Origin of the sequence: Mesorhizobium huakuii (assembly GCF_014189455.1) — a bacterium.
Lineage (GTDB): Bacteria > Pseudomonadota > Alphaproteobacteria > Rhizobiales > Rhizobiaceae > Mesorhizobium > Mesorhizobium huakuii_A.
In genome coordinates, this window is record NZ_CP050298.1 from 230,687 (window position 1) to 288,357 (window position 57,671).

The 57,671-nt window shown below is 59.8% G+C and carries 36 protein-coding genes and 16 pseudogenes (2 of these 52 running past the window's edge); 32 read left to right on the plus strand and 20 right to left on the minus strand.

Annotated features, from left to right (window positions below):
- Together HB778_RS37470 and HB778_RS37480 are read left to right on the plus strand one after the other, a co-directional pair.
- Nucleotides 1-85, plus strand: partial view of a hypothetical protein gene (locus HB778_RS37470; protein WP_183455014.1) — the 3' portion only. 65 nt of this gene lie to the left of the window's left edge; 85 of the gene's 150 nt are visible here — the last part of the coding sequence; its start codon lies off the left edge, out of view; its stop codon occupies nucleotides 83-85.
- A gap of 77 nt (nucleotides 86-162) precedes the next feature.
- A pseudogene (locus HB778_RS37480) lies at nucleotides 163-2,140 on the plus strand (recombinase family protein); the annotation flags it as partial.
- A 17-nt stretch (nucleotides 2,141-2,157) separates the two neighbouring features.
- Here the strand turns inward: HB778_RS37480 and HB778_RS37485 are convergent.
- From HB778_RS37485 to HB778_RS37495, 3 genes and pseudogenes are all read right to left on the minus strand, one after another.
- A pseudogene (locus tag HB778_RS37485) lies at nucleotides 2,158-2,694 on the minus strand (DDE-type integrase/transposase/recombinase); the annotation flags it as partial.
- Nucleotides 2,695-2,782: 88 nt separating this feature from the next.
- The gene (locus tag HB778_RS37490) at nucleotides 2,783-4,411 is read right to left on the minus strand and encodes an IS1634 family transposase (protein ID WP_183465529.1); all 1,629 of its coding nucleotides are present in this window, start codon (nucleotides 4,409-4,411) and stop codon (nucleotides 2,783-2,785) included.
- A 143-nt stretch (nucleotides 4,412-4,554) separates the two neighbouring features.
- Nucleotides 4,555-5,090, minus strand: a pseudogene (locus HB778_RS37495) (transposase); the annotation flags it as partial.
- A gap of 65 nt (nucleotides 5,091-5,155) precedes the next feature.
- Here HB778_RS37495 and HB778_RS37500 point away from each other — a divergent pair.
- The 4 genes from HB778_RS37500 (at nucleotide 5,156) to HB778_RS37515 (ending at nucleotide 14,167) form a co-directional block, all read left to right on the plus strand.
- A complete protein-coding gene (locus tag HB778_RS37500; RefSeq protein ID WP_183465530.1) occupies nucleotides 5,156-7,309 on the plus strand; it encodes a glycosyltransferase in 2,154 nt (717 codons plus the stop codon).
- 221 nt (nucleotides 7,310-7,530) lie between these two features.
- A complete protein-coding gene (locus HB778_RS37505) occupies nucleotides 7,531-9,603 on the plus strand; it encodes a glycosyltransferase (RefSeq protein WP_183455011.1) in 2,073 nt (690 codons plus the stop codon).
- Between the two features lie 995 nt (nucleotides 9,604-10,598).
- Nucleotides 10,599-12,599 (plus strand): glycosyltransferase, encoded by a 2,001-nt coding sequence (locus tag HB778_RS37510; RefSeq protein ID WP_183455010.1) that lies wholly within the window; start codon nucleotides 10,599-10,601, stop codon nucleotides 12,597-12,599.
- Nucleotides 12,596-14,167 (plus strand): tetratricopeptide repeat protein, encoded by a 1,572-nt coding sequence (locus HB778_RS37515; protein ID WP_183455009.1) that lies wholly within the window; start codon nucleotides 12,596-12,598, stop codon nucleotides 14,165-14,167. Before HB778_RS37510 ends, HB778_RS37515 begins: the two co-directional genes overlap by 4 nt.
- A 288-nt stretch (nucleotides 14,168-14,455) precedes the next feature.
- Here the strand turns inward: HB778_RS37515 and HB778_RS37520 are convergent.
- A pseudogene (locus tag HB778_RS37520) lies at nucleotides 14,456-14,825 on the minus strand (transposase); the annotation flags it as partial.
- 54 nt (nucleotides 14,826-14,879) lie between these two features.
- The gene (locus HB778_RS37525) at nucleotides 14,880-15,584 is read right to left on the minus strand and encodes an IS6 family transposase (RefSeq protein ID WP_183454959.1); all 705 of its coding nucleotides are present in this window, start codon (nucleotides 15,582-15,584) and stop codon (nucleotides 14,880-14,882) included.
- Between the two features lie 985 nt (nucleotides 15,585-16,569).
- On the opposite strand from HB778_RS37525, the gene HB778_RS37530 reads away from it, so the two are divergent.
- From HB778_RS37530 to HB778_RS37555, 7 genes are all read left to right on the plus strand, one after another.
- Nucleotides 16,570-18,684, plus strand: a complete 2,115-nt coding sequence (locus tag HB778_RS37530) for a multicopper oxidase family protein (protein ID WP_183465519.1) — start codon at nucleotides 16,570-16,572, stop codon at nucleotides 18,682-18,684.
- The gene (locus tag HB778_RS37535) at nucleotides 18,671-20,671 is read left to right on the plus strand and encodes a tyrosinase family protein (protein WP_183454920.1); all 2,001 of its coding nucleotides are present in this window, start codon (nucleotides 18,671-18,673) and stop codon (nucleotides 20,669-20,671) included. The genes HB778_RS37530 and HB778_RS37535 overlap by 14 nt, the downstream gene beginning before the upstream one ends.
- Nucleotides 20,672-20,711: 40 nt before the next feature.
- A complete protein-coding gene (locus HB778_RS42300) occupies nucleotides 20,712-22,250 on the plus strand; it encodes a LodA/GoxA family CTQ-dependent oxidase (protein ID WP_244662092.1) in 1,539 nt (512 codons plus the stop codon).
- On the plus strand, nucleotides 22,244-23,356 hold the full coding sequence (locus tag HB778_RS42305) for a LodA/GoxA family CTQ-dependent oxidase (protein WP_244662093.1): 1,113 nt from the start codon (nucleotides 22,244-22,246) through the stop codon (nucleotides 23,354-23,356). Before HB778_RS42300 ends, HB778_RS42305 begins: the two co-directional genes overlap by 7 nt.
- Nucleotides 23,353-23,778 carry a hypothetical protein gene (locus tag HB778_RS37545; RefSeq protein WP_183454922.1) on the plus strand — a complete coding sequence of 142 codons (426 nt, stop codon included), beginning with the start codon at nucleotides 23,353-23,355 and terminating at the stop codon, nucleotides 23,776-23,778. Before HB778_RS42305 ends, HB778_RS37545 begins: the two co-directional genes overlap by 4 nt.
- Nucleotides 23,779-23,855: 77 nt before the next feature.
- Entirely contained in the window at nucleotides 23,856-24,869 is a 1,014-nt protein-coding gene (locus HB778_RS37550; RefSeq protein WP_244662094.1) for an NAD(P)/FAD-dependent oxidoreductase, read from the plus strand.
- Between the two features lie 890 nt (nucleotides 24,870-25,759).
- Nucleotides 25,760-27,142, plus strand: a complete 1,383-nt coding sequence (locus HB778_RS37555; RefSeq protein ID WP_183454924.1) for a radical SAM/SPASM domain-containing protein — start codon at nucleotides 25,760-25,762, stop codon at nucleotides 27,140-27,142.
- Nucleotides 27,143-27,495: 353 nt separating this feature from the next.
- Here the strand turns inward: HB778_RS37555 and HB778_RS37560 are convergent, their stop codons facing one another.
- Nucleotides 27,496-29,013: a DDE-type integrase/transposase/recombinase gene (locus HB778_RS37560; RefSeq protein ID WP_183463388.1), complete on the minus strand. Its 1,518-nt coding sequence runs from the start codon at nucleotides 29,011-29,013 to the stop codon at nucleotides 27,496-27,498.
- A gap of 184 nt (nucleotides 29,014-29,197) precedes the next feature.
- Here HB778_RS37560 and HB778_RS37565 point away from each other — a divergent pair.
- Together HB778_RS37565 and HB778_RS37570 are read left to right on the plus strand one after the other, a co-directional pair.
- Nucleotides 29,198-29,386, plus strand: a pseudogene (locus tag HB778_RS37565) (transposase); the annotation flags it as partial.
- Nucleotides 29,387-29,696: 310 nt separating this feature from the next.
- Nucleotides 29,697-30,640, plus strand: a protein-coding gene (locus HB778_RS37570; protein WP_183459129.1) for an IS630 family transposase whose coding sequence is annotated in 2 segments (ribosomal slippage) — nucleotides 29,697-30,033 and nucleotides 30,033-30,640 — 945 coding nt in all. Because the reading frame shifts where the segments join, the coding sequence is not laid out codon by codon here.
- Between the two features lie 199 nt (nucleotides 30,641-30,839).
- On the opposite strand, the gene HB778_RS37575 is transcribed toward HB778_RS37570, so the two are convergent.
- The gene (locus HB778_RS37575) at nucleotides 30,840-31,823 is read right to left on the minus strand and encodes an IS5 family transposase (RefSeq protein WP_183454911.1); all 984 of its coding nucleotides are present in this window, start codon (nucleotides 31,821-31,823) and stop codon (nucleotides 30,840-30,842) included.
- A gap of 77 nt (nucleotides 31,824-31,900) precedes the next feature.
- On the opposite strand from HB778_RS37575, the pseudogene HB778_RS37580 reads away from it, so the two are divergent.
- The 5 genes and pseudogenes from HB778_RS37580 to HB778_RS37605 all read left to right on the plus strand — a co-directional run.
- Nucleotides 31,901-32,011 (plus strand): annotated as a pseudogene (locus HB778_RS37580) (transposase); the annotation flags it as partial.
- 89 nt (nucleotides 32,012-32,100) lie between these two features.
- A complete protein-coding gene (locus HB778_RS37585) occupies nucleotides 32,101-33,618 on the plus strand; it encodes a DDE-type integrase/transposase/recombinase (RefSeq protein ID WP_183463388.1) in 1,518 nt (505 codons plus the stop codon).
- A gap of 177 nt (nucleotides 33,619-33,795) precedes the next feature.
- The gene (locus HB778_RS37590; RefSeq protein ID WP_183454909.1) at nucleotides 33,796-34,494 is read left to right on the plus strand and encodes a recombinase family protein; all 699 of its coding nucleotides are present in this window, start codon (nucleotides 33,796-33,798) and stop codon (nucleotides 34,492-34,494) included.
- 44 nt (nucleotides 34,495-34,538) lie between these two features.
- Nucleotides 34,539-35,240 (plus strand): annotated as a pseudogene (locus HB778_RS37595) (hypothetical protein); the annotation flags it as partial.
- 142 nt (nucleotides 35,241-35,382) lie between these two features.
- Nucleotides 35,383-36,624: pseudogene (locus tag HB778_RS37605) on the plus strand (hypothetical protein); the annotation flags it as partial.
- Between the two features lie 276 nt (nucleotides 36,625-36,900).
- On the opposite strand, the pseudogene HB778_RS37610 reads toward HB778_RS37605, so the two are convergent.
- The 4 genes and pseudogenes from HB778_RS37610 to HB778_RS37625 all read right to left on the minus strand — a co-directional run.
- A pseudogene (locus HB778_RS37610) lies at nucleotides 36,901-37,683 on the minus strand (IS1634 family transposase); the annotation flags it as partial.
- Between the two features lie 74 nt (nucleotides 37,684-37,757).
- Nucleotides 37,758-38,740: pseudogene (locus HB778_RS37615) on the minus strand (IS5 family transposase).
- Between the two features lie 327 nt (nucleotides 38,741-39,067).
- Nucleotides 39,068-40,093, minus strand: a complete 1,026-nt coding sequence (locus tag HB778_RS37620) for an IS110 family transposase (RefSeq protein WP_183455345.1) — start codon at nucleotides 40,091-40,093, stop codon at nucleotides 39,068-39,070.
- An 86-nt stretch (nucleotides 40,094-40,179) separates the two neighbouring features.
- Nucleotides 40,180-40,356: pseudogene (locus tag HB778_RS37625) on the minus strand (IS5/IS1182 family transposase); the annotation flags it as partial.
- A 75-nt stretch (nucleotides 40,357-40,431) separates the two neighbouring features.
- Here HB778_RS37625 and HB778_RS37630 point away from each other — a divergent pair.
- Nucleotides 40,432-41,409: pseudogene (locus HB778_RS37630) on the plus strand (Tn3 family transposase); the annotation flags it as partial.
- Between the two features lie 226 nt (nucleotides 41,410-41,635).
- Here the strand turns inward: HB778_RS37630 and HB778_RS37635 are convergent.
- Nucleotides 41,636-42,334: a GntR family transcriptional regulator gene (locus HB778_RS37635; protein ID WP_183454907.1), complete on the minus strand. Its 699-nt coding sequence runs from the start codon at nucleotides 42,332-42,334 to the stop codon at nucleotides 41,636-41,638.
- A 235-nt stretch (nucleotides 42,335-42,569) separates the two neighbouring features.
- A pseudogene (locus HB778_RS42310) lies at nucleotides 42,570-42,818 on the minus strand (DDE-type integrase/transposase/recombinase); the annotation flags it as partial.
- Nucleotides 42,819-43,221: 403 nt separating this feature from the next.
- Here HB778_RS42310 and tnpB point away from each other — a divergent pair.
- Entirely contained in the window at nucleotides 43,222-43,419 is a 198-nt protein-coding gene (gene tnpB / locus HB778_RS37645) for an IS66 family insertion sequence element accessory protein TnpB (protein ID WP_183454906.1), read from the plus strand.
- Nucleotides 43,420-43,698: pseudogene (locus HB778_RS37650) on the plus strand (IS66 family transposase); the annotation flags it as partial.
- A 97-nt stretch (nucleotides 43,699-43,795) separates the two neighbouring features.
- Here HB778_RS37650 and HB778_RS37655 read toward each other — a convergent pair.
- Complete coding sequence (locus HB778_RS37655; protein ID WP_183465531.1) at nucleotides 43,796-45,424, minus strand: IS1634 family transposase; 1,629 nt, start codon at nucleotides 45,422-45,424, stop codon at nucleotides 43,796-43,798.
- A 198-nt stretch (nucleotides 45,425-45,622) separates the two neighbouring features.
- On the opposite strand from HB778_RS37655, the pseudogene HB778_RS41095 reads away from it, so the two are divergent.
- Nucleotides 45,623-45,718 (plus strand): annotated as a pseudogene (locus HB778_RS41095) (IS6 family transposase); the annotation flags it as partial.
- Between the two features lie 433 nt (nucleotides 45,719-46,151).
- Here the strand turns inward: HB778_RS41095 and HB778_RS37660 are convergent.
- The 6 genes and pseudogenes from HB778_RS37660 to HB778_RS37685 form a co-directional block, all read right to left on the minus strand.
- On the minus strand, nucleotides 46,152-46,706 hold the full coding sequence (locus tag HB778_RS37660; RefSeq protein WP_244662097.1) for a GrpB family protein: 555 nt from the start codon (nucleotides 46,704-46,706) through the stop codon (nucleotides 46,152-46,154).
- 165 nt (nucleotides 46,707-46,871) lie between these two features.
- Nucleotides 46,872-46,964: pseudogene (locus HB778_RS42320) on the minus strand (AAA family ATPase); the annotation flags it as partial.
- A 426-nt stretch (nucleotides 46,965-47,390) separates the two neighbouring features.
- A complete protein-coding gene (locus tag HB778_RS37670) occupies nucleotides 47,391-47,945 on the minus strand; it encodes a hypothetical protein (RefSeq protein ID WP_183454903.1) in 555 nt (184 codons plus the stop codon).
- Between the two features lie 9 nt (nucleotides 47,946-47,954).
- A complete protein-coding gene (locus HB778_RS37675; RefSeq protein WP_183454902.1) occupies nucleotides 47,955-49,442 on the minus strand; it encodes a carbamoyltransferase family protein in 1,488 nt (495 codons plus the stop codon).
- Nucleotides 49,443-49,716: 274 nt separating this feature from the next.
- The gene (locus tag HB778_RS37680; RefSeq protein ID WP_183465532.1) at nucleotides 49,717-50,331 is read right to left on the minus strand and encodes a DUF6071 family protein; all 615 of its coding nucleotides are present in this window, start codon (nucleotides 50,329-50,331) and stop codon (nucleotides 49,717-49,719) included.
- Nucleotides 50,332-50,365: 34 nt separating this feature from the next.
- Nucleotides 50,366-51,493 (minus strand): aminotransferase class I/II-fold pyridoxal phosphate-dependent enzyme, encoded by a 1,128-nt coding sequence (locus tag HB778_RS37685; protein WP_183465533.1) that lies wholly within the window; start codon nucleotides 51,491-51,493, stop codon nucleotides 50,366-50,368.
- Between the two features lie 159 nt (nucleotides 51,494-51,652).
- Between HB778_RS37685 and truD the strand changes: the two genes are divergently transcribed.
- The 8 genes from truD to HB778_RS37725 form a co-directional block, all read left to right on the plus strand.
- Nucleotides 51,653-52,720, plus strand: a complete 1,068-nt coding sequence (gene truD, locus HB778_RS37690; RefSeq protein WP_183465534.1) for a tRNA pseudouridine(13) synthase TruD — start codon at nucleotides 51,653-51,655, stop codon at nucleotides 52,718-52,720.
- 187 nt (nucleotides 52,721-52,907) lie between these two features.
- Nucleotides 52,908-54,017 (plus strand): B12-binding domain-containing radical SAM protein, encoded by a 1,110-nt coding sequence (locus HB778_RS37695; protein ID WP_183454898.1) that lies wholly within the window; start codon nucleotides 52,908-52,910, stop codon nucleotides 54,015-54,017.
- A gap of 390 nt (nucleotides 54,018-54,407) precedes the next feature.
- Nucleotides 54,408-54,704 (plus strand): 2OG-Fe(II) oxygenase, encoded by a 297-nt coding sequence (locus HB778_RS43690; RefSeq protein WP_432421292.1) that lies wholly within the window; start codon nucleotides 54,408-54,410, stop codon nucleotides 54,702-54,704.
- Nucleotides 54,694-55,332 (plus strand): 2OG-Fe(II) oxygenase, encoded by a 639-nt coding sequence (locus tag HB778_RS37705; protein ID WP_183454896.1) that lies wholly within the window; start codon nucleotides 54,694-54,696, stop codon nucleotides 55,330-55,332. The genes HB778_RS43690 and HB778_RS37705 overlap by 11 nt, the downstream gene beginning before the upstream one ends.
- A gap of 206 nt (nucleotides 55,333-55,538) precedes the next feature.
- A complete protein-coding gene (locus tag HB778_RS37710; RefSeq protein WP_244662100.1) occupies nucleotides 55,539-55,964 on the plus strand; it encodes a hypothetical protein in 426 nt (141 codons plus the stop codon).
- On the plus strand, nucleotides 55,961-56,998 hold the full coding sequence (locus HB778_RS37715) for a hypothetical protein (RefSeq protein WP_183465536.1): 1,038 nt from the start codon (nucleotides 55,961-55,963) through the stop codon (nucleotides 56,996-56,998). Before HB778_RS37710 ends, HB778_RS37715 begins: the two co-directional genes overlap by 4 nt.
- A gap of 50 nt (nucleotides 56,999-57,048) precedes the next feature.
- On the plus strand, nucleotides 57,049-57,291 hold the full coding sequence (locus tag HB778_RS43695) for a hypothetical protein (RefSeq protein ID WP_432421293.1): 243 nt from the start codon (nucleotides 57,049-57,051) through the stop codon (nucleotides 57,289-57,291).
- Nucleotides 57,292-57,351: 60 nt separating this feature from the next.
- Nucleotides 57,352-57,671, plus strand: the 5' end (the start) of a protein-coding gene (locus HB778_RS37725; protein WP_183454893.1) for a tyrosine-protein phosphatase. The gene runs 457 nt beyond the window's last position; only the first 320 of its 777 coding nucleotides appear in the window; it begins with the start codon at nucleotides 57,352-57,354; its stop codon lies off the right edge, out of view.

Genomic DNA, 57,671 nt, shown 5'->3' on the forward strand with positions numbered 1-57,671 from the left:
GCTACGCGCCTTGGCGACGCTGCTGCAGGATGTAACACCCGCTTCGGGCACCCCATTGGACACCTCGATTTACCGCCGTTTCTGAGGCAAAGAGGCGCAAGAATGGGCGTAGGTCACTGAACCCGGCATGTTCGGCGCTGGTTTTCCGCGCTCTACTGGGACAGCACGCTTCAATATGCCATGCGCGACCGCCTAACAGCGCTCGGCTGGTCTCGCATTGAGACGATTGATGACGATCTCGGCCGCTCTGCCGCCGGCGGCGTCGCACGCGCCGGTTTCGACCGTATGGTTGCCGAGGTCTGTCTCGGCAAGGTCGGCGCAGTGGCGGCGCGAGAGGTGTCCCGGTTTGCCCGCAACAGCCGCGACTGGCAGCAACTCATCGAGATGTGTCGCGTGGTCGACACCGTACTGGTCGACCAAGAGACGGTCTATGCGCCGCGTCAGGGCAATGACCGGCTGCTGCTGGGATTGAAGGGCAGCCTCAACGAGTACGAACTCGATCTTCTGCGTCAGCGCTCCCTGTCGGCACGCTACGAGAAGGCCCGGCGCGGCGAGCTCATTGTCACGGCCCCGGTCGGCTTCGTGAAGGTCGGCGACAGGCTTGAGAAGGATCCCGATCGCCGTGTCCAGGACGCCATCATTCTCGTCTTCGACAAGGTGGCCGAACTCGGCAGCGCCCGGCAGGCCCTGCTCTGGTTCCTCGAGCATGGGCTGGATTTGCCAGCCAAGCCGCAACAACGGTGACGTGGTCTGGCGTCGGCCAAATTATGCGACCATCCACCGGATGATCGAGAACCCGATCTACGGCGGCGCCTACGCCTATGGTAAGAGTCGTGTCGCGACAGGATATGATGCAACGGGAGTGATCCGACCCAGGAGCCGCCGTAAGGCGAGAGCCGAGTGGCTGGCTCTGATCCCGGATGTCCATGAGGGTTATGTCAGTTGGGAACGGGCGGAGGCGATCCGCAAGATGGTGAGCGACAACGTGCCCACCGGCCGGCATCACGGAGCGCCCAAGCATGGCGACGCTCTGCTCGCCGGCCTTGTCCGCTGCCGGCGCTGTGGACGCAAGCTGACGGTCCGCTACACAGGGACCAGACATAACATTCCGCGCTATTCGTGTTGGCGGGGCTTGCTTGACAATGGCGAGCCGCGCTGCATCGCATTCGGAGGATTGCGCGTCGACGACGCCATCGAGGAAGCTCTTCTGCGGGTTGTCGAGCCGGGAGCGATTACCGCGGCCGTCGAGGCCGAAGCACAAGCGGCCAGTCGCCGCGATCAGGTTCGTGATGCGCTGGTGCGCGATCTCGAGGCGGCACGCTACAGCGCTGATCGGGCATTCCGGCAGTACGACGCCATCGATCCGCAGAACCGGCTGGTCGCGGCGGAACTGGAGTTGCGATGGAACCGGGCGCTCACGCGTGTCGGCGAGATAGAGAGCAGGATTGCCGCGCATGATGGCTCGACATTGGAACCATCACTTCTGTCGCCAATACACGCCGCCGCGCTCGCCGCCGATCTCAAGACTGTCTGGTCGGCGCCGACGACCGACGCGAGGCTCAAGAAGCGCATCGTGCGCACCGTCATCCACGAGGTGGTCGCCGATATCGATGAAGAAGCGTCAGAGATCGTTCTCCTGATCCATTGGATTGGCGGCGTCCACACCGAACTGCGCCTGCCGAGGAGGCGGCGCGGACAGCGCAACAGCACTTCGGCCGACATCCTGGCCGCCGTCCGGCAACTGGTTCTCATCGCCAATGATGACCTGATTGCCGGCATCCTCAACCGGAACGGCCTGGTGACCGGCCACGGCAATCGCTGGACACGGGAGCGGGTCACTGCGCTCAGGTCGCATCACAAGATTCCAGTATTCCGGCCGGCGCCAGACGGGAATGAGCCATGGCTTAATCTGAACAAGGCGGCGCGTTTGCTCGGCATTGCACCGAAGACGCTCAGGCTCGCCGCAGAAGCAGGCGAGATCGAAGGTGTTCATCCCCTACCGGATGGTCCGTGGATCTACAGCCGATCAACGCTCGGCGAACCGGGGGCTCAGAGCATTGTCTGGCGTGCGAGGCAGAACCCAAGACACCCCACAGGATCGCACCCTGATCAGCAAAACCTATTCGCTTCAACAACATAGACAGATGGGTGTTATGAAACAGGATTGTAGTGTTGTCGCCATCCTTCGATGACGATCTGGGCTTCCTTCAGCGTGTAGAAGATTTCGCCGTCGAGCAGCTCGTCACGGAGCTTTGAGTTGAAGCTCTCGCAATAGCCATTCTCCCAAGGGCTGCCGGGCATGATGTAAGCCGTCTTGGCACCGACAGCCGCAATCCATTCGCGCAAAGCCTTGGCGATGAACTCTGGGCCGTAGTCGGACCGGATGTGGCCTGGGATGCCGCGCAGGATAAAAAGGTCGGCCAGAACATCGATCACGTCGACGGCCTTTAGCTTCCGGCTTACCCTGATAGAGATGCATTCCCTTGTGAACTCATCGATCACGTTGAGCATGCGGAATTTCCTTCCATTGTGGGTGCGATCTTCAACAAAGTCGTAGGACCAGACATGGTTGGGATATTCCGGCCGCAGCCGGATGCACGAACCATCATTCAGCCAGAGACGGCCACGTTTGGGCTGCTTCTGCGGAACCTTCAGCCCCTCACGCCGCCAGATCCGTTCGACCCGTTTGACCCCACTTAAACACCGCCTGTAAGAATATGTTATTATATCAGCACGTTAGGCGCGCGCCGGCGCGTGTTACCACTACATTTTGGGGATGATCTCAGGCGAGTTGTTCGTCGAGGTTGTGTGGCAGAGCGATGCCAGCTGCCTTGAAGACGTTGCCCACTTGGCCCGTAACGTGGGTTCTGGTGGTGACGATGCGACCATCCTTTTCGATGGTGGCTTCCTGGAGGCGATCGAGATCGCGTAGGAGCGGCTGCCATTCGGGCGTCAGGCCTTTGGCCCGGCAGAGGCGGCGCAGTTCCTTGCTGAGTACGAGCCCCAGGAACGAGCAGAACACATGCCCGCGGATGGCGGCATCGGATTGGTGGAAGATCGGCCGGGTATTGAAGGTTGCCTTGGCGGCGCGGAACAGGCTCTCGACCTCGAGCAAATCGCGATACCGCAGCACGGCCTGGAGCGGGGTCACCTTCGCGTTGGTCCGCACCACGGTGATGCCGTCGTACCGGGCTTCCTCGGCAAGCTTGCCGACATCGATCTTGAAGTTCTTGCCGCTGGCCTTGAGGTAACGCCGGTAGGCCGAGTTGCCGACCAGTGCCTTGTCGCCCTTCTTGAGCTGTGCCTCGAGGCCGGCGATGATCGCCTGGCGGTCGGCCTTGTCCTTCTCGGCCTCGGCGTCATTGCGGCTGACAATATAGCGGTCTTTACCGACCTTGACCTCTTTGACCCACAACTGAGTTTCACCGCGCTGGCGCTCGAGAACGAGCGGAACCATCGGTGCCGCGTCATTGAGCACGACGTTGTGGATCACGCTGCTCGAGCGTTCGCGGGCCCCCAGAATGTATTCCATGCCCAGCTTTTCGAGCGCGGCGATGGTATCGGCGCTGATCATGCCGCGATCGGCGACAACGCAGGCGCGTGTGACGCCGAAGCGCGTTCGCAGCCGATCGACCACCGGCAACAGGACGGTCACGTCAGCGGTGTTGCCGGGCACCATCTCGGTGCAGATCGGCCGGCCCTCGGCATCAACGACCAGCGCCAGGATCATTTGCGCCAGATCGGGGCGGAAGTCCTTGGAATGCCCGCGCTTGCCCAGCGTCTCGCCGCCCGCGCCATGGAAGGACAACGAGGTGGTGTCCATGAACACAAGGCTGAGGTCGGTGAACAGGTCCTGCCGGCGCGCGAAGAGCTTTTCCTCGATCGCGTCTTTCACGCAGCGCGCCACCAGCGCGCCTTGCGCCTTTTCGCCGAGTTCCTCGCCCAGCCACGCCATTGCCCGGTAAAAGTGATGGAGCGCCAGACCCTCGGCGCCCTCGATACCATAATCGGCCATCCAGTTCGCGCAGTCGCGGTCCGAGCCCGAGACGAACAGCCGATGCAGCGTGCCAACGAACACCGCCCGTTCCACCGCAAAGCCGAACTGGCGCCCTTCCAGCACCTCTTCCAGCACCTCGCCGATCCCGAGCCGCTCCCACAGCCGCCCGAACAACAGCGGACCGCCGATGCGGCGAGAGGCAATTCGCCCCGCGTCAATGTCGGACAGGATGAGGCTGCGTTCGCCATGGCGCGCAATCGAGGCCGCCAATCTGTCAAGTTCGCCGCTGGCAACCAGCGCATCCTTGCGGCCCAGCGCCTTTATCGTGCGCTGGCGAACGGTTTTGCCGTCGCGGACACTTTCCACGAGGTAAAGATAGCGGTGGCCGCGCGCGACTCTCTCAACGACAAACATGCCAGCGTTGTTAGCGAATAAATGCCATAAAATCCATACAACATACGGCGAGCAGATCAACTGTTGTTACCACACATTTTCGCGCCGAAAACTCAAGGCGAGTGAATTCAATAGCTTAACGGACAGCGTTCGCCATCCGTTCACCTCCAACTGTTCAAGTCGGGTTTGACGTTCACCCAGTCCGCACGATGCAGCATCGCCGTGATGCGACGATAGCCGTAGCGGCCGTATTGGAGGGCAAGCGCGATGATGTCGGCGGTCAAGGCCACTTCATCATCAGGTGTCGTCGGAACCTTGCGCTGCGTGGAGCGGTGCTGACCGAGAACCCGGCACGCCCGTCGTTCGGGAACGCCAAGTTCAGCAACAACACGATCCACGCAAGCACGGCGACGCGCGGGGCTTAGAAGTTTCCCCGCGCAGCTTCCGCCAGGATCATCTTGTCCAGCGTCAGGTCGGAGACGGCCCGCCGAAGCCGCGAGTTCTCCGTCTTAAGTTCCTTCAGACGCTTAACCTGGTCGCCCTTCAGACCGCCGTATTCGGACCGCCAACGGTAATATGTTACTTCCGTCACGCCTATCGATCGGATCGCTTCGGCCATCGATTTGCCCTGCGAACTCAGCACGTCAACCTGCCGAAGCTTCGTGACGATCTCTTCTGCAGCGTGTCTCTTTCTCGGCATTCTTAAGTCCTCCATCGGCTCGAAAGCCATACATCAGGGAGGACCACTTTTCAGGGGGCAGACCAATGGCAGGGGCTAAAGATCATCAAAGCGGTCATCTGCTCAATAGTCTATTTGGGGAAGGTCTCGGGACGAAGTCGGTTTCGCGATTGATCGACGAAAATCTCCCGCCGCTCCCCAAAGGTGCCAAGAATGGGGAACCTCTCAAGACAGCGCAGATAGATGCGCTGTCAGTTGCGGAGCGAAAAGCTTATGAAGTGCAGATCGACCTGGCCAGCCAAAAGGAGGCCCGGGACCGGGAGCGTATCCGTGAGCTCGAAGCCAATATTCATGCGCTCACCATCGAAAGATCGAGAGGCGACATTTCGTTACGAGTGAACCAGATCGAGAAGGAGCTGGAATCTTATAAGCAAGCGAAAAAGAATGTTGATGTTCTCAACCTCGACCTCCTGGCCCAGGTCAAAACTATAAATAATAAGCTCGAGACGCTGCGTAGTAGCCCGATCTTCAGTTTGGGTGAAGATATCTTGGCAATCAAGGGAGACTGGAAACGCGCGTTTTCGCTACCAGCCAAATACCGTGCCGCTCAAGAACAGGCGATGAAGGACAAGGCCGCTTTGCCGGTCGAGCTGGGCCTCGATCTGGCAACGGCCGAAGCCCTACAGCATGCCGAACGCGCTCTGGCCATCGCCGGGCATGATGGCTGGCATTCTGCCGAGCAATGGGTTCGCGATCAGAGGCTGCCCGCGGGCGTCTTATCGCGGGTGCTTTTGGAACTATCGCGGCGCGCGCGCTTTAGCGATATTCCCGTCGCCGTCTCGTTGGCCAAGGCCGCCCTGGCAGCCGATCCGCAACAGTGGAGAGTTAAGCATCTCGCATTCGTTCTCGCGGATGTTGGGGTGGTCAAAGAGGCTTTGGAGGTGATGCGATCGGCGATCGCCGCCGGTGTCAACTTCAACCCGAGCGAACTCAAACGCTTCGACGAATTATCCGCGCTTGCCAGGCTCGAAGTGACTGGGCTTTCCTTGCCGAACCGTAGCGCCAGCCAAAACGGCAGTCCCAACTCGGTCATCTTCTACTGGCCGAACTCTTTCCCTGGCCACTGGTCCGCTTCCAGCTTGCGCGGCCTCTCATTAGCTAGTGCCTTCCAGAAGGCCGGCAACGAAGTCAAGATAGTGACCGTCCCTGGCTACCCCGCAATCGACAAATCCGGCCGCGTCGAACTTACCAAGGATGAAGTTGCGGGCATTGCCCACTTCCGACTGCCGGCTATCGAAGTCGACGGTAGCATACTCGACACCTACTCCTGGGATGCCAGCGAACTGCTCGCGGAGAGGATCGCTGCCGCGAATGCCGGGGCTGTTGTCGCACCAAGCTCGATTGAACTTGCCTATCCGGCGGCGATAGCGGCGCGCCTTAACGGATCTCGCTTCATTTTCGATTGTACGACTATGACTCGAGCGAAGAGCAATCCGGCTAGCGAGCGCGAGGAAATCCTTATTGCGCTGGAAAACGCTCTCTTGGCCGAGGCCGATACGGTCCTGGTGCGTGACGACTTCTTCACTGACCGCTTAGCCGAAGCTGGCGTGTCGGCACATAAGGTTCTATCCATCGGAGAATCGGTTTTCCAATTCAACGCGGACAAGAATTCCTCCGACTGGTCCTCATCGCCGATTCTCAAAGGCGGCTTCGTCATCGGATATATCGGCGACGCTTACGACGAAGTGGATCTCGAATCTTTCCCGGCGATCCTGGATAAACTGGTCAAGCGCGGGCTTCCAGTTAGGCTGCTCATTTTTGGCGTCGGCACGCGCTTCCACCGGATTCGCGATAAACTGGAAGCCCTAGGCCACGGAGACCGATGCCTATTTCCTGGACGCCCGCGCAACGGACATATCGCAGCCGCCTTTGCCGCGATTGATCTGGTCGTCATCCCAGCGATGCCAGTGACCCAGCGCTGTGGGCGATCACGCTTCGAGATCGCAGAAGCCCTTGCGTATGGGCGCCCTGTACTCGCGGCAGGGCCGATCGCAAGCGCCGTGAAACCCAGCCTGAAAACCATCGAGGCTTTAGGAGAGGAGATGGTCGCGGCAATGGTTGACGCAGTCTCGACCTTCATCCTTCAGCCGGGCAGCCTGGAACAACTTTCGCAAGCAGCAACCAACGCAGCCCACGACATGACCGTCGCAGCCGCCGCCGAACGCCTAGTGCAGGCATAGAATAACTAAGTAAAGATGCGACGTATTGTAAGTACGCCGTATAGGCAACCGCCAAAGTCGTTCCCCCATTGTTTGCGCGATACTGGCGCGATGGCTCTAATAGAGATAAGGCGTTCGCCACGCGCTTTTAGCCGGATCTTCTATTACATTAGGTATTTTTGATCGGCTCTTTGAACCACAAAAATTTGTTATTGATCGTCATACGAACTGGATCGGCTAACATGTTATTCACCGCCAAGAAGTGGTTGCGGGGTCCAAATCGGATCGACAAGGTACAATCAATTGAGCGACATGATGTCGATCCCGTCACAGTTGCAGTTCTTCAGGGGCTACAAGAAAGCAAGATCGCAGCACGTGCTGACACGAAAGCGGTTGGCAGGGCGCAAAAGCGAGTTAGTTCATTGCGAGAAATGGCAGAATTGCCTGACACTCTCTCTTATCTTCTAGGAGAAATCGCGCGGTTCCCCAACGAAGAGAGGCTTCAACAGATGGCCGCGCAGGCACTCGAAAGGTTCCAAGACCCGCGTGCATTAGCCGTTTGGCGCGGCATCGACTCTCGATTTCTAAATTCGCGCCATGCATATGTACGCCTCTTGCGCTGGACCATACGGTTAGGCGGGACAGATGCCGGGCGAAATATCCACGCTGAGCGATACCCTGAAGAGCCCAAGCACTCTGAAGGCATGTTCGTATTTGCGCGTGCGCTAATAGAACTAAAAGACTTTGAAGAGGCAGAGCTAGCTCTATCGAAAATAACCCAAATGGCGGATGTTTCCGAGGCCATACTTCTTGACGTGGTGAAGCTATACTTATCCATAAACCAACCGCTTAGAGCGCGAGAAATCGTTAATGCGAGCCAGGATCGATTTGGCCTTACCGTAAAACATATAAGCGTCGCTTCACAGGTCGACGCGAATATATCTGCGCTAGAAAAGGCTGTCGAAAGCAGTAGCGGCGCAGACATTGATCCACAAGACTTTCTTATCGAACACGTCTTCAATGAAGCCAAGCGCCTCCGACCGAGCAGCCCAACGGACAATAAAGGATTTTTGGGGCACCTAATTCTTGTCAATGGCGGCCTTGGCTCCGGTGGCGCCGAGCGCCAGTTAACCAATACCGCTCTCGCAATCAAATCGGCTATGGAAGCGGGGCGCTCAATTGACGGGAATGACGTGATTGGCCCGGTTCAAATTCTATGTCGATCGCTCAATTCCCGCTCGGGGTCCGATTTCTTTGCTCCGCTGATGTCGGACGCGGGATTCAATGTTCACCAGTATGTGGAATTCGACAAGTTTGCCGGGCGACCAGGATGGTCATGCCTACGGGAGGTAATCCATTGTCTCCCCTACCTTCCATTTCCGATGCGTGAGGGCCTGGTTCAGGCGGCCGACGTTCTGCGTCAGGCATCGCCGGATGTCATACACATCTGGCAGGACGGGTCTGTATTGGCCTTGGGACTAGCCGCGCTATTCGCCAACGTACCGCGTATAGTGCTGGGTGTACGAACTTTGCCGCCGGTCGACCGAGCCGAACGAAATAAACCTGAATATAAAATCGTGTATCGGTTACTATTGTCCGCTCCGGGTGTGGTGATCGTCTCTAACTCCCTCGCAGCGGCTAAGCGTTACGAGGAGTGGCTCGATCTACCGCGCGGAACCGTCCGGATCATTCCGAACGGTTTGGAGCCGTTGTCTTTGGCCGCCGACGAGGCAACTTTGGCAATGGCGCGAGCCTTCAGTAAAAATAACCCCCGCGACTGCTTTACTGTTGGCTCAGCAATGCGATTTGACAACAACAAGAGGCCATTGGAGTGGATTGATATCGCGGCAACCTTCGCCTCATCTCGTCCCGACGTGCGGTTCATAATGGTCGGCGACGGACCGCTTCGTAGCGCAGCGATGAACCATGCTCGAAAGCTAGGCATTGAAGATCGGGTTCTTTTCACCGGACGATCGCAACATGTAGGCTTTTGGCTTTCGCAAATGGATGTTTTCTTGCTGCTGTCTCGGCATGAGGGTTTGCCCAATGTCCTCATTGAGGCTCAATACTCTGGGTTGCCTGTGGTAGCCACGCCCGCTGGAGGTTCCGGGGCAACTTTTGAAAACGGAAGAACGGGAACACTGCTACCCAGCATAGATAAGGTAGACCCGGAGCAGATTGCTAAGGTGTTGACTTCTTGGTGTCGTCCTCGTCCTGAGCAGAAGCTTTTGGCGGAGCAAATTCGGGACTATGCTACCGAACGTTTTTCAATTGACAACATGCTTGCGCTAACTCTCGAGGCCTACCTTAACTGACTAGGAACCGGCCATAACAGAGGCGGAAGTCCAACTCGGCAAGCTGTTTAGACGAAAGCGGCCATGTCTCCAAAACTCAAGAGAGTGTTACCGTTGATGTTAATCGGTTCGGAGTCACGCTCGGGTGATTTTGTGATTCGTGAGCGCGTTGGCGTGGCGGTTGGCACCGGCTGGACATGTCGGGAAACGGGAGCAGTGTTCAGGCGAGCGTCGCGATGTTGTGAGGTGGTCGCAACGCCAGCGCTCGAGCGGAAGCGCGTCAGCGCTACGCATGGGACGCCAATCCGGACGGGATTTGGAACCACATCGCGGGTTGCTGGAGCGGGTAGCCTCACAGTCGCGTTGGCGCTTGCCGAGCGCCGCATCCTGGCAGCCCTATATCGGTGTGGCGGGTGCTGAAAGAATTCAGCTTTAAAAAAACGCTGCTCGCCAGCGAGTAGGACAGGTCGGTGACTGCACGCGCCGGGCGCAACGGAGGAAGTACCGGGCGGGCTTGATCCACGGCGCACGCTGACCTTCCTGGCCGTGCTGCGCCGCGAACGCATCGACCCGCTCTGCATCATCGACGATCCCATCAATCGCAAGCTTTGGACCTGGGTCGAGCAGTTCCTAGTGCCGACAATCTCGCCCGGTGACATCGTCGTCACGGACAATCTTGGCAGCCCCAAGGGGCAAGCCACTCGTCGCGCCCATTCGCGCCGCGGTCGCCATGCTCTTCTACCTGCCGCTCCATCTACAGCCGAGCCCTCAACCCGATCGAGCAGGTCTTCGCCAAGCTCAAGCACCTGACACGAAAGGCTGCAAAACGGACAGTCGAGGCCGCATCGCGACATAATCGGAATGGTCTGCGAAAGCTTTCAAAGCGCCGAATGCGCAAGTGCCTACTTCTAGCGAGTCGCAGCGCAGGTTTGTACCATTATTGACCTGTGCCTCGCGAGGCTTGTGATTGTCATTGCTATAACATCAACTCCCGCATACTGTTAAAGGGGCAAGCAATGTTGGACGTGAACGCGGCACTCAAGGGAATTCCCTCTCCACAGAGCGCCGATTACCTGATCGAAATTCGGCAATTGATGCATGAGACCGGAACCGCCACGGGCGCGCGGCGCGTGGAGCCTCGCCTACGGGAACTGGTATCCGTTTGTCCGTTGGAATTTGATGTCAATTACAACCATGTCCTCGCCTTGGAGTTGTGTCGCACGAGGGATGATATGCTCTCGCTGTGGCTCCAGTTGCACGAACGGTTCCCTCAAGAACTCAAACCTTTGCGCTACATCGTCCGGTGGTTCTACCGGGAAAAGCGCGTGGACGAGGCGTGCGATTTCATCGAAGCCGTGCTGCCGTCCGTGCCGAAAGCCGCAGACGACCTCTTAGAAAAGGGAGAACTGTACTGCGAACTGCGTAAAACCGAGCGCGCTCAGACTTACTTCACGCAGTTTATCGAACGATTTCCAGAGGATATGCGCGGAAGGATATCTTATGCGCGCCGCCTTAAGGACTGGGGCAACAGTTTCGTGGCCCTGTCCGTTTTGGACGGCATTGATCCCGCAACTGTCGGCTCCCATGCCTCCGGGCAGTTCATTAAGGAGCTGCGCGATGGCATGGCGGTCCTTGCAAAACGCTATGACGATGATTCGGTCAAGTCGCGAGACACTTCAGGATTGGCCCTAGCTTTAGCGATCGAGAAGTACGCATCCAGACGCGAGGAGCCGACGGCAACGAACCGACTTGGGAAAGTCTCGCTTATTACCGGAAGCTTAGCAGCGGGAGGGGCGGAACGCCAGATAGCGCGCGTCGGCATTCGCTTGACGGATGCTTTCCGGATGAAAAGACCCCTCGCGGGCATCGTATTAACCGAGCCGTGCCATGTCGTGCTTAAATCGCTCAAGAGCGCGGAGGGATACGATTTTTTCCTCCCAGCCGTGCGTCGAAACGACGTGGAAACACGTGAGATCGATGATTTTCCTACTGTACGCATTCAAGACCTTGCCTTGGGCGACGACGAGATATCAACTCTTCTGCCAATGCTTCCCAAGTCTGCGCTCTATGGCGTCCAGAGGATGGTGAACTATTTTCGGGAGGAGAAGATCGAAGTCGCATTCATCTGGCAGGATGGGGCAGTCTTATTTGCCGCCTTGGCCGCGCTAATAGCGGGTGTTCCCCGAATCGTCGTCTCCGTTCGCGGCTTACCACCTTCACTGCGTGTACATTTGTTTCATCCTGCTTATCAAGATATGTATCGCGCACTCGCAGTGACTCCTGGTGTGCGCTTTTCCTCCAACAGTGAGGCGGCAGTGAAGGCGTATACGGATTGGCTGAAAGTCGACAACCTGCGTTTTAGCATTGTGCATAACGGCGTTCTTGTTCCGCTGCTTCCTGCCGCCGATGGCGATGTCGATTTGTGGCAACACTTTCAGTTGTCCAACGCTGATGCGACGACCACCATCGGCAGCGTTTTTCGCTTCGATACCGATAAGCGGCCCTCTCTCTGGATACATTTCGCTCATGCCTATCTTCAGCGCCATCCGCAGACGAAGATTGTGCTAGTCGGCGGTGGGCGCATGCTCAAGGAGGCAAAAGAGAAGGCCGCTCGCCTCGGCATTATCGATCGCGTACTATTCACTGGTTTATCCGACAATGTCGGTTTCTGGTTGAGGAACATGGATGCGTTCGTGCTGCTTTCCCGGTTTGAAGGCTTGCCCAATGCACTTATTGAAGCGCAGTTGTGCGGCGTTCCGGTTGTCACCACGCCGGCGGGCGGCGCGGCCGACACGGTGGTAGAAGGTATCACTGGCTGCGTCCTGTCGACAGTAGAAGATGTCGATCTGGAGGAATGCTGTGACAAGGTGGACGAGGTGCTTGCATTCAACCAGGCCGATCCGCAGGCGCTGGCCAGAATTCGTCTGATTGCCGAGGAGCGGTTTTCAACCGAAGCGATGGTGCTTCGTACCATCCAACTGCTCGCAGGAAACTACGAAGGTGACCCCCTAACATGAGTGTAGAAATCGCTGCCCAAAAACCTGACGCGAGAGCCGTCGCTGCGGCATCGGTCGGCATTTTGCGCGCCGGTCAGACCGGCAATATCGAAGAAGCGATCCACCTTGCTCTCGCCCACATCTCTTATGCTGCGGACTTTCCCCGGCTTGCGCAGGTGTCTCTGCAGGCGTTTTTGAAGGGTAGTCGCAACGATGCGGCGACACGATTGGTCGACAACGTAGTCGCAAAAGGCAAGGCATCGCCTGAAGTCGCCGTATTGGCCATTCGACATTTGCTTGGCTCTGATCGAGCCGGCGATGCCTACGCCTTTGCCCGCACTCTTCTTGAGGGCAACGGAAAGGTCGAACCTCGTCTCGCCGAAGCGGCGGCGCGCGCCGCTCTCGCCAGCGATAAACCGGTCTCAGAAGCATTGGAGATCCTTGAAAAGGCTAAAAGTTCGGCCGGCAACGACGGTATTTTCCTGCGTGCCTACGGCGAACTTCTGCTGTCTGCCGGGCGTTACGCAGAGGCTGTCGATGTCCTCGCCCCTATTGTATCGTTGAGGCCCAACACGACTAATACCCGGCTTCTTTTGGCCCGTGCTCTCAAGCATGCTCACCGGCTTGAGGAGGCGTGTACCGAGATGTTGACCGCTGTGAAGCTCGATCCCTCCGTAACGAACAGGAGCAGCGCAGTTGCCTTGCTGTTGCAGGTCGGGCGCGAAGCCGAGGCAAAGCAGCTTTATGGCGACATGGTGAGCGAACGGAAGAACAAGTTAACAAGGACTTTCTCCGCAGGATTGGCTGCGCTCGATGCACGTCTGGATGAGGTCAAGCTGCCGCAGAGGCGACTCGACTGGGCTTGGGAAATCGTGAGCCAGAAGCTCGGATACCCACCTTCACCCAATCGCGAGGACTGGGATCGGCGCGCAAAATGGGGACATCTTCTAGACAAACTTATCCAAGATTGGCTGGAGTGCTCTATTGATCAAGCTGGAGAGATTGCCAGCTTTTTCAATGTCAGCGATGCCAATAGAAACACCGTCATCGAGGCCCGTGACGAAGGCAAAGGCGTGTTGCTAGTCAGCGCGCATATCGGCCCAATGTTTGCAGGCCCTGTAGCCATCCACTCGTTTGGAACGCCCTACAGGTGGCTATCGTCAACGCCAAGAATTTTGACCACCGGCTTTGCGAATACCTTGATCTCCACGGCAGACTTAAACGAAGTTCAAGTGGCGCGATGTGTCATCGATTCGCTGCGTGCCGGCTGCCTCGTCACCCTCGCCGCCGACGGCGCGATGTCCCCCAATGCGCCACGCATCACCTGGGAGGGAAAGTCCATAACATATTCCCCGTTTTGCGCGATGCTCTCTTACAAGACCAAAGTGCCTACGATCTTTACCTCTCCCCTCTGGGCAGAAAACCAATTTCGGTTTGTTGTCAAAAGGCTGCCGACCGCCGAGGCAGGTGAGGGGTTGAGACAGTTTTCCAGTCGCTGGCAGCAAGCCTTCTTCGAGGAAGTGACGAATGTACTGGTAACGGGTCCAGAAAATCTACGCCTCAACGGCGGCCTCTGGCGCAATATTTGAGCGTCAACTTAGGCTCAGGACTCATTGATTGATCCAGAAGATGACGGTTGCTGCGATGCAGATTGCAGACATGAAGGTGTGCGCACAGCGGTCATACCCCACTTAAACACCGCCTGTAAGAATATGTTATTATATCAGCACGTTAGGCGCGCGCCGGCGCGTGTTACCACTACATTTTGGGGGTGATCTCAGGCGAGTTGTTCGTCGAGGTTGTGTGGCAGAGCGATGCCAGCTGGCGTTGGTGCATGGGTCCGGACTTGAGCGGATGTCGATCTTTGAAGCGGCAGACTATGCCGTGGCCGCCTTGCGGCGGGCGGATTTCGGGCGTGCGCAGGCAAGCATGCGGTTGAGGACGGCGCAGCCGATGGCGACTTCGGTCTGCTGAACGGGAAGCGACCGTGCCCGCAAACGCCGCCCGATGGTGGACTTGTATCGCCCTATGGCGGTCTCGACCAGCGAGCGTTTGCCATAACCGTTGGAGACCTGCCATTTCATCCGGCCGTCTCTGCCGATTGCGGCGATATGCTGCTCCCTTTGGCCGGCAGGTCTTATCGTCGAATGGTTCGACCGCGTTGGCACGAGGCGGAATGACGATTGCGGCGGCAGCGCTATGATCGATGACTGCGTCGTAAGTCGGGTTTCCGTCATAGGCGCCGTCAGGGCGTTGTCACGTTGTTTGCAATGTGGGCGCGTGAGGCCGATACCGCGCTTTTCAGGCAGGCCGTGCACTCACGGCTTCCCACGCGGCCATGGCTTGGCGTCGATGGGTTCGAATTTGTGCGGCGGAGCGGTTGGTCTGGGATGGGACGAAGAGATTTCGAACGGCGGAGAAGATCGACACGAAATGCTGCAATGAGCCGACCGACCGGAAACCCTGTCGCGTTCGTTCCCGTTTTCGGAACGGCAGGTGAGAATTCTCCGCCCGGTTGTTCAAGCCTTTATGCGAGCGGTGTTCCACGTTCGGCATGACCTGGCGTTGGGCCGCCCCGTAGGAGCGCAGTTTGTCGGTGATCATACGCTTTGGCGGCAGACCCTGCTTCTTCAGAAGTCGCGTCAGCAGGCGCCGGGCGGCCTTGGTGTTGCGACGCGTCTGGACAATCTCGTCGAGCACATATCCGTCCTGATCAACCGCTCTCCACAACCAGCATTTCTGACCGTTGATGCGCACCACGACTTCATCCAGGTGCCAGACATCGTCTTTCGTCGGCGACTTGCGGCGTATGCGGCGCGCATAATCAGGGCCGTGCTTTCGGCACCATCGGCGGATGGTCTCGTAGGAAACGACGATCCCGCGTTCGAGCAGCATTTCCTCGACATCGCGCAGGCTCAGATTGAAGCGGAAGTAGAGCCAAACAGCACGGGCCACGATTTCGATCGGATAGCGGTGGTTCTTGTAGGTCGGTGCACTCACGGTCATGGGCGCGCTGCTACCTCAATTTCCTTACCCCTCAATCAATGTGACACCACCGGCAATGCTGCTCATCCCGGAAGGCCGCGATCAGTCTTCAACAGTCCGAATGTTGGAAAGCGCTGCAAGCATTTCAGGCATTCTCATCTCCTTCAGATCAGCTCGAAGAATCGCATGAAAAGGCTTCGATCACAAGGATATTGCGGTCTTTGGTTGATAAGAGCCGCGTCACGCAAAGGGTGAATCACGAACGCACGCGCCTGCAAACCCCCACCGCCCGGTAATCTGCCCCGGTTACGCAGTGTTAGGACTATCGTATTGCGTGAGAACGATTTCTCTTTTGGCACGGTACATGCATAGTCCTCTACAAAGGCGCATGGACTGAGGAGAAGTCGTCCGATGATCACGCCCACCGGAAACTCAGACGAGACGATATTTGCAGACGTGGAGGCTTGCCCGGCACTTTGGAAAGCGACTGTGGGCGCGGGTACTCCCGAGCAATCCGAACCAATGTGACTGGTTTGGGCCGCTGTGTGGCCCGACGCCGGCCGCGGAACTGTCCAGCTTGGTGGGTGAACTAAGAAGGGTAGAAGGGGTGGAGATGGCATATCGGTTTTCTCCGGTGCGCGCAGGCGCTTGCTAACCAGGCGTTCGGGATAGGCAACGACCTGCAGCGCGAACAATCTCCCTCCAGCGTGTTTGTTGGCAGTGGTACTGCTTGCTGTCAGCTGCGCTCATCTGGCAATTGTTGCTTGCGGTAAAGATCGAGAGACTGGGTTGGTCGATCGCGGCTCGGCATCTTAGCCGATTAAAAATAGAATGAGATCGAAACGAAGTGATAGTGATCTGTATAAGTAAGTTCTAAAATTCGTTCGTTCAGTTTTGGTAGAAGTAAAGTTTGGCGTTTTCGGCTTTTCAAGCTAGACAGATCTCCGGATCTGGCGCACTATCTTTTCGGAATACAATCTCGAGCTAATATGTAGGGAGGGGACCCATGTCGCGTCCTGGATTGATGGTGCGTGCGCGAATTCTCGCGGGTGTTTTCCTCAGCAGCCTGGGACCGATCGCGGTGCTGCCCGCGGCGGCCGAGATCCTCAATCCACCTGTGCTGCAGGATGACCGCGCGCCGATTGCCAAGCCTGCCCTGACTGAGCTCGCACCTGCTACGCCACTGCCCGGCAACACGCTGCCGGTGCGCGGCGACCGCCTGCTCAATCTCAAGCTCGACTACATCGACAACCAGATCTACAACCCGTCCACGGGCGGCTACGACAAGGTCCATCTGCGCGGCTACACCGGCAAGGGCGTCGATCCCAGCGCTCCTTATGTCTCGCCGACGATCGAGGCAATTCCAGGCGACACGGTACGCGTCACCCTCGACAATCAGTTGCCGGCAGGACCGCAGCCCGGCGACCCCGGCTGCATGCCCGACGGCCAGATGCCCGACATCCCCCACTGCTTCAACGGCACCAATCTCCACACCCACGGGCTGTGGGTAAGCCCATCGGGCAACAGCGACAATGTGCTGTTGTCGATCAACCCGCAGACGCGGTTCACCTATGAATACAACATCCCGTCGGACCATCCTTCCGGCACGTTCTGGTATCACACCCATCGCCACGGCTCGACCGCGCTGCAGGTGTCGAGCGGCATGGCCGGGGCGCTGATCATCCGCGGCAACCGCTTGCCGACCCCGACCGCGCATGGCGACATCGACACGCTGATCCCGACCTCGGCGATCCCCGAGCGGGTGCTGGTGATGCAGCAGATCCAGTATGCCTGCCGCGGGCCGGCGGCGAAGCCCGGAGATCTCGGCCCGATCAAGCAGGACATCAACGGCCACTATTTCTGCGATCCGGGCGATGTCGGCGGCATCGAGGGCTATGACCAGTTCGGGCCGGGCACCTGGCCGGCGTCGGGGCGCTATACCTCGCTCAACGGCAAGGTGTTCAATCCCAACGACCCCTTGAAGGCGACGCAGGGCCAGATCGAGCGCTGGCGCATGGTCCATGCCGGCGTGCGCGACACGATCAGCCTGCAGTTCTTCAAGGTGCTTGACGGCAAGCCGAAGCCGGGGGTGAAAACGCTGCTCAATGCCGACACCACGGCGGCATTCATCAAGGATACGTGCAGCACCACGCCGGTGCCCTATACGCTGATCGCTGCCGACGGGCTGACGATGGCGGCAGCGCAACCGACCAAGCTTGCAACCTTCCAGCCTGGCTATCGCTTTGACGCGCTGATCGTCTTTCCAGAAGCCGGGCGCTACTGCGTGATCGACTCCTCGGCGCCCAAATCGGGAGTGGTCAACGGGCTTGACGTCGGACCGCAACTGCTCGCACTGGTCGACGTCGCGGCGGGAACGCCGGTCGATAATGTGGAAACCTACATCAACCGCAAGCTGGTTGGCCTGGCCGAGGCCAACATGCCCGCGGACGTCAAGCCGGTGGTGGTGGCCGATCTCAAGGCCGGAACGAAATTCACCAGCTTCACGCCGCATCCCGACATCACCGACGACGAAGTGAAGGGCAACGGCACGCAGGAACTGACCTTCTTCATCGACACGACCGGACCGGACACCAAGTTCGAAGTCGGCAACACGCTCAACACGGCCGACGCGAAGCCCTACGAGGCGACCCGCATCGACCGCTCGCTGCCGCTGGGCAAGGCGCAGGAATGGACGCTGCAGTCGCACTTCGTCAGCCATCCGTTCCACATCCACGTCAATCCGTTCCAGATCGTCTCGATCACCGATCCCCTCGGCAAGGACGTCAGCGCGCCGGGTGCGATAGACGACGCCGGCGGTGCGCCCTACGATCCGCAATATGCCGGGCTAAAGGGCGTGTGGAAGGATACGCTGTGGATCAAGAGCCTGATCCCGCAAAACCTGCCCACGGGTTTTTCAGGCATCTACACGATCACGCTGCGCACCCGCTACGAGCGCTATATCGGCGAGTACGTGCTGCACTGCCACATCCTCGACCATGAGGATCAGGGCATGATGCAGAACGTTGCCGTGGTGCTGCCTGACCAGGTGGGCGACGACGCGCAGAGCGACGCCATGCAGATGGATGGGATGCAGATGGGTGGCCACGATGCCCACAAGTAAGGCGCAGGCGCCGGAACCCGATGCGCCGTTTAGATGGAGCGACGTCGAGGCGATCCTAACCGCTGCGGGCGGCAACGATGGACCAGGCAGCCTGACCGGGTTGACGCTGCCGGATTTCCTGACGCTGCAACTGCAGGGCATGCCGCTGATCGCGCCGCTGACCACAACGTGCTGCGGCACGAGCGACGCCAAGGGGCGCGGCGCGCGCTCGGTGCTGGTCCGCGGCTTGCGCGGACTGCCGCCCTTCGACGGCAGGCAGTTCCCCCGCCTGCCCTGGGGCGGCAAGCCGGTCGCCGACGACGACATCGACCGGATCGAGACCTGGATCGAGGAAGGCTGCCCCGGCGAGCTGATCGAGACGGTCGCGCTTGCCGGCGAAGTCAGCGTGACGACCGAGGCCCGCGTCGAGGTGAAGGGGCTTCCCGGCCCCATCTTCGGCCCGGCATCCGATCCCGCGGCATGGCGCTACGCCAAGGGCGAATTGCGCCAGCGCATGGATGTCGATGTGCTCGACGACGCGCAGAAAGAGCGGCTGCGCCATGCATTTCGCGAGCTCTACAAGCTCAACAAATGGGTCGGCGACAAGCGCAGCTACAACAATCTGGCGCTGATCCACCAGAACCATTGCCAGCATGGCTGGGAGCGCTTCCTGCCGTGGCATCGCGTGTATCTCTATGAATTCGAGCAGGCCTTGCAGGATTTCTGCCCCGACGTGACCATGCCGTGGTGGGATTTCCCGGCCGAGCGTTACAAGCCGGACGATCCGGCCAACGGCGCAATCCTTCCTGATGCCTTCAAAGGCTTCCTCACCCAGGACTCGGTGCGCTTCCTGCGCGACAAGGGTTTTCCGGCCAAGATCGACACGCTGGTCGGCCAGTTCTGGGCCAATCCGACGCAAATCTACGACGCGGTCAGCAAGGCATGCGGCAAGGAGTATGTGGCCGGCGAAAACCGCAAGCGGCTGATCGACGCGGTGCTTGAGGCCAATTCGCTGTGGTACCCGCTGCGCTACTCCAGCCAGTTCGGCAAAGGCACGATCAACACCGTCATCCATTACCATTACCCGGCACAGGAGGACATCGACGAGATCCTCAGCCTGCGCACCTTCCGCGACTTCGGCGGCGGCAGCCTCTATGTCGACAGCTTCGGCTTCCTCGACCAGAACCCGCACAACACGATGCACATCTGGACCGGGGGCATGAACCCTGCGTTCAAGACCAGCGCTCCCCCCGACCGCAACAGCGCGGTGCGCGTTGCCGGGCGCAAATTCCACCAGCGCGACGATCTCTACTCCGAGCCGCAGTTCGGCGACATGTTCTCGAACCTGACCGCGTCCTACGACCCGATCTTCTGGCCGGTGCACGCCAATATCGACCGGCTCTGGTGGCGCTGGCAGCAGCACCATCCCGGCGGGCTGCCAGCCGATCTCGATTCCGCACTGACGCCGTGGAGCTACGCGGTGCGCGATACGCTCGACATGAACCGTTTCGGCTATGAGTATGTCCGTGGCGGATGCCTGATGCCGGTGGGGCTGACCAATCCGGTCGGACGCTTCGTCTCGGCGCCGATTGCGGTGCCTGAGGCGACCAAGAGCTTCCGCTCGGTCGAAGTGCGGCTGCACCGCGTGCCTCAGCTGCTGCGCTCCTGCTTCATTCGCGTGTTTCTCAACACGCAGGATGCCGACGCCTCGACGCCGCTCAACGTGCCGGGCTATGCCGGCTACGCCGCCGTGTTCGGTCATGGCGAATGTTATGGCGGGCCTGGGCATTGCGAGAGTCCGCAAGCGGAGAACCGCAAATTCGATCTGCGCGAGCGCAGCATGAACACGCCGCGCAACCACCGCATCGATGTGACGCGCGCGGCACGCCGGCTGATCGCGGCCGGCGCCACCAGCCTCACGGTGAGCCTGGTCGTGATCGGCGCCTCCTATAAGGAAGACCGCGAGCTGCTGCGGCTTGATGGGGTTTCGCTCAACTTTCTCGACTGACCAGAAGACGCGGCCGGCGCAGGCGCTGAGGGGAAATCAAATGGCCGACCCAACAGTCTATCGCATCCACCCCGCCGTCGGCATCGCCCGGCTCGGCGACAGCCCCGAAGGTTTCTGCATCTCGCCGGAAAAGCCGGCGCAGTTGCCGATCGAATGCGACGCCAACGGCAATGCCGCGAAAGGCGACGCGCCGATCAAAAACTTCAAGGACAGCGAGGGCCGCATCAAGCGCCAGGCCGCGCGTTTCCAGATCTTCGTCTATGACGCGGCCAATCCACAGGGTAGCCCGCTGAAGATCGGCGACCATGTCGAAGGTGGCGGCAATCGCGGCAAGCTGGTCGACATCCAGTGGCGCGTTCAACTCGCCAACAAGAAGGCGGCATGGTTCACGTTCGACGGGCTGCGTGGCGAGGCAGGCTATGCCGCAGACGCGCCGTTGCGCAACGCCGGCATCACCGATCCGGTCGAAAGGCAGAAGCTGATCATCGACGCCGGCCCGCAAGCCGTCGACTGCAGCGCGCGGCGCAAGGCGAGCTTCGGGAGAGACACCAACCCGGCCTATGCCGTCACCTTCCCGCCGACGGGGATGGCGCCGAACGACATCGACACGCTGGGCGACATTATGACCGACGATGACGGGCGGCTGCTCGTGCTCGGCGGGCACGGCAACAGCGGCTCGTTCCTCTCAGGTTTCGGCCATCCGCGCATCGAGACCTACGCCAACAGCGACGGCTGGTTCGATGACATCTCGGACGGGCCGGTGATGGCGCGGCTGGTGATGATGGAGGAGCGCGTCCAGAAGCTGCGCTACATCGATGTCGAATACCCCGCCTGGGTGCTGGTCGGCTATCCCCGCTACGCGCCGGAAGTCCTCGACATGATCACGCTGGAAGACGTGGTCGAAGACATGTCGATCCGCGAATTCGCCTATCGCACCGACATGTATGGCACGGCAGGAACATTCAACGCGCCGCAGAAGATCGACCCGACCGATACGGCGGCCCTGCTGCACTGGAAGGCCGGACCGGTGGAGTGGAACCCGGCCTATCGGCCGTGGTTCTGGCGCGATATCTGGCCGATCATTTTCCGTGCCGACGAATTCTCCTATTTCGCCAACATCCTCCAGCAATCGAACTTTCCGCACAACCAGTCGAGCCGGGGCACGTTCGATCCCTATCGCCTGTGCATCCCGCCGCGGATCGCGCCCCGTGCGCTGGCGCAAAAGGAAGGCCGCGCGAAGGACGATCATGTCGGCGGGGGGCTGCTCGAGGCAGCGGTGGAACCGAGCCTGATGCTGCTCGATGCAACGCAGGCGCCGGGCGCGGCTGACGATGCCGTGGTTGGCGATGCCGCCGCCACGCTCAAGGCGGCAGCGGCGGCTTTCACCGCTGCGGTCTGCCCGCCTGGCGACGGCGAGGCGCCGCGCAGCTATGCCGCGCGCTGGCAAAAGCTGTTCGCCGACAATGACACGGCGGCCGAGCCCGCCTATGCCGAGGCGCGCAGCGCTTTCGACGCGGTGGTCGCGAGCGTGATCGAGCGCATCGCCGCGCCGCCGCGCCACCGCGCAAGCGGATGCTGACGCTTGCCCGGTCCTCGTCGCGGCAGGAGCCGGGTGAACCGGATCGCACCGCCGATCCGGACGAGCCGATTGAAGCTGCGTTGCGCCGGCTGGCGTTCGAATATCGCTCCGGCCAGTTGCTTGACCGTGCGCTCACCGCGGCCGCGAAGGACGCAACGACCGATCCCGGCCGTACCGCGCGGCAGTATCTGTTCGATCTGCTGCGCAAGCCGGGCGAGGAGAACCTGTTCCGGCTCGATGCCAATCCGGCGACCCGAACCTATCACCTGCCGCTGATGCCGTTGCTTGCGGGCGACAATCCGATCACCAACAAGACGGTGAGCAAGTTCCTTCGGCTGACCGACACGCAACTGTTCCTGCTGCGGCAATGGGCGGCGGGCATCTTCATTGACGAGGTGGATGCAGGCTTCGCCCCAGCGATCGATCCGTGGCAGCCCTATAAGGACTGGAACGTGCCGGGCGGACGCGGTCTCGATCAGGGTGTGCTGTCGAACGGGCTCGGCGGCGCCTTCTGCCCGGGCGGTGAAGTGACGTGGATCATCCGCAACCCGGCGATCTGGCGCGAGCCCTATCGGATCAAGGCCGACCCGGAATGGTACGGCTTTGCGCTGACCGCGGCGCAGGAGAACGCCAATCGATGGGGAGCGGGCGTCAGCGAGGAAGGCTATATCGCCTATGCCTCCGACCCGCTGTCGCAAGGCAGCGACCTCAATGTCGGATTGCAGCCCGGCGACCTGACCAAGCTCAGCGGGCTGCCATGGCAGGCCGATTTCAATGAATGCTCCACCCAGACGATCGACGTCACCTACGAAGAATGGAACGTCCTTTATCCCGACAGTGTCGGCAACACGCTGATGGAGCGCGAGCGGCGCGTGTGGGAGACCTTGTGGTGGCCGGCGCATCGGCCGATGCAGGCCTACTATCCCGTCGGCACGGACTTCCAGTTCCGCAACTGGGCGCGCGGCATTCCGCAGACGCTTGCCGGCGACCTCAAGATGGTGACCGAATGGTCGAAGCTCGGCTTCATCGTCCGTAATCCGGCAGGCGGGCTCGATCAGCCCTCGCCCGGGGTCAAGTACATCTGCGTCGAAGATTCGGGAGAATGAGCGTGACCAATCCGTTTGTCGGCAACTGGACCTATCGCAGCTTCAACAACGACCCTGACCTCGGCAAGGCGGCCAACGACCTCTTGTTCGGCAAAGGCACGCTGGCCATTGCGGAGCAGTCCGAGACCGAGCTTTCGGGAACGATCGGCGGGCGGGGATGGTCGCTCGATCTGCGCGGCAGCTTCGGCTACGGCTCGCCGATGCAGGTCCGCTTCCAGGGCAAGGGCGTGGTCGGCGGCGAGCCGTGGATCATCTACGACTATATCGGCTGGCTAGTACCCGTTTGTCCTGATAGCACCGACCCGCTGGAAGTACCCGCGATCGTCGGCTCTGTGGTGCGCACCATCCCACATTCGGGTGACGGCGGCAGCACCAATCCGGCAGGGGTGATGGCGTCCTTCTATGCCGTCCGAGCAGGCTGATTTCGTCGTCATTGGCGGCGGCCCGGCGGGTGCCGCGGCAGCGCTGATAGTTACGCCACCACGCTCCGGGACGGCGCGTGGTGTTGTTCGAGGCGGGGCGGCACGATCGGCCGAAACCGGGCGAGATGTTGGCGGCGGTGGCGCAGGGGCTGCTGCGCCAGCTCGGCGTCTGGACACCGTTCGTTGCCGCGGCTTTCGTGGACAACCGGGCAGTCGTTTCGGCCTGGGCTGGCGAGGCGTTCGACGAGCGGCACAGCATATTCTCCGCCCAGGGCGGGGGCTGGCAACTGGACCGGGCACGGTTCGATCAGCTCTTGATACAGGCTGCAGCGGCAGCAGGCGCGCAGGTGCGGCTTGGCAGCGAGGTGCGTTCGGCGGTGCGTGAAGGCCAGGGCTGGCGGCTCAACCTGGCCGATGGGGATATCGTCGCCAGCGCCGTGATCTGGGCGACCGGCCGGAGCTGGAGGCTGGCCCGATCCTTCGGCGCGAAACTCCGGGCGCACGGTCACCTCGCGGCGTATACCCGCTTCTTCGACCGCGCGCCGGGCAATTGTCGAGTGGTCATCGAGGCGCGCCCCGAGGGCTGGTGGTACAGCGCCGACTTGCCTGACAGACGCCGGGTGGTGGCGTGCCTGACCGATCCTGACCTCGGCAGCGAACTGCGGGACCCGAAATCCTGGTACCGCGCACTGGCGGCAACACAGCTAATCGCACCGCTCCTGCCTCCTGGCGCGCGTGAAACTGCAACGCTGGTGAAATCGGCGGGAACGGCCACAGTCGATCCAGCCGCGGGTGAGCGCTGGGTGGCAGCGGGCGATAGCCTGTTCGCCGCCGATCCGCTCTCGTCGCGCGGGATCGTGCATGCGCTGCGCTCAGGTATCCTCGCCGCCTATGCGGCCTCGGACATGGTCGACGGACGTGACGAACTCGCGCGCACGCGCTACGCGATGATCGCCTCGCAGGGCTTTGCCGACTACGCCTCCGCGCTCGCTAATCACTATGCCGCCGCCGCACGGTGGGACACAGCTTTCTGGCAGCGGCGTCGGCATCAACCCGAAGAGCGCGCGGCGTATCAAGAGCGCGGCGCATGAATTCACCACGCCCGTCGAAGGCCCTGGCTTTCTTGGGTACACGACGGGCATAATGGAAATGCTCGCCGCGCAATCAGGCCTCGGTCACTGCGCTGTCCTTTGCAACAGCCACGCTCTGCCCTCATGAGCGCGCTTTTCAATGTACGTCATAACCGCCCAGGTCGACACGATCACCGGTGGTGCCGGTAACGACCAGTCGCCGCAAACCGCTACATCAACATGGACGACCTGCGCGAGCACAAGAAGCTCGCTCTACGCAAGCCGCATGACCAGCACTATGGCCGCCCCCTTTTGCAGAACTTGACGCACACAACCTCTGATTTCTCCCAAAAGGAATCCCCAAACCTTAAATCGTCACTACGCCCTAAAATTCCGACGAGACAAAACTGTCGGTTATCGGACAAATCTTCCTTGACCGAACGCTCCGACTAGATCCGATCATGTGCACTTTGCACCAAGCTGACTCCGACCTCGAAAAACACCAGCAAAAATAGGCATGTATCGATTCGCCGGATCCACCAGTTGAGATCGGCGGCTACGTCCTCATGGCACGCCAGTTGCAGGTCATCTCACGCAAGCCCTTGGGAAGGTTTGCGATCAACCAAAGGAGATTGACCTATGTCGTACGAACAAAAATCAGGATATCTGCATCAACCAGACGTCCTAGTGAGTTTGGCTGCGCAGCTTCGTGCCGAGGCTTCGCGAGCCGAGGCTCGGGCGCTGCGGTTGAGAGACGGGCTTGAAGTACCCACCTGTGCTCCCGGCTGCTGGAACGCTCTGTCTACCTGCATTCAGGTCCAGCCTCTTTAAGCGGTGCAACTGGCCGGCGTTGTTGTCGGCCAGCTACCTTTCTTGCTTGCCTACAAGCGCAGCTGTGCTCCGAAATCCGAGTGACCAGGGATCATATCGAATTGCTACCCCAGCTCAAAAAAGCGGTACGACTTAAGCCAATGCATGGCTATGCCTTGGTTCATGCTCGCCATCCATCACAGATTCGTATGGTCGATCCCTCTCACGCGTTCTTTCTGTCGCTGTGCGACAGAACACTCCTCACCTCCGAAATCGCCTATATCTATGGGCAGACATTTGGGCTTACGGATGTTGAAGCAAAGTCACAAGTAGATCAGCTGCTTAGGCTTTATCGGCAGTTTCTCACGTTCGAGGCTAAACCAAATCCAACCGAGCGATTTAGTCCGCAGAAATTCCTCTACCCGGCCGATACACCCGCCATAGAACGCGCCACCTTTGGAAAGTGGCCCGTTCCTGCGGGAATCAGTTTCACTCTCACTTTCAACTGCAATTTCAGCTGTTCGTATTGCTACCAGGATCGCCACCAGAGGAGCGACAGACGCTGGAACCTGAACAAGTGCCTTGAACTGCTGGGCGAGGCGGCGGATTGGGGAGTCGTATTTGTCGGCTTAACAGGTGGTGAGCCAACGCTTTTCGACGGCTGGCTTCAGGTAGTGGAGCGCACCCTCACGCTGGGTATGATTCCGGCCATGACCAGCAACGGCACGGTGATAGGGACTTGTCCGGACATTGCCCTTCGGTTAGCAGCTGCGGGCATGGAAGAGATGACGATCAGCCTCGACGTGCCTTCACCCCAGTTACACGACCAAGTTACGCGGTCACGCGGGCACTTCCCAAAGGTGATCGACGCGATCCGGTTTTTGCGGGCGGCGGGGATTCGGGTGGTGGTCAAGAGTGTGCTGACACCGACGACCCAACACGCAGTGGAAGAGACTATAGATCTGCTAGTGGATTTGGGTGTCGCGGAAGTCGGCATCTCCTACATGGAGAGTGGAGCCATTAAGTCCCCTGCCAATCGCGCTCGCAAGATCTCCTCCAAGGAACTGGCCCGCGTAAGAAATCGGATTGAGCGAAAGCGAGAGCAGTATGCACAAATCTGTGCTGTGCATTCGCCAAAGGATTCCATCGGAAAGTGGAACGACAGCGAGTGGTATCCCTGCGGCGGCATCAATATGGGGATGTCAATATTTCCGAGCGGTGACGTCGCAGTTTGTGACAAGATGCATGGGGTGAGGGCCTTTACCTACGGCAACGTGTTCAGCGCGGGACTCAAAGCAATCTGGGACAGTGAAGCGTTTGCTGTCCTTCGTGCGCGCACCGCGAACCCGAAGGTCGTTGATCCGGACTGCGCCCGCTGCAGCAAGTTGCACCTCTGTCGGACATCCTGCTTTGTTGATTCATTCAACGTCACGGGAAGCTACTTCTGCAAGGCCCCGTCTTGCGGTGGTCCCTTCTTCAACTAGCTAGTTTTCGTCCACAAACGCTTCTTTTTGCGAGCATTTGCAATGGTTTGTTGGCCGTTGGTGTGCGTTGAGCGGTATGGACAGGATCGAGGGCTGGCGATCGAGCAGAAAGGCGTTGTGGGCGGGCGTTGGTGCGCGGATATGAAATCGAACGCATTTCGATCTTTAATGTAGTTGGTTATGCCTGCGTGACTTGACGCCGGATAGACTCCGGGCGTGCCCATGCCAGCATGCGGTTGAGAACGATGTGCGACGCGGCAATCAACATGAGAGCGCGTATTGCCTCACCCTGGAATGCTCCCGAACGATCTTTCCGTTGCCTCACCATAATGTTCCCCTGGGCTAGGATTCGATCAATGCGCGATCGGCTCGATTGCCGGCTCCACGTGCATTGGGCCGAACACCATCGCGTGTGCCTTTTCCTTCCGCCAGATCTTCAAGCGGCGCTGCAGCGTGCGCAGAAGTGGATCAGGATATTGCCCCGGCTGCTCCGCCTGCAGACGCACCAGTAATTCGCGGCTCGTCCGCCAGGGCTCTTCGTCGAACCACGCGCGCAACTGGCCTGTGACCTTCACGAGCGGATCCGGTCGGCGACGTCCTCGCTTTTGCCTCGGCCTGGCTCTTGCGGTTGGGCGGACTTCCCCCTCCTTCCAGGCCGTCCGCAAACCCGACAGGAACTGGTCCAGCGCCGGATCGCTCACCACCAGCGCCGGCGTGCAGGATTCATCGGCAATGTCGACGAGGCGCTGCTGCGCCGATCGCATCTCCTGCAGCAGCTTTACCGGGTCCAGCCTCGCCTGTGTTTGCGCAAGCCTGGCACGAACCGCTTCAGGCGTGCGTGGATCTGCCAGCAGTCGCTGGCACGGTGTTGCCGCAGGGTGATAGCGCTTGCGCACGCGGGCGCCGTCCCGTTCCTTTCCGGCCAGCTTGAAGGAGGGTTGGAAGAAGTTCACGAACAGCCGAACCGTCGAATAGAGCTGTGCAAGAGCAGCAGCGGCTTCAAGCCCCTCCAGCCGACGATACCCGACAATGCGTCGCACCACGGCGCCGTTCTTCTGTTCGACAAAGGCCTGGTCATTTTTGCGGTAAGGACGGCAGCGGGTGAACTCGATGCCGGCATCCAGACAGTAGTCGCGTATCGTCTCGTTCAGGAACACGCTGTCATTGTCCGTGTCGAATCCGAGAAGCTGAAATGGCAGGAGCTGCCGCAATACCGTCAGCACCTCGCTCAACAGCTTCTGTTCACGCACCAGCAAGGGCGCGCATTCCGTCCACCCGCTCGCGATGTCGGTAAGACAAAGCGTTTGTATGAAGCTTCCCCGCGTCGTCGGTCCACTGTGCGCTACCAGGTCGGCCTCGACGAATCCAGGCGGAGGATCCTGCCAATCGGAGAAGGTCCGGATCGGAATGCTGCGCCGCAGCGCGGTGGACGCTGTACTGCGACGGCGTCTCGGCCCACCAGCGATGTCTCGAACCTCGCGAAGGGCGCGGTCGATCGTGGCCGCGCTCATCGCCAATAGCCGTGTGCGGATCTCGGCGGTTAGGTGCAGATGCCCGTGACGCTCCATCGCCTCCACCAGAATCGGAATCAGCATCTTCAGACGCTTGCCACAGATGCGATCCGAAGCTTCCCAGAGCACGATCAGCGCTTCGCGCACCGCGTCGTCATAAAGCCGGCGCTCCGGTCGCGGGTCCGAACGCTGCGCCTGTGGTCCATTCCGCAGCAACCGCATGGCATGCTTGCGGTGAACGCCGCTCACCGCCGCGAATTCATCGAGAATGCGCGTCTTCTCTGCCCGATCGCCTCGGGCGTAGCGCTCCGCTACCACCTTCACCAGCTCATCCCGCGTCGCCATGCTTATCCGCCTCATATGATTTGCTCCCGCCCCAAAACTGCGGGGAGCAAATCAGATGAGGCAACGACCCAACATCCGGGAGCAGTTCAGGCGATGCAATGCGCGATCCGCAGTGATCGGCGGCGACGCGGACCAACGGCTTCCTACTATCTACTATAGAGCACTATTTCGGGAAAGGTGCCTTGGCGCATCGCTTACGTTGCGGATGATCCGCGCAGCCGGGTTCGAGCCGCCGGCCGCGCCGCGGGTGGTCGGCATCGACGACTGGGCCTGGCGCAAGGGGCAGCGCTACGGAACGATCATCTGCGATCTGGAGCGCAACCGCGTCCTCGATCTGTTGCCCGACCGAAATGCCAACACGGTCGCGTCATGGCTGAAACGGGCACCGTAAACTTAACGCTGTGAAGACAAGATCGTAAGCGGTGCGCCAAGGCACCTTGCAAGAGGCCGATGAACATGGAGGTTTCGGGCCATGACATTGGAACATGCAAGGGGCGATATGGTCGCCGAGTTAAGCGGCGCCGCGGCGGCCGAAGATCTTACAACGGTGCCCGGGCGCGTGCGGCAACGAAGGCTGTGGAGTTGCACCGAGAAGCGCGCGTTGGTCGACCTAGAGCACGTCCCGCGATCGATGAATCGATTGTGATGTGACGTCGGGCTGCATGGGTGATTCAACATCCCCTTTGATGAGGTGGATGATGGCAAGAGCACTGAGCGGCGACCTTCGATCCCGGGTCTTGAAGGCTTCGGACGCGGGCATGTCGGCACGGCAGGCGGCGGCGCGGTTCGGCGTCGGCATATCGAGTGCGATCCGGTGGATCGCACGGGCGAAGATCGGCGAGCGGATGCCTCGCCCGCAAGGCCGCCGACGCGCGTCCAGCCTTGATGCCCACGAAGCCTTCATCGTCGGGCTGATCGATGAGCGCAAGGACATCACGCTGAACGAAATGGTGGAACGGCTGGGGGACGAGCGGTCGGTACGGATCAGCCGCAGCGCCTTGAGCGCATGGCTTCGCGGCCACGGGTGGACGTTCAAAAAAAGTCCGCACACGCACTGGAGCAGGACCGCCCCGACATCCTGAAGCGCCGTCGCGCCTGGTTCGACGGCCAGCTCGATCTCGATCCAGCGAAGCTCGTCTTCATTGATGAGACCGGGCTATCGACCAAGATGGCCCGTCTGCGGGGACGTGCGCCGCGCGGTGAGCGCTGCCGGGCCGGCGTGCCGCACGGCCATTGGAAGACCACCACCTTCACCGGCGCGTTACGGCTGACAGGAATGACCGCTCCGTTCGTCTACGACGGCGCCATGAACGGCAACGTGTTCCTGGCTTATGTTGAGCAGGTTCTGGTTCCGACCCTGTCGGAGGGCGACGTCGTCATCATGGACAATTTGCCGGCGCACAAGGCGGCCGGCGTGCGCGAGGCGATCGAGACGACCGGCTCGAGGCTCATGTTCCTGCCGCCCTACAGCCCCGACTTCAATCCGATCGAAAACGCCTTCTCAAAACTCAAGGCTCTTATGCGCGCCAAAGCCGAGAGAACAATCACAGCCCTGTGGAACGCCGTCGGATCGCTCGTTGACCTCTTCACCCCAGCCGAATGCCAGAACTACTTCAAGGCCGCAGGCTATGACCCGGATTAAACCGGACGTGCTCTAGCGAGCGCGGCGGGGTCGTCGGTGACCGAGGTCGCGCAAGCGTTCGGCGTAGCGTTGGTGCATGGATCTTTTGTCAACGGTTTGGCGATAGGCAGGCAGGATCGAAATCAGCTTGATTTGAGAGCCATGCGGCGTTGGTGCGCGGATATGAAATCGAACGCATTTCGATCGTCGACGTAGTTGGTTATGCCTGCGTGACTTGACGCCGGATAGACTCCGGGCGTGCCCATGCCAGCATGCGGTTGAGAACGATGCAACCGATGGCAACCTCGGTCTGTTGAGCCGGAAGAGAGCGTGCTCGCAGGCGCCGTCCGATCAGCCCCTTGTATCGTCCGATGGCTGTTTCGCTCAGCGCCCGCTTGCCGTAGCCGGTGGCTGCCTGCCATTTCAGCCGACCGTCGCTTGCGATTGCGGCAATGTGCTTGTCCCTTTGACCAGGCGGTCCGGCATCACGGCTTTCCACCGCCGTGGAACGCGGTGGAATGACGATGTTCGCGGTTGCGCTGTGCTGCAGGATAGACCGATAGGTTGGCTTGCCGTCATAGGCTCCGTCGGCTGTGAACTGGTCGATCTCGCCGTCGATCTGATCGAGAAGCGGTGCCACCTGGGAAGGATCATCCGTGTCCTGATCTGTCAGCCTTTGGGCAATGATCGCGCCACTTTTGGCATCCACTGCCAGATGCAGCTTGCGCCAGTTGCGACGTGATCTGGCGCCATGTTTCTGCTCCAGCCATTGCCCGGCGCCGTAGACTTTCAATCCCGTGCTATCGACAAGCACATGCAGCGGGCCGTCCGGCAGCGGCGGGTTTCGTCGGGCTGATGGCTCCCACTTCTGTGCCCGACGGCTCAGCGTCGTATGATCTGGAACTGGGACTTTCAGCCCCATGAGATCCAGCAGCGAGTGAAGCAATCCCTCGGTCTGGCGCAGCCGCATTGCGAAGACGCAACCCAGCGTCAGCGCTGTCTCAATGGCGAGATCGGAATACCGGGCTTGGCCGCCGCGGGTCTTGCGTCGCGGAGCGCGCCATCCCGCCAGTGCCTCCGGCGTTACCCATAAGGTCAGGCTACCACGCCGGCGCAGACCTGCTTCGTAGTCACGCCAATTCGTCACCCTGAATGTCATCTTTCCGACGTGATGACGACGATCTGCGTTGTGTTTGTACGGCATGGCACTCAAATCAAGCTGATTTCGATCCTGCCTGCCTATCGCCAAACCGTTGACAAAAGATCCATGCACCAACGCTCCCATTGATTGCCACCGCACTGGTGGCTCTGGCGCCATCGCCTGAAACCTTCAAACGTGGGCGGGACTTCGCCGCATGGCTTGGGCTTGTGCCGCGACAACATTCGACAGGCGCGCATTGCATCGCCTGAACTGCTCCCGGATGTTGGGTCGTTGCCTCATCTGATTTGCTCCCCGCAGTTTTGGGGCGGGAGCAAATCATATGAGGCGGATAAGCATGGCGACGCGGGATGAGCTGGTGAAGGTGGTAGCGGAGCGCTACGCCCGAGGCGATCGGGCAGAGAAGACGCGCATTCTCGATGAATTCGCGGCGGTGAGCGGCGTTCACCGCAAGCATGCCATGCGGTTGCTGCGGAATGGACCACAGGCGCAGCGTTCGGACCCGCGACCGGAGCGCCGGCTTTATGACGACGCGGTGCGCGAAGCGCTGATCGTGCTCTGGGAAGCTTCGGATCGCATCTGTGGCAAGCGTCTGAAGATGCTGATTCCGATTCTGGTGGAGGCGATGGAGCGTCACGGGCATCTGCACCTAACCGCCGAGATCCGCACACGGCTATTGGCGATGAGCGCGGCCACGATCGACCGCGCCCTTCGCGAGGTTCGAGACATCGCTGGTGGGCCGAGACGCCGTCGCAGTACAGCGTCCACCGCGCTGCGGCGCAGCATTCCGATCCGGACCTTCTCCGATTGGCAGGATCCTCCGCCTGGATTCGTCGAGGCCGACCTGGTAGCGCACAGTGGACCGACGACGCGGGGAAGCTTCATACAAACGCTTTGTCTTACCGACATCGCGAGCGGGTGGACGGAATGCGCGCCCTTGCTGGTGCGTGAACAGAAGCTGTTGAGCGAGGTGCTGACGGTATTGCGGCAGCTCCTGCCATTTCAGCTTCTCGGATTCGACACGGACAATGACAGCGTGTTCCTGAACGAGACGATACGCGACTACTGTCTGGATGCCGGCATCGAGTTCACCCGCTGCCGTCCTTACCGCAAAAATGACCAGGCCTTTGTCGAACAGAAGAACGGCGCCGTGGTGCGACGCATTGTCGGGTATCGTCGGCTGGAGGGGCTTGAAGCCGCTGCTGCTCTTGCACAGCTCTATTCGACGGTTCGGCTGTTCGTGAACTTCTTCCAACCCTCCTTCAAGCTGGCCGGAAAGGAACGGGACGGCGCCCGCGTGCGCAAGCGCTATCACCCTGCGGCAACACCGTGCCAGCGACTGCTGGCAGATCCACGCACGCCTGAAGCGGTTCGTGCCAGGCTTGCGCAAACACAGGCGAGGCTGGACCCGGTAAAGCTGCTGCAGGAGATGCGATCGGCGCAGCAGCGCCTCGTCGACATTGCCGATGAATCCTGCACGCCGGCGCTGGTGGTGAGCGATCCGGCGCTGGACCAGTTCCTGTCGGGTTTGCGGACGGCCTGGAAGGAGGGGGAAGTCCGCCCAACCGCAAGAGCCAGGCCGAGGCAAAAGCGAGGACGTCGCCGACCGGATCCGCTCGTGAAGGTCACAGGCCAGTTGCGCGCGTGGTTCGACGAAGAGCCCTGGCGGACGAGCCGCGAATTACTGGTGCGTCTGCAGGCGGAGCAGCCGGGGCAATATCCTGATCCACTTCTGCGCACGCTGCAGCGCCGCTTGAAGATCTGGCGGAAGGAAAAGGCACACGCGATGGTGTTCGGCCCAATGCACGTGGAGCCGGCAATCGAGCCGATCGCGCATTGATCGAATCCTAGCCCAGGGGAACATTATGGTGAGGCAACGGAAAGATCGTTCGGGAGCATTCCAGGGTGAGGCAATACGAGCTCTCACATTGATTGCCGCGCCGCACGCGGGTAAGCGGTGCGGTCAATCGAGGTCATGAGATGTCCAGAAAAGGGTCCGCCGAAGGGGCGACGGAAAGTGTATGAATTGAAGGCGTTAGGACATAGCGATTCGCCGTCCGGAAAGGAAGACATTCTGGGACGCAATCATCGTCACTTCCATGCCAAAAACCGCACGGCACTTTACCTGCGCGTCTCCACGCCGGAGCAGAAGCCCGATCTGCAATATGATGGGTTGCATGGCTACGCTGCGCGCGCCGGACTGGAGATCGTCGGAGACTACTGCGACATTGCGGTGTCAGGCCGCCGCGAGGGACGCCCCCGGCTCAACGCCTTGATGGCGAGTGTTCGTAACCGTGAGGTCGATTGTGTCCTGGTCTGGAAATTCGACCGTTTCGCCCGCTCCACACGTCACCTTCTGATCGCCCTCGAGGAATTCGATCACCTCGGCGTGCGCTTTATCAGCGTTCAGGATCAGATAGACACCGCAAGCCCCATGGGGCGGGCCATGTTCACCATCATCGCAGCCATGGCAGAATTGGAGTCCTCTTTGATTAGCGAGCGCGTCACCGCTGGAATGCAGGCGGCGCGATCGCGCGGCAAGCATCTCGGACGGCCAAGTCTCCCAATTCTGTTGGTTGAAGAGATCGAGGTGCTTGCCGCATCAACCGATCTGAGCATTCGAAAGATTCAAGAGAAAATCGGAGGAAAAGCCAGTCGAGGCCGCGTTGGTGAAATCGTCAAACGCGTCCGATCGGCAAAAGCGTCGACCGGGTGAACTTTTTACACGTACTTTCAATCTACCCCCGCAAGGACTCCATCATGCAAATCAAAACCGCAAGCCTTGGCCCTAACGCGCATCGCACGACCCGGTTGCGGGCGACGGATCGTCACCCGCCGACCGCAGCATCGAGATCGAAGCGGGACACGGCAGCGGCACTCTGTGGCCCACGGACGGCACGCAAGCACGCGCGTGCCCGAGACCGGCTTCGGAAACCACGATGTGCCTCGCGGACCTGCTGTCGATCTCCAGCCAGCGGCCTTCGAGGCCCGAAGTCATACCGGCCATTGTGCAAGCCGGGGACGATGAAGGCGTCCCGGATTTGCTTCCGCAACCGGCCCGTTCCGGGGCGAGCCAGCCGCGCCTGGCCAATCCCGGCGAAGCGAGGGACGTCGAGAGCGGGTTGCTCATGCGCGATTGCTCGTCGCGGATCGCCGCCTTCCTGGGCAACCTGTCGGTCGTCCAGGAGCTTCGGCAGTTCGATGACAGCGAGTTCGTGGGCAAGCTGCGTAACGAACTGGTCACCGAGCCCGGATGTCGAGAGCCGAAGACGCTGCTGGCCGCCATGGGCGAGAAGGTCGATGAACTGCGGTCGCACCTGGACAAGCAGGCGTCGACACCAGAGGAGGCGGAGTTCCTGGCAGAGGCCCGGCGCTATCTCGAGCCGGTCATGACCAGCTTCGAGACCGACATCCACACCTTGCAGCACGACGCGAGTGCCGCGAAGCGGATATACTAGGGAGCAGCTTGGCGTCCGTTGTCGGGCGTCGCATAAGCGAGACCAGCTGTATCGCCGTATAGGTGTGCAATGTTGAACGCAGCGTAGGTGCCAGTCTTCTGGGTGAACAGCGTGGCGAGCGGCAAGGGGTAGAGCAGAAGCGTCAGCGGCTGTTCATGAAGCACGCCATCAACCGGCACAGCCTGGTCTTCTTCATCTCGCTGATCTATGCCGTACCCACCTTCTACGCCAAGGCCGCGCCGCTGCAGCGCAACGCCGGCTTCGTCGCCGGCGCAGCGGCAGCGCAAGGGGCGATGATGTTCGGCCTGCGGCTGGGGCAGGACCTGATGGACTCGATGCGGCTGCGCTTCAACGGCGCCTTCAACCGCAGGCGTGATCTTCCCGACGGCTTCAGGGACGCCATTGAGGGAGTCGTGGGCGATCTGCGCGCGGGTCTGAGCAACGTCAACCGCTCCGTCGGCGAATTCCAGAAGGACCGGCGGATCACGCCGCACATGGATCGGCAGCTCACCTTCTTCAAGCAGGACCTGTCCAGAATCGTGACGGGCCTTGAGCGGCTCGTAGCGACCGGGACGCGGCAGGAGAGCCCGGTCGCCGCAAGCGATGACCCACCAGGCCCCCTAGAGGCGGTGCGCCGGACCCTGGACGCATCGTTCGCAAACAACCCCGACCTGAAGGGAAAGCTCGCGCTGGCGACCGTAGCCTTCGCCGTCCTCGGGTCAAACATCGCCCTGATGCGCAACAACGGGCTGGCCCTACCTGACTTCATCGCCGATGCGGTCGTCTCGTCGACGTTCCTGCTCCGTGAAGCGCTGAGCCCGCACGTCACGCACGCGGGGATGAACGACAGCGTGAGCGACACCGTCGGCGGTATGACGATCGGCCTGCCCTTCTCCGTAGCCGCTGTGATGAGCGGCTACATGGACGACCCCAGGGCCAACCCATCGGGCTTCATAGCCGGGACCGTCGGCTACACGGCGGCCTACCTGCTCTTCGGCCGGGTGGCCGGCGACGTCATGTCCAAGGGCCTCATGGCTACGAGCGGAGCGCTCGGCTGGGGCCAACAGCAGGCGATCCGACTCGGCCGGAGCGCGATGGCCTTGGGTTTCGAGCTGGTCGCCGGGCACCGCTCGCCGGCTGCAGCGGATGTGCACGACGTAGCCGGGGTCGAGATGGCGGGTGTGCCGCATGAGCCGCTGTTCTTCAGCCCCTCACAGCGGGCGTCCGCCGAACGCACCCTGGTCGGCACGCTTGAGCAGATCGGCGACGAGTGGTACGAGGCGCGCGACGAATGGGAAGGCGAATCGGAGGGGACGGCGGGTAGGGACGACCCCTGGGTCGACGCACCGGCGGAGCTGCCCATGCAGCCGGCGCCTCAGTCGGAATAAGCAGCCCTGCACGCGTATGGGGTCGGGCGGGATTCCTGAGCGGGAGGGTCGGTAGGGATTCGTGTAAGAAACCTTTACTGACAGCGAGTTAGCTCACTTTTGGCTGTTTTGTACACAAATCCCTGCCAAGCCTCTATAGAGGCTCGAGAATCCCGCGCGTCAATGCTTCGTCGTCCCAGCTATGACCCCACTTAAACACCGCCTGTAAGAATATGTTATTATATCAGCACGTTAGGCGCGCGCCGGCGCGTGTTACCACTACATTTTGGGATGATCTCAGGCGAGTTGTTCGTCGAGGTTGTGTGGCAGAGCGATGCCAGCTGCCTTGAAGACGTTGCCCACTTGGCCCGTAACGTGGGTTCTGGTGGTGACGATGCGACCATCCTTTTCGATGGTGGCTTCCTGGAGGCGGTCGAGATCGCGTAGAAGCGGCTGCCATTCGGGCGTCAGGCCTTTGGCCCGGCAGAGGCGGTACAGTTCCTTGCTGAGTACGAGCCCCAGGAACGAGCAAAACACATGCCCGCGGATGGCGGCATCGGATTGGTGGAAGATCGGCCGGGTATTGAAGGTTGCCTTGGCGGCGCGGAACAGGCTCTCGACCTCGAGCAAATCGCGATACCGCAGCACGGCCTGGAGCGGGGTCACCTTCGCGTTGGTCCGCACCACGGTGATGCCGTCGTACCGGGCTTCCTCGGCAAGCTTGCCGACATCGATCTTGAAGTTCTTGCCGCTGGCCTTGAGGTAACGCCGGTAGGCCGAGTTGCCGACCAGTGCCTTGTCGCCCTTCTTGAGCTGTGCCTCGAGGCCGGCGATGATCGCCTGGCGGCCGGCCTTGTCCTTCTCGGCCTCGGCGTCATTGCGGCTGACAATATAGCGGTCTTTACCGACCTTGACCTCTTTGACCCACAACTGAGTTTCACCGCGCTGGCGCTCGAGAACGAGCGGAACCATCGGTGCCGCGTCATTGAGCACGACGTTGTGGATCACGCTGCTCGAGCGTTCGCGGGCCCCCAGAATGTATTCCATGCCCAGCTTTTCGAGCGCGGCGATGGTATCGGCGCGGCGTTGGTGCGCGGATAGGCGTTGGTGCGCGGATATGAAATCGAACGCATTTCGATCTTTAATGTAGTTGGTTATGCCTGCGTGACTTGACGCGGGATAGACTCCGGGCGTGCCCATGCCAGCATGCGGTTGAGAACGATGCAACCGATGGCAACCTCGGTCTGTTGAGCCGGAAGAGAGCGTGCTCGCAGGCCCCGTCCGATCAGCCCCTTGTATCGTCCGATGGCTGTTTCGCTCAGCGCCCGCTTGCCGTAGCCGGTGGCTGCCTGCCATTTCAGCCGACCGTCGCTGCGATTGCGGCAATGTGCTTGTCCCTTTTACCAGGCGGTCCGGTATCACGGCTTTCCACCGCCGTGGAACGCGGTGGAATGACGATGTTCGCGGTTGCGCTGTGCTGCAGGATAGACCGATAGGTTGGCTTGCCGTCATAGGCTCCGTCGGCTGTGAACTGGTCGATCTCGCCGTCGATCTGATCGAGCAGCGGTGCCACCTGGGAAGGATCATCCGTGTCCTGATCTGTCAGCCTTTGGGCAATGATCGCGCCACTTTTGGCATCCACTGCCAGATGCAGCTTGCGCCAGTTGCGACGTGATCTGGCGCCATGTTTCTGCTCCAGCCATTGCCCGGCGCCGTAGACTTTCAATCCCGTGCTATCGACAAGCACATGCAGCGGGCCGTCCGGCAGCGGCGGGTTTCGTCGGGCTGATGGCTCCCACTTCTGTGCCCGACGGCTCAGCGTCGTATGATCTGGAACTGGGACTTTCAGCCCCATGAGATCCAGCAGCGAGTGAAGCAATCCCTCGGTCTGGCGCAGCCGCATTGCGAAGACGCAACCCAGCGTCAGCGCTGTCTCAATGGCGAGATCGGAATACCGGGCTTGGCCGCCGCGGGTCTTGCGTCGCGGAGCGCGCCATCCCGCCAGTGCCTCCGGCGTTACCCATAAGGTCAGGCTACCACGCCGGCGCAGACCTGCTTCGTAGTCACGCCAATTCGTCACCCTGAATGTCATCTTTCCGACGTGATGACGACGATCTGCGTTGTGTTTGTACGGCATGGCACTCAAATCAAGCTGATTTCGATCCTGCCTGCCTATCGCCAAACCGTTGACAAAGGATCCATGCACCATGTGTAGACGCCCGTTTGGCAAGAGGAATCTTTAGTTGGCATTGCGCGTTGTCGGGTGCTGACATGTGTCCGGCCTGTGTTGCGGCTTTCACACATGCCGCGGGCCCTTATGGTGTTCGCAGGTCAGGTCCAAATCAACGCCGCGTGCTCTTGAGACACTTTGGTGCACACTGGTTTTCCTGATCCCGTCTCACGACCGTTGCGCCATACTTCCGATGACCTCTCTCGCTGCGACGTCCCCTCGGTTACGTTGGCTTTAGACCGCAGCAACCGGAGCTCTGTATATTCCTCCCTTGGCCATGATAGCCCAGATCATTCGCGCCATCTTGTTGGCAAGCGCCACCCTCACCAGCATCGGTGGTTTATGCGCCAGCATCTTGGCCAGCCACGTGCCTGGTGTTGCACCCTTGCGGGCGCGCCACACAAGCTCGCTATTGGCCCCTATGATCAGGAGCCGCCGCAGAGATCGATCCCCCATCTTCGTCGTGGAGCCGAGACGCTGTTTGCCGCCTGTCGAATGTTGTCGCGGCACAAGCCCAAGCCATGCGGCGAAGTCCCGCCCACGTTTGAAGGTTTCAGGCGATGGCGCCAGAGCCACCAGTGCGGTGGCAATCAATGGGCCAATTCCGGGAACTGTCATCAACCGGCGTGCGGTCTCATCTTCACGAGCCCGGCGCACAATCTGTGCATCCAGCACGCGAATCTGATCATTCAGTTGGGACAAGCTTGCTGTCAGAAACCGCAGAGCAGTCCGCGCAGTTTCTGGAAGAGCCGTTTGCGGATCCTCAATCATCGCAATCAGTTTCGAAGCGAAGCTTAAACCCTGCGGCACGACTTCACCAAATTCCGCAAGGTGGCCGCGCAGCGCATTGATGGTCTGCGTGCGCTGCCGGATCAGCAGATCGCGGGTGCGCAACACCACTGCTGCGGCTTGTCTTTCTTCGCTCTTCACGGCAACAAAGCGCATCGTTGGTCGTTGCGCCGCCTCGCAGATCGCCTCAGCATCAGCCATGTCGTTCTTCTGCCGCTTCAAAAAGGGCTTCACGTAGGCCGGTGGGATCATACGGACTTCGTGTCCCAAATGCCCTATCTCACGCGCCCAGAAATGCGAGCTTCCGCAGGCTTCCATCGCAACCAGGCACCGTGGCAGGCCACCAAAGAATTTCAAAACCCGCCCGCGCCGCAATTGCTTGCGAAACACAACAGCACCTGTTTCGTCAGCCCCGTGGACCTGAAACACGTTCTTGGCTAAATCCAAACCGATCGTACGAACTTCGCTCATGATGCCCATCTCCAATGGTGGTTTAAACAACTCCACTTTGCCACACACTGCGGTCGTCGCGGGCGTCTACACCATCAACGCTGGGCTTGGCCGCCGCGGGTCTTGCGTCGCGGAGCGCGCCATCCCGCCAGTGCCTCCGGCGTTACCCATAAGGTCAGGCTACCACGCCGGCGCAGACCTGCTTCGTAGTCACGCCAATTCGTCACCCTGAATGTCATCTTTCCGACGTGATGACGACGATCTGCGTTGTGTTTGTACGGCATGGCACTCAAATCAAGCTGATTTCGATCCTGCCTGCCTATCGCCAAACCGTTGACAAAGGATCCATGCACCAACGCTCCTACAATCGCTTCCCCTTGCCGAAAATCTGGGGCGCCGGCCGGGCGGCGATCGCCGATGGCACGCACGTCCCGCTTCGCGAAAACAACCTCCTGGGTGCTCAGCATATCCGTTACGGTGCCTATGGTGGCATCGCCTATCATCACATCGCTGACAACTATATCGCGTTGTTCACCACCTTCATCCCCTGCGGCGTCTGGGAAGCGGTCCATATCCTGGACGGCCTCATGAAGAACCGATCGACAATCCAGCCGGACATCCTCCATGCCGACACCCAGGGTCAAAGCGAGCCTGTCTTTGGTCTTTCCCGCTTTCTCGGCATCATGCTGATGCCGCGTATGCGCAATTGGGGTGACGCCACCTTCTATCGGCCCGACAAATCGGTGCGCTACCAGCATATTGACAGGCTCTTCACCCGCGAAATCGACTGGAGCTTGATCTCGACGCATTGGCAGGACATGATGCAGGTCGTCCTCTCCATTCAGGCCGGCTTGGTCCTACCCTCCATGTTGCTGCGCAAACTCGGATCGCACAACCGGAAAAGTCGGCTATACCAAGCCTTCCGCGAACTCGGTCGGGTCGAGCGTACGCTGTTCCTGCTGCGTTATATCGCCAATCCCGACATCCGGTGCACCATCTGCGCCGAAACCACGAAAATCGAATCCTTCAATGATTTCCTCGACTGGATCACATTCGGCGGTCCAATCATCAAGAGCGGGGATCCGGTCGAGCAGGAAAAGCAGGTCAAATATGCCAGCCTGGTCGCGAACGCTATCATGCTTTCAAATGTCGCCGACTTGACCGAGGCTCTTGCTTCCATGGCCAATGACGGCCTGCACGTCACTCCGAAGCTTGCTGCTGCCCTCAGTCCCTACACCCGTCGGCACATTCGCCGATTTGGAAAGTACGAACTCGACATGGACGACCGGCCTGCGCCACTCGTGCCGAAACAATTGCCCTTCGACCTGCCCCTGTGAACTTTTTACATGTACTTTCAATCCACCCCAAATTCGAACCCATCGACGCCAAGCCATGGCCGCGTGGGAAGCCGTGAGTGCACGGCCTGCCTGAAAAGCGCGGTGTCGGCCTCACGCGGCCACATTTCAAACAACGTGACAACGCCCACACGGCTATTTAGAGATCCGACCGTCCCTACCTTTTTAAGCGAGCCGGCTATAGCTTCCTTCCGCCTTCCGCGCCGGGTTAACCTTGTTTATTAAATATATCAACGGCTTCTAGCGCGTAAATGTTTCCTTCTCGAACCAAATCGGGGATTACATCGTATTTTCTCTGATATTGCTTTTTAAGGTTGCCAATTGCCTTTTCGATTTCACCGACCTCTACGTATTGGATGAACGATGTCATAGCGGAAATGCTTGCATCGAGACGTCCTTGGTCCTGGAGGTACAGTTGCCGAACAAAACTCGTTCGATCTTTTAACTCCAGCATTAGCCGCACCATGCGTTCGTTCTCGGTCAATCCGGCCAAACGCTCATAGAGTGCCTCAATTGCAAGTGCGACGATCTGTGCATTATCTTGCGCGGTTGGATTATCAGGTACTCTCGCATCGACAAAACGTAAACCGGTGGCCACGAAGGGCTTTATCGCGTTTTCGACGCAGTAGCGGGCGATCATGAACGCCGCTTCGTAGTCGTTCTGGACTTCACGGCTGTTAAGTGCGCGCGTGACATAGCTTCGCGTGCTGTCCTTGGCAATGATGCCCTCGTTGGCGAGCAGTATCAGCGCCTCTCGCACCGGGGTGATGCTCACGCCGAAACTCTCGGCGATGTTCTTCATCTCAAGCGGTGTGCGTGGAGGAAGTTTCTGGAGCACTATCACCGACTTGAGGCGATCATATACTTGTCCTGTCTTACTTCCCTGTGTTCTTGGCGTCGCGCGCATCGGGTCCATCCTCGAGCATACAAATCCTCTCTTCCCAGTGTGCAGCGCCGCGCCATCGGCCGCAGGGGATGTAAGTTACCACGTCAAACCTGCCAACTTTGAAAAAAGATGCGAAACAACTGTTAATATATGTGAAAATTAATTCAATTATTTCGCTTCTGTACATGGCTGGTATCGGATCTCTCAGCCTGTTCTACGTACGGCGAAATTACTATCGGATACTTATGTAAGTATCTTAGACAATTAAGGGTTTGATCGAGTATCGCTTTGTGATGAGATGTGACAATGCTGAACTCGTCAAAAGTCGAAGCGCAATGGATACCTGTCGCTTGCGCATCATGTGGGCCATTTCGATGCCAGGCAGGATAGTGTCGGCGCTTGCTGGGATTGAAGCCGAGCATCATTCGGACACGGCGCTTGATACGCCGATGGTCCTGCTCGATCTGATTGTCAAATAATGACTCCGGCGTATGCGCCGCCTACACATTGATTTCGCTTGTTTCTGAACATTGAGGTTTCTGCCAGAAGGTTTTCGGCAGGAGCTGGATTTTTGGGATGGCGGATGGCGAGGGATTTGTTCTTTGTTGGGCGATGCGAAGTTGTCGAGCCGCGTCGTGGAAACCGAGGATGGCCCAATGTCTGAAGGCGCGGATTGTCGCGGTCCTTTGGCACTGCCTGCGGAACTGATGCCGGCCGTGCCCTTGCGAGAATAGCGGCCCATTCGAACCCGCCTTAGTGCCACTGGCAATTACGACAGAGCCGAAGACTGCTACCGCTAGTACGCCGATGGTGACAGTAGAAATAGGCGCAGACCTCGGAGTGAGGGTTCCCGGCGATGTGCCGGTTGACCGGGCTGCGGCCTTGGTGCGCGCGATGCGCGGGACGGCATGATCGTCGCGGGCCAACGATTGCCGATCCTGATCGCGACGCGCCCGGTGGACTTCCGCTGTGACCATCAGGCGCTGGCATTGATGGTGCAGGCCGAGTTGAAGCTTGATCCGAATTCCGGGGTCACCGTGATCTTCCGTTCGAAGCGCGGGGATCGTGTAAAAATCCTGGTGTGGGATGGCACCGGAATGTGCTGACCTACAAACGACGAGGCGTTGTTGCGCATCGCCGCCCTCTACAAGATCGAGGACAGCATCATCCGAGGTTGTGACCCCGATCATCGCCGGGCTGTCCGCCAGAACCTGTCCGGCCCGCTGGTGGACGAGTTCTTCACCTGGCTGACAACTCAGACCGCGCGCGTCTCGCGCAAGTCCGACCTCGGCGAGGCCATGGCTTATATGCTGAAACGCCAAGCCGGTTTCCGGCTGTTCCTGGACGACGGCTGCGTCGACATCGACTCCAACCTCGTCGAAAACGATGACCCCACTTAAACACCGCCTGTAAGAATATGTTATTATATCAGCACGTTAGGCGCGCGCCGGCGCGTGTTACCACTACATTTTGGGGATGATCTCAGGCGAGTTGTTCGTCGAGGTTGTGTGGCAGAGCGATGCCAGATGCCTTGAAGACGTTGCCCACTTGGCCCGTAACGTGGGTTCTGGTGGTGACGATGCGACCATCCTTTTCGATGGTGGCTTCCTGGAGGCGGTCGAGATCGCGTAGAAGCGGCTGCCAACCGGGCGTCAGGCCTTTGGCCCGGCAGAGGCGGTACAGTTCCTTGCTGAGTACGAGCCCCAGGAACGAGCAGAACACATGCCCGCGGATGGCGGCATCGGATTGGTGGAAGATCGGCCGGGTATTGAAGGTTGCCTTGGCGGCGCGGAACAGGCTCTCGACCTCGAGCAAATCGCGATACCGCAGCACGGCCTGGAGCGGGGTCACCTTCGCGTTGGTCCGCACCACGGTGATACCGTCGTAGCGGGCTTCCTCGGCAAGCTTGCCGACATCGATCTTGAAGTTCTTGCCGCTGGTCTTGAGGTAACGCCGGTAGGCCGAGTTGCCGACCAGTGCCTTGTCGCCCTTCTTGAGCTGCGCCTCGAGGCCGGCGATGATCGCCTGGCGGTCGGCCTTGTCCTTCTCGGCCTCGGCGTCATTGCGGCTGACGATGTAGCGGTCTTTACCGACCTTGACCTCTTTGACCCACAACTGAGTTTCACCGCGCTGGCGCTCGAGAACGAGCGGAACCATCGGTGCCGCGTCATTGAGCACGACGTTGTGGATCACGCTGATCGAGCGTTCGCGGGCCCCCAGAATGTATTCCATGCCCAGCTTTTCGAGCGCGGCGATGGTATCGGCGCTGATCATGCCGCGATCGGCGACAACGCAGGCGCGTGTGACGCCGAAGCGCGTTCGCAGCCGATCGACCACCGGCAACAGGACGGTCACGTCAGCGGTGTTGCCGGGTACCATCTCGGTGCAGATCGGCCGGCCCTCGGCATCAACGACCAGCGCCAGGATCATTTGCGCCAGATCGGGGCGGAAGTCCTTGGAATGCCCGCGCTTGCCCAGCGTCTCGCCGCCCGCGCCGTAGAAGGATAACGAGGTGGTGTCCATGAACACAAGGCTGAGGTCGGTGAACAGGTCCTGCCGGCGCGCGAAGAGCTTTTCCTCGATCGCGTCTTTCACGCAGCGCGCCACCAGCGCGCCTTGCGCCTTTTCGCCGAGTTCCTCGCCCAGCCACGCCATTGCCCGGTAAAAGTGATGGAGCGCCAGACCCTCGGCGCCCTCGATACCATAATCGGCCATCCAGTTCGCGCAGTCGCGGTCCGAGCCCGAGACGAACAGCCGATGCAGCGTGCCAACGAACACCGCCCGTTCCACCGCAAAGCCGAACTGGCGCCCTTCCAGCACCTCTTCCAGCACCTCGCCGATCCCGAGCCGCTCCCACAGCCGCCCGAACAACAGCGGACCGCCGATGCGGCGAGAGGCAATTCGCCCCGCGTCAATGTCGGACAGGATGAGGCTGCGTTCGCCATGGCGCGCAATCGAGGCCGCCAATCTGTCAAGTTCGCCGCTGGCAACCAGCGCATCCTTGCGGCCCAGCGCCTTTATCGTGCGCTGGCGAACGGTTTTGCCGTCGCGGACACTTTCCACGAGGTAAAGATAGCGGTGGCCGCGCGCGACTCTCTCAACGACAAACATGCCAGCGTTGTTAGCGAATAAATGCCATCACATCCATACAACATACGGCTAGCAGATCAAATGTTGTTACCACACATTTTCGCGCCGAAAACTCAAGGCGAGTGAATTCAATAGCTTAACGGACAGCGTTCGCCATCCGTTCACCTCCAACTGTTCAAGTCGTCGGGCATGACGACGCGCCCAGGCGGGCCGTGACGGTATCTCTACCGCGCCATCGACAGCGTCGAATTCTATTTCAGCGCGTAGCGCGACCTGCCGTCGGCCAAGTGCTTCTCCAGAAAGGCGCTGGAACGCCTTCAATCCCAATCCGTCCCTTGGCCGAACAGTTCGCCTTTCTCGCTGCCTGACCAGAACGCAACCAATCCTCCCCGTGTCCCAATTCAGCCGTTTTAACGGCCAGTTCGCCAGCCTTGCCAATTAGATGGAAGAGCTGGCCGCCGAGAGCGTCACGATACCCGACTCTCTGCGCTACTATGTCAATTGGGAGGCTATGGCGCTATGGCGCGCGACGCCGAAATGAACGGTGAGTTCTTCACGATAGAGTTCGCACGTGAGTGCACGTCTTTTTCAACAGATGAAAATTGATTGGCGTGCGCTGGGGCCACGCTGTCAATGGCGTCGACCAGAAAGCGCCCCCTCAATCGATGCGCTCTGGACGCTGCCGGAGGGGAACGCTTGAAGGCACCATGAGCAGAAGAGCCGGGTACCGGTTTAAGGCTTACGAAGGCTAATCATGTGGCGGCTCCGACCAACCCGTGCTCTTCGCCCATTCGTTCGCCGCCTCCATAATGATATCAAACACGGGGTCTTTGATTTCGTAATATGCCTCCGCGTTATCGGGGTGTAATTTAGCGAGACTCTGCTTTATGCGTGCATATGCACTAGCCGCTAATGAATGCGTGCGCAGGTAATCCCGGCAAAGGAGCGAATAGAGCTGATTAAAGCGACCTTTTTCCCGAATATGCAAGTTTGCTTTCCGGTCAGTGCTTTGAAAAAAGCGCTTAAGCAAATCCTTTTCTGGAAGGTCCAGCCCTGGAGGGCTATGGTCAACTTTACCTAGTACGCGATTAAATCCCTCTCGCGCAAAGGCAGTATCGTCCACTTGAGACAGGTCACCTACCGTAAGCTGAATATCGATTACATCCTTGGCAGGAAGACCTCGCACGGCCGTCGAACCAATATGATGGATGTAGGCACCAGAAGGTGCCGCGCGCATAACGGACTGCTTCAAGATTGCAAATTCATTAGGCCATTCCTCTCGGGGCATTACAATTTCTATCAACTTTTCTACCCCCTATTGCGCATTCCGCCGCATCCGGTCGGCTGTTCCGACAACATCCGGTGAACCATTCCGGGGTATCCGGTCACTTAGGATCGTTGCCGCGTAGGCATGGTTTTGATGCCAGGCGCGGTGGCCTTCGTCAACTTCTTCGGTGGAGTCACTCGAGCGGCGCATTGAAGGCCCGTCGAGTTCGAGGCGATAAGCATTGTGAACCAGACGGTCCGGGATGGCATCGGCAAATGTCGGTTCACCAAACATCAGAGGCCGCCGCCATTCTCGACCGGGGTGGTGTCTCACTTGACGGTGGTCGACCCGCGTCACGGCCTTGCGGGTTAGGGCCTGGAACTCGTGTCGTCCCGTTCTGCGCGCGGTCGGGCTTCGTTGTAGTCTGCCTCGATGACCGATCTTGCAGCGGCGTCACCGGAAGAAGCGCCGAAACCGCTGGCCCGCATCGACGTACGAACGCTGCTCACAGGGCCCCATTTGAACAGCTCCTTGGCCGCCCCCATTGAGGAGGTGATTAGCGATGAACATTTAGTCGAATCTGTGCCGCGTCTCGTCGCAGACCCTCACCGAACGGCGTTACTGAGGTGAGGAAGGAGGCCGCATGGTCGTAGTCGCGCCGCAGCTCCGACAAACCGCTGTCTACTGTCCATCTGCGCGCTCGCCGATTGTCATGTCATATTAGAATGGGCTTGGGGCAGCGAGCCGGCCGGATTGGGCGCTGATGCCGCTGTCGACGACCACAAGCGGGACACCGTGCCGTTTCGCGGCGCTCAAGATCAACGGTCTAACCTCTTGGCGGTATTTGGCTATTTTGGCCAGCATGCGGGTGAAATCGCCCCTCGCCGTGGGAGTGGGGCGCGAATCTAGCGGAACCCGTTTCGGCAAAAGGCTCATGTCACCGCCGGCGATGCGCATGACCCTAGCGACAAAGCGCCATTCACAAAGCCAGGCCGGCGCTTCAACCAAATAGACCAGCTCCGCTCTTTCGATGCGCATGTCGATCGTTTCGACATATCCGCCTTCGACGACGAAGGCCTCGGCAGCAAGCTGCATTCTTAGGGTGTGGAGCCAATCTTGCTTGTTCGGGCGTTCCCAATTCGGCCCCCAGTAGAGATCATCGAGGGCAAGTAAGGGCAGATCGAGGCTATGAGCGAGCCGCCGTCCAAAGGTCGATTTTCCGCTACCCGGAGAGCCGAAGACGCTGATCCTGCTGGCACGGGATTTGGACAACATAAGCGATCTCTAGAAAATCTCTATGCCATGCAATTCCGAGAAGCGTCGGGCATCCTCGGCGGAGTTCACCAGAGGCTCCCCCTTGATGTTGAGGGAGGTGTTGAGCAGCAACGGGCAGCGTGTCTGTTGGTAGAATGCGTTTAGAAGTTGATGCACTGAGGCGTTCTGCGCTGCATTTAGGGTCTGGACGCGGCTGGTTCCATCCACATGGCAAACTGCTGGAATCGCTTCCGGCTTTCGGCACTTGGCGACGAACTGCATATAGGGGACACGCTGCAGAGGCATTTCAAAGTACTCTGGCGCATGTTCCTCCAAAATGATGGGGGCAAAAGGCCTGAAAAGCTCCCGTTTTTTGATCCGATTGACCTTTTCCTTAGCTCCGGGACCTCGCGGGTCCGAAAGCAGGCTTCGATTGCCCAATGCCCTCGGCCCGAACTCGGCGCGACCATGCGCAACGCCGATAACCTTACCCTTGACCAGGCTGCGAAGCGCTCCGTCGATATTGAGTCCCCGGCCGATGTCGTGGCCGAGATAGGGTCCGCGCCACTGCACCCATTCTCCGCGCTGTGCGAGCGCGGCGCCGAGGCTGCTGCCGGCATCCCCCGGTTCCGGCATGATCCATATGTTGTCGAACCAGCCTTCTCGCGCCAACATTCCGTTGAAGACGCAATTGAGCGCAACGCCGCCGGAATAGACCAGATTCTTGCTCGGTAGCTCCGTTCTCACCCATTGGAACACTTCCCGCAGCAGCCGCTCGGTCACGCTTTGGCAACTCGCTGCAATATTCTCGATATCGGTGAGGTCGGTCCGCCAGTCGCGTATCCCCCGGTGGAGGTTCCGGCGGAACCGCAAGCGGTCTGGCCGAGGATCGGCGATGAAATCATCGAAAATGTGGTCAACGTATCGATCGTCTCCGAACGCCGCCAGGCCCATCATGATGTATTCTTCCTCGTTCGGCCGGAAGCCGCAACGGTCGGTAAAGCCGGAATAGAACAGGCCGATGCTATGCGGATAACGAACAGTCAGCACGCGTTCGATCGTGCGATCGGATGCACGCCATGCCGTAAGAGTGTCCCATTCGCCTATACCATCTATGACGACGATGCTGGCATCCCGGAAAGTCGAGGTGAAATAGCCGCCGCACGCATGGGAGAAATGATGACCATGAGACGCGACAGGCCGTCCTCGCAACAAGGGGAACCGCGCCAGATAGCTGCGAGCGCCGGGGGTCGTCAGCAGCCGGCGATATTGCCCGGCGAACAGTTCACGGCTGCGCTTAAGGTTCTGGTTCTCATAATAGGCGATCTCGAAGGGGATGCGGACATGGGCTTCCACATCGTCCAGAAGCCCATCGCAAAGATACCGGTCCATCTTTTGACGGCTGAAACGCTCCGAATGGGCCGCGTAGACAATCTCGTCGTCGCGGACAACCGCGAGCGCCGCATCATGACTGAGACAGCTCGCGCCGACAATGTCAGGAGCGGTTGGCCTACTCATAAATGAATGGATCCCGCCGCCGGCTCGCCAAGATACGCTCAACCAGGCCCTTCGGCCGCTCTGGCTCGGGCGGCGCCTTTCTTGCGGCGGCCGCGCCCGGCCGCTTCGGCAGGCCGACCTTCCGATCGAGGATTCTGGCTTTGGTCGTTCCGGAATAGGCGATCCCCGTGCACCCGACGCTTTTCTGGGCGACCCCCTGCGTCTGGAGATACTCGGCAAGAGCAGCCGCCCATGCTATGTGGCCCTCACCGTCAGGATGACCCCCCCGAGGCCTTTACCGTCGCGGCGGCTTGTATGCGCTCGGGCTCCCCATTTTGCCCGGAGCCAAAAAATGCCGATCAAGTATCTGGGACATATAGGGCTGCAGGCTGCCGCCCGAATGCTCGTCAATGTCGGCCAGACTCTCAAGCGCATTGAAGAACAGGTAGGGGATGCTCGCACGCTCGAGCGCCCATTTGAGCGTCAGGACCTGCGTGGCGAACCGTATGGCCGATTCCTCATCGCTCCACGCGATTTCACGATAGGCTCGGTTGATCATCGCCGCAGGCGCATCGGTATAGTCATGGTATGGAATGAGCTGGCGCCACTCGCCGGAAATATGGAACTCCCGGCGCATCGGCGATGACCAGCCGATCACGACCAGCAATTCCGCGCCGGCCGCTTTCAGCGCAGGGACATCTTCCACCAGCCAGCGAATGGTCGAGCGCAGGATGCGGTCGTTGGAGCTGCCGGGAAATCCGTCATTGACGACGCTCGTATAGCCAAGCAGCCGCCCCAGTTGACCCGGCCAGGCGGCCCGCCACCGTGCCTCATTGTCAAAGCAGAACCCGGTATTCGGATCGTCGAACAGGTCGGTTCCGTAACACATAGAACAGCCGTTCGCGAACAAAACTCTGTCTGTCATTGACGCACCGACGGAACCTTCAGTCACTTGTTTGAGCAGCAGGCGGCGGAACAGCCGCGATGGCGTCCAGCACGCCCTGCATTAGCGGCCAATGCGCTATCCCGAAGCGGACGCATCCAGCCAGACCAACCTCCCGGCTAGTGTCGCGGATATAGACCCCACGCGTGTCGAGATGCTTGACGACCTCGGCCGGCTCGTAGCCGCGGACGGCCACATTCACATAGTTGCCGGCCGACGGGAGCACCCGCCAACCCGGCCGCTGGAGCGCCAATGCTGCCCCGAATTTCTCGCGCGCCAGAATGATGTCCTTCCAGATCGATTTGAGCTCCTCCGGCCGACCGAGCAGGGCCTCAAGCATATGAAGGGATGCTCCTGAAACAGCGCCGTCCATTCTGTAGGCACCGAGAAGGCGAGCCAGACGGGGTGGCGACATGCCGACGGCGATCCGCGCGCCTGCCAGACCCAAACTCTTTGAGAATGACCGTACCAGGAAGACGTGGTCGTAAGATCCGAGGAGCTCGACGTGGTCCGTTTCCGCGAAGGCTGCGAAGCATTCGTCTACCACCAGCAGGTGGTGATGTCGCCCGCACGATTCGGCCAGCTCAATCAGTTCACTGCCGGACATTAGGTGACCGGTGGGGCTATTGGGGTTGGAAATGACCACCAGCGACGGTGGCTTACTCCGTAATGTATCCAGAAGCGCCTGAAACCCCATCGCCATCGCATCCGGCACCCTGATAGACGCGTGGGTTACGTCAAGCTTTCGCAGCGCGGCATAGTGCGCCCAGCCGAAGTAATTGGGCACCTGCAGAATCATGCGCCCGGTGGCCGACCCAAAAGCGTCGACAATCGCAGCGATCAGAGCATCGGACCCTGCGGCCAGCGTCAGCCGCTCCGAGGGAACGCCAAGCCGCCGGCCGATCCCTCCTATGGCCAAGCTAGCAAAGGGGTAGAACTGGGTATGCGCGGTGTCGGGCGCGACCTCCCGCAAAAGCTCTGTCATCCGGGGATGGTGCAGTTCGCAGCTTCGCAGATTGATCCCGTGATTGGCGGGAAGGCGGTTGTGGCGTGCGAGATCACCGACTTCCGGCAACGGAAACCGCCAAATATCGCATTCGGCTGCTTGAGATTGGCGGGGAAATTCCATCCTATGAGTCATAGCTTGAGTTTCACATGCCGAATTATCTACCTCTACATAAATCAAGGTCAAGCGAAAACAAATAATATCTGAAAATATATTCGAAGATATCAATGTGTAAGTGGTTGACATCCACTACACGCCAAACGCATACCTAACTGTCACCAAGTGATCGCCAATAAAGCTCCGGAGTTGTTGAACTTGCCTGGGGATGGGTACAATCATCGATTAAAATTTGTGCCAGAGGACTTTTTGGTCCAAGAGGTGTTGATGCCAACTTTGGCTGCGCGTCCCTCCGAGGTCCATCCGTATTTTTTACTGCGTAAGCGGGGCTTCACGACGTTTCAGGCCGTTCGACGGCTCGCCGAGGCGACTGGAGTGGACGCCAAGGTAGTCGCCTATGCCGGGCTGAAGGACGAAGACGCCGTCACGGAGCAGCACATTAGCGTCGGTGCTGACCTGCCCGCCGAGAGCGTGCAGAGCTTCAATGCTGCGTACGAAGGGAAGTCCGAATTTATTCAAGTAGTGAGCCTGGGCCGCGAGGGCGGAGCGATCCGCGTCGGCCACCTGATCGGCAACGCGTTCAGGATCGCAATCCGGGATTTGGATGAGAAGCTAGTCGCAAGGCTGGCGTCGCGAAGATCGAGCGAACTTGTCTTCATCAACTATTACGACACGCAACGCTTCGGCGTTCCCGGCGGTCCGAAGACCACTCACCTGATTGGCGACCGGCTGCATGCGGGCGCCTACGACGAAGCGCTGGCGCTGTTGAGGCAGTCACGGGCGGAGGAGGCGCTGTTGGCGCAATCCTGGTCGGGCCGCGCCGAACAATTCTTTTGCGAATTGGACCCGCGAATTGTGCGTTTATATTACGCGGCTTATTCGTCCTATCAATGGAACACCCAGCTGGCAGACAGTATTGCCGGTGAGGCTGGCGTCCAGGAACTGACGCGTCCACCCCTGAAGTGCCTCCTCACTGTAGAGCCTCGACTGCTGGAGCGCATCCGCCAGCGAGCTCTGACTCATCCGCTCCGACGTTTTTCGTGTGCGCCGGGCTTTCCAGAAGTCGATCCCGAGGTTCGTCCGGGGTTGATACAGGCGCGGATCAGGGTCGTCGAACACGGTCTCGACGAGTTTCATCAAGGGCGCAACAAAGTAACCGTAGAGATGTTTCTTCCAAGTGGCTGCTATGCCACGATGGCTATAAATCAGTTCGTGACATTTTGCAGATATTAGGCGGATAGATATCGTGCGCGTTCTATGCATTATTCCACCATATATCCCTAGTTACTTCAATGCAGGGCATCATATTCCGATCTTCCAGGTCTCTACTTACCTCAGAAGCCAGAGGCATTCGGACGAAATAGTTGCTCTGGACTGTGCAGCTCTGAACTTAACCTGGCGCGATATCGCTGAACTCCTGGTGCAGAAGTTCGACGTCATAGCACTGCTGAACGACTTTGACGGCGTCGACACCTTTCCGCGAATGCTGCGCTACGTGCGCGAATTTTCTCCCTCAGCCAAGGTGATGACCTTCGGCCGGCTTTCCAATCAGGTTCCGGGCCTCTTTGAGCGCTTCGGATTCCACGGCATTGCATCGGCAGGCGACTACGAGGCGTCGGTGGCCGGCTTCATCGACTGGATTGCGGACGGAAAGACGATACCACCGGGCGTCTCGCTCCGGCAGGAAGACGGCTACGGGAAACCTGCCCCCGGGATTTTTCTCCATGCCGAGCATTGGGCTTTCCCCGACGTCCGGGATATTCCCTACGGAGCGTATGACCGGCTGTACCAGCAGGACTCGAACAAATTCTGCGGCATTCCCGAACGCCGTGAGCTTGTTGTGCCCCTGGCGCGGGGGTGCTCAGTCGGCTGCGCTTATTGCGACGTTCCCACCATGCAGGGATTACGCGAACGACGCGCAGGGGTCGTGCCTACCCTCGACTATATCCAACAATCCTTTGACGAGGGGCCGTTTGAATATGTTTCGTTCTACGCCCCGACCTTCACACTGAAGAAGGCGTGGGTTCGGGCATTCTGTGCGGAAAAGGAGCGGCGCGGCCTGAGGTTTCCCTGGAAATGCGTCACCACGTTGTTCCATCTCGATCCCGAGCTTCTGGCCACCATGGCGGGCGCCGGCTGTGTGCGGGTGAGCATAGGCCTCGAGACGCTGGACGTTGGCGCTGCGGGAAGTTTGCCGAAGATCAAGCAAGATAGCCTAGACGCATTTCGGCGGCTTGCCAGCGCGGGCCGCGCCTCTGGGGTTGAGTTGAACTGCTTTGTCATCGTCGGGTTGCCGGGCGACAGCATCCAGGGGATCGATCAGACTATTTCGGAGGTCCTTGCACAGGGCAGCCGCGTGCGACCGACCGTCTACACGCCATACGACAGGATCGAGGCGGATATGACGCTGGAAGAGGTTGGTGGGTTCAATCGCCAGATGTTCGTCGAGGATATTTACTCGGGTGAGCAGAAAGATCTGCTCTACAAACTGCTGTTCGGGAACCATGCTGATCGCGCCACAAAGTCATGAATCGAATTGGCATCCGTAGATCTCTGGTGTGAGTCATGAATAGTTATGCGGATATTTCGTTACGATTTGAAAATTGTTCGTTCCATAGTGAAAAATTCCATTGGGGATGTATTGTAGATTACTTTGAATATGCGACCTATGATCAGTTATTTAATAGCTTTCCTTGCGATGGTTTCGTCCTGACGGAGAAGGCCGGCGGGCCCTCCGCCAAAAGCTACAAGACATACAACTTGATGGTGATGAAGAATGGGGAGCGGAAACCGGAATATTATGGCCTGACTCCACTTTGGCAGGAGGCCGTCAGTGCCTTGGTCGGCGACCACAATATAGCCGGCCTGGAGAAGTTGACCGGCAAGTCCCTTTGGGGGGACGTTGGCCGAAGTGCGGTTCGTGATTTATTCGGAAGGATGCTGGATTGGCCCGCATCTGGACCGTCCGGACAAACGCCTCACCCAAATCGTCTATCTGCAGCACCCTCAAGACCGACTGGTCGGGGGGGATCTTCTGATCCTGGGCTCCGACAAGATGGACGATGTGGTGAGGAGCGTTCCTCCCCGTCCCAACATGTCAGTTGTCCTGCTGCCATCAAGTCAGTCTTGGCATGCAGTGTCTATGCTCGAAAGCGCGTCCAACGCGCCTCGGCGTTGCGTTTTGGTGCATTTTTCGGAGGTCAATGATGAGCGCTAGTTTCAGTGAGCTGGTACACTCCCTGCGAGGGGCACAATGGCGGAACGACCCGTATTTTTGGGCGGTCGTCGATGAATTTGTTTCGCCCGGTTTTGCCGAGCGTCTCGCCGCTACCATCCCCGCAGCGGGGTTCAGTGCCAGCGAAAGGCCCAGCGGCGACCCCGGACATAGAAAACCTTACCGCCTCGAAAGCAAGGCTCTAAATGCTGAAGACGACGACAAATATACGCCGGCCTGGCGGGATTTCCTCCGGGCCTTGAGGTCCAGCGAATATCGCACCGCCATGAGCGAAGTGATTGGTATCGACCTGAGCGGTCTCAATCTCGAACTGTCCCTGTGGCACTACCCGCCGGGGGGATGGCTCGGCCCGCATACGGATAAGCCGGACAAGGTCGTCACCCAGGTTTTCAATCTCAATCCGGGCTGGGAGCGCGAATGGGGCGGCTGCCTTCGTATCCTGGGATCAGACCAAGAGAAGGACGTCGTTGCCGAAATACCGCCAGTCCTGAACTCGTCGGTTATACTTCGGCGAAGCGATAATTCCTGGCACATGGTAACCAGGACGCAGGAGAGTGAGGGTGCACCTCGCCTTCGACAAGTGCTGACCGCCATGTTCCGCGCTTTGTAATGTCTTCGGTCGACGGCGAGGGCGCGTTTGCAAGCGCAGCCGATGGGGTTTGTCCATTCCGCCTTAGGGATGGCCTGCCCCCTCTAGGCGAATTCACGATCGGGGCCGATTTTGCGGATCTTCTGGTATCGGAGGCCACAAGTCGGCGTCCGCGCGCCGTCCTGGAGGCCGGCAGTGGTATCTCTACGGTTTTGCTAGGACACTGCATGCAGCTTTGGGCTGGCCATGTCTATGCGCTGGAGCACCTGCCCCAATATGCGCAGCTGACCCGCGAATGGGCTGTTCGGCACGGCGTCCAGAACATCACCGTCATTGATGCTCCGCTACAGACGCACGTGATCGGTGGCGAGCAGTGGGACTGGTACGACATCTCCAATGTTCCGGCCATCGCATATGACTTTCTTGTCGTCGATGGTCCGCCGCGCAAGACCGGCGCGCTGGCCCGGTACCCGATGCTTCCGCTTTTTGCCAAACAGCTCGGCCCATCGCCCTGTCTCCTTCTGGACGATGCGGACCGGGCGGACGAAGAGGCCATCGTTCGCCGGTGGCAAGCCGAATTTCCTCAGTTCCGAACCCAGAGGCATCAAACCCAGAAGGGAGCCGTGCTGATGACAGCGGGCTCTGCATCATGACATCCTCATGGGTGGTGAACGGCGGACGGCCCCTCGCTGGGGAGGTACAGATTTCTGGCTTTAAGCATGCCGCGCTGCCTCTCGTGGCGGCCGGGATGTTGGCCAGCGGGCCCTTCGAACTCGCGAACGTTCCTGACGTCGAAGATGTCAGAGTGATCGCGGAACTGTTAGTGCATGCAGGTGCGTCCGCTCGCCACGATCGCGCAGGTCGCCGATTGCTGGTCGATCCGACAACAATTTCCAACGGCACGCTTCCAAGTGCTCTGACCCGCCGGGTGCATGGTTCTCTCTACATGGTTCCAGGGCTGCTCGGCAAGTTAGGGGAGGTCCACGCCGGGCCGTTCGGTGGATGCAGGATCGGGGAGGCGTCAGCGGGGGGAGAGCGTCCCCTCGAGCACATCCGGGAAGTGTTGCAAAGATTTGGCGCCACTGCGGAAATCCAGGGCGGGATGCTCTCTGCCTCATGCAAGCAATTATGCGGCTGCACCATCAACATGGCTGACTTTGCCAAGGAACTGTCCAATGGCGGGGGATTGACCGGTCCCCTCTACTCGGGCGCCACCAAAGCCGCGCTCTTGTGTGCTGCAACGGCGGCTGGAGTGACCGAAATCCACAGCCCCTATCGCAAGGCGGACGTGGCTGACCTGATTGGCGGAATGATCGCCGCAGGGGTGAGCATAGAGGATCGAGACGACGTTTTGCGTGTTGAGGGGCGGCCTTGCCTCCAGGCGTTCCAATATGAGGTGTCGTCCGACGCGATCGAAATCGTGACCTTCTTCACGCTCGCCGCCTACCTTCAAGCAGACATCCGGCTGACCGGGATCGCTGACAAAACATGGGCAGGACTGGCCGCCGAACTTGACTGCTTTGATCGCATGGGCCTGACCGTCGAGCGTTTGAAGCAGTCGAGGTTGAGCCTACGGGCCGATCATATGAACGGCATAGACATTCGCGTCTCTTCGCATGGAATATTCAGCGACAGTCAACCATTCTTCGCGCTGCTCCTGTCGGGTACAGAGAGGGGGGCAAGATAGAAGAGCATGTATGGGTCAACCGCTTCGACTACGCCAGCGGCCTCACGGCTCTGGGAGCCGAAATGCACAGTGATGGACCTGTCCTACATATCACCCCTGGCCGGGCGGCCCGGCCAGGGCAAACGGTCCGAGGCAATGATCTGCGGGCCGCCGCTACCCTTGTGCTGGCCGCCCTCGGTATCGATGGCGAAACAATCATCCAAGGTGTCGAACACCTGGGGCGCGGCTATGCGGATCTTGCCGGGCAGTTGACGAGTCTCGGGGCCAGTATTGATCAGCGGGCTACATCGTAGGTCGCGCTTCCTGCATCGTGTTTCGGCATCGTCGGGCCGCTGCGGCAACGATTATTCAGAATGGCACTATTGACGAGTCGATTGATCCGCCTGGAAGGCACGCGAAATATGCGTGGGCTCGGTGGGCTACGGGTGGCGGACGGCGGTTTCGTCAACCCAAGGCGCCTTTTGCGTAGTGCGGCCCCGATCAACTTGGATGTGCCAACCGCTCGGCATTTAATGGCCGAATATGGGCCACTGCGAATCCTGGATCTGCGCACGACTCGGGAGATCGACAGGGAAGGGATGCCCGAGGCGTTGATAGGCCTGGGAGCGGAGTTCTGGCACCGTCCTCTGTCGGACCCGAGCTTTCTCCTCGATGTCGTGCGCCCGACTTGGCA

What these genes read in the sequence shown, in the direction of transcription:
- HB778_RS37505 (WP_183455011.1), top strand. Translation starts at nt 7,531, where the DNA reads ATGTTATTCACCGCCAAGAAGTGGTTGCGGGGTCCAAATCGGATCGAC.
- HB778_RS37635 (WP_183454907.1), bottom strand. Translation starts at nt 42,334, where the DNA reads ATGCGCGCGACGCCAAGAACACAGGGAAGTAAGACAGGACAAGTATAT.
- HB778_RS37560 (WP_183463388.1), bottom strand. Translation starts at nt 29,013, where the DNA reads ATGAGGCGGATAAGCATGGCGACGCGGGATGAGCTGGTGAAGGTGGTA.
- HB778_RS37515 (WP_183455009.1), top strand. Translation starts at nt 12,596, where the DNA reads ATGAGTGTAGAAATCGCTGCCCAAAAACCTGACGCGAGAGCCGTCGCT.
- HB778_RS37510 (WP_183455010.1), top strand. Translation starts at nt 10,599, where the DNA reads ATGTTGGACGTGAACGCGGCACTCAAGGGAATTCCCTCTCCACAGAGC.
- HB778_RS37675 (WP_183454902.1), bottom strand. Translation starts at nt 49,442, where the DNA reads ATGAGTAGGCCAACCGCTCCTGACATTGTCGGCGCGAGCTGTCTCAGT.
- HB778_RS37655 (WP_183465531.1), bottom strand. Translation starts at nt 45,424, where the DNA reads ATGTTTGTCGTTGAGAGAGTCGCGCGCGGCCACCGCTATCTTTACCTC.
- HB778_RS37620 (WP_183455345.1), bottom strand. Translation starts at nt 40,093, where the DNA reads ATGAGCGAAGTTCGTACGATCGGTTTGGATTTAGCCAAGAACGTGTTT.
- HB778_RS37530 (WP_183465519.1), top strand. Translation starts at nt 16,570, where the DNA reads ATGTCGCGTCCTGGATTGATGGTGCGTGCGCGAATTCTCGCGGGTGTT.
- HB778_RS37490 (WP_183465529.1), bottom strand. Translation starts at nt 4,411, where the DNA reads ATGTTTGTCGTTGAGAGAGTCGCGCGCGGCCACCGCTATCTTTACCTC.
- HB778_RS37545 (WP_183454922.1), top strand. Translation starts at nt 23,353, where the DNA reads ATGAGCGTGACCAATCCGTTTGTCGGCAACTGGACCTATCGCAGCTTC.
- HB778_RS37535 (WP_183454920.1), top strand. Translation starts at nt 18,671, where the DNA reads ATGCCCACAAGTAAGGCGCAGGCGCCGGAACCCGATGCGCCGTTTAGA.
- HB778_RS37500 (WP_183465530.1), top strand. Translation starts at nt 5,156, where the DNA reads ATGGCAGGGGCTAAAGATCATCAAAGCGGTCATCTGCTCAATAGTCTA.
- HB778_RS37685 (WP_183465533.1), bottom strand. Translation starts at nt 51,493, where the DNA reads ATGGAATTTCCCCGCCAATCTCAAGCAGCCGAATGCGATATTTGGCGG.
- tnpB (WP_183454906.1), top strand. Translation starts at nt 43,222, where the DNA reads ATGATCGTCGCGGGCCAACGATTGCCGATCCTGATCGCGACGCGCCCG.
- HB778_RS37715 (WP_183465536.1), top strand. Translation starts at nt 55,961, where the DNA reads ATGACATCCTCATGGGTGGTGAACGGCGGACGGCCCCTCGCTGGGGAG.
- HB778_RS37670 (WP_183454903.1), bottom strand. Translation starts at nt 47,945, where the DNA reads ATGTTGTCCAAATCCCGTGCCAGCAGGATCAGCGTCTTCGGCTCTCCG.
- HB778_RS37525 (WP_183454959.1), bottom strand. Translation starts at nt 15,584, where the DNA reads ATGACCGTGAGTGCACCGACCTACAAGAACCACCGCTATCCGATCGAA.
- HB778_RS42300 (WP_244662092.1), top strand. Translation starts at nt 20,712, where the DNA reads ATGGCCGACCCAACAGTCTATCGCATCCACCCCGCCGTCGGCATCGCC.
- HB778_RS37705 (WP_183454896.1), top strand. Translation starts at nt 54,694, where the DNA reads ATGAGCGCTAGTTTCAGTGAGCTGGTACACTCCCTGCGAGGGGCACAA.
- HB778_RS42305 (WP_244662093.1), top strand. Translation starts at nt 22,244, where the DNA reads ATGCTGACGCTTGCCCGGTCCTCGTCGCGGCAGGAGCCGGGTGAACCG.
- HB778_RS37585 (WP_183463388.1), top strand. Translation starts at nt 32,101, where the DNA reads ATGAGGCGGATAAGCATGGCGACGCGGGATGAGCTGGTGAAGGTGGTA.
- HB778_RS37575 (WP_183454911.1), bottom strand. Translation starts at nt 31,823, where the DNA reads ATGCCGTACAAACACAACGCAGATCGTCGTCATCACGTCGGAAAGATG.
- HB778_RS37710 (WP_244662100.1), top strand. Translation starts at nt 55,539, where the DNA reads ATGCAGCTTTGGGCTGGCCATGTCTATGCGCTGGAGCACCTGCCCCAA.